Raw genomic sequence first — 54,815 nt, 5'->3', positions numbered from 1 at the left:
ATTGCAGATGCAGGCCGTAGCGGCCAAGCAGAAGGCCTGGGGCGTCGGGCGCGAGCATGCCGACGGTCAGGCAGCCTTGCAGCGCCTCGGTCGCGTTCATGCGAGACGACTGCCGGACGCGGCGGGCAGCGCGCGCCGGCTGCCGGATGGGCGCAGCCGTTCCGGGCAGGCGTCGGGGTTGGCCGCGCACCAGTCCCGGGCCATGTCGGCAAAGCGCGTGACGCGAGTGTCCAGGTAGAAGCGGGCCTGCGCCCATCCGGCGATCGGCGGCACGGCATTGGCCTCCACGACCGCGGCTTTCATCGCCGCCAGGATGACCGCAGCCGCCTGCCGACGTTCGAGGTCGGCTATCCGCTGCCAGGCGGCGGGGACGAAGTACAATTTGACCAGGTCGGGGCGCAGGGTGAGCAGCATGCGGAGCACGTTTCGGAGTGCGCGATCGGCCTCGTCCCAGCCGTCGACGAGATCGGATTCGATGAGATTGAGGATTTCCTCGCGTCCCTTGGGTGTCAGCATGGATGCCTGCAGCGTCGCGTGTGGGTAGACTAGCCGGCGGCCGCCGGTGCGGTCGGTACCGACAGTTTCACGGGAGTATGCAAGCTTATGCAAGCGATCCGGGGACGGATGATCATCAACGTGATGCGGGGCTGCCTGAGCGAAGTGTCCGCGACGCTCAAGTCCTTGCGGGCGCAGTTGGCCGAACGCGACGAGGGCGACGCCCTGCGCAACGGCCTGCTGTTTTCGCTGGACATGAATCTGGCCGCGATCCACCTGTTGGGTATCCGGTTGATGGAAGCGGAATCGGCCGGTGAGGTGACGTTGAGCGGCGCCGAGCGGGTCGTGCTGGGGATGGCCGGCAGTTTCATGGCCGAACCGGTGGCCCGGCTGATCGACGATGCGCTCGAGGGTTTTGCGGTGCCGGACGAACGGGTCGGTCGAGAGCTGGGGCGGGCCGCGCCGGGCGGTCGGCTGCAGTAGGGTCTCAGGCGCTTCTGGAGGCCCATTCGACTGGCGTGTAGGCCTTGATGGTCAGTGCATGTATGGCGCCGCTGGCGATGTGCTCGTTGACGGTGGCGAATACGAGCTGATGCTCCTTCACCGGGCTCAGTCCGTCGAACGCGTCGCTGACGACGATGGCTTCGAATTTGCTTCCGTCGCCGCTGACCATGGCCTGGCAACCGGGGATGCCCTGTTCGATCAGTGTCTTGACGTGTTCCGGGGTCATGTCGTCCTCGTCGGATGGGCGGGCGGCAAAGCTTACACCAGTTCCTTCCGGACGCAAGCGCCCCCGCTTACCAACGGGTTTTGTCCCAGCGTTCGGGGTGGGCCCAGAAACGGGCATTGAGCCAATCGGGCGTGCGCTTGTAATCGTAGAGATCGAAATGATAGAGCGCGAGCCGGCCTGCTGCGCGCGGATAGACACCCACGGCACGCAGCCCGAGGGCGGCCATGTCGGGCGCCGGCCATGTATCGGCATCGACCAGGCAATAAAGCGTGTCGGCGTGGATGTCCCGCAGTGCGGCGATCAGGCGCTCTCCGGCCGTGCGTGACAGCGTTTCGAGGCTCCCGGCAATCAGTACGAGGGGGTAGCGCCGAGGCGGCGGGTGGTCGAGCAGCCTCCGGGCGTCGGCGCATGGCCGGATGCCGCTTGCAGCCAAGCGCCGGCTCAGCGGATGGTCGGCGGGCGCGATCAGCAGCAACGCGTCGGCAGGGTGTGTCGAGGCGAGTCTTTCAAGGTCCGCGAGAGGGTCGGACATCGGTGGTGCTCCTGCGAGGGGCTGGGGATGCATGCGAGCGCTTCAGGTATACTCGCGCCGGACACGACTGACTGTCAGGGGAGCCGCCATAATGCAGAAAAAGGTAGACGATCTCGTCCAGTTTCTCAGCGAACATGGGCTGTGCGCCTCCTTGACGACGAAGGAGGTCGAGAAAATACTCGAATTCACCGAGGAGGTGTATTTCGACCGTGGCCAGGTGGTCATGGAGATCGGCGACGTCGGCGAGGCGTTGTTCTTCGTGGTCGAGGGCGAAATCGTGCTGCTCTACGATACCGGCACGATGGAAACCGAGGTCGGGCGGCGGCGTCAGGGCGAACTGATGGGCGAGATGTCGTTTTTCGACCGCAAGCCGCGGCTAACCCGCATGCGCGCCACGCGCAACCAGACTCGACTGCTCAAACTGTCGCGGCCGATGTACGAGCGCATGCGCGTCGAGCAGCCCTTCATCACCGTCAATTTCCTCGAATACGCCATCGTCAGCCTCGACCACCTGATCCGCGAGATGAGTACCGACGTGGCCGTGCTGACCGACTACTACTTCGCTCCCGGCAAGAAGTAGCCGCAGGCCCCGGATCAGGCGGGTACGAGGCTGGCCTGCCCCTGGCTGATGCGAACGATGAGGCGGCCTTCGATAACCGCGCGCAGCGTGTGACCGACCACGTGCGCGCGCCAGCCCTGCATGACCGGCAGATCGTGGTCTCCGCCGGCCAGACGCTCCAGCTCGCGACGGGTGGCCAGCAGCGCCGGCGCGATATCCTGGCGTCCCGCCTCCAGGCGCAGGGCAGCCATCAGCAGATCGCTCAACGCCTCTTGCTCGGGGGTCAGCACCAGGCGTTCGTCCAGCGCCGGCCATTCCGATTCGGGCCGCGCGACGGCCAGCGCCACGATTTCCAACAGGGCCTCGCCGTGGCGGGCGACGACCGTCTCCGGCAGCCCTCTGATCTGCTGCAGCGCCGGACGGGACGCCGGTGCCCGCCGGGCGATGTCGAGCAGCGGTTCGTCGGCGAGTATCCAGCGGCGCGGGCGGTCTGAATCCATCGCCTGACGTTCGCGCCAGGCGGCCAGCGCCCGGGCGATGCTCAGTTGCACGCCCTGCAGATGGTTGACGCCCTTGAGCCGTCGCCACGCATCCTCGGGATCGGTGACGTAAGTGGCTGGCTCGCCCAGACGGCGGAAATCGTCATCCAGCCAGCTCAGGCGGCCGCGCGCGACAAGGGCGGAATGCTGCATGGCGTAGAGCTCGCCCAGATAGCGTACGTCGTCGGCCGCATAGTGGATCTGCGCCGGATCCAGCGGGCGCTGCGACCAGTCGGTGCGTGCATGCCCTTTCTCGAGCGTCACGTCCAGGGTCTCGGCCACCAGCCTGCCGTAGCCGATCTGTTCACCGTGACCGAGGAGTGCGGCTGCGATCTGGGTGTCGAATACCGGTGCCGGTATTTCGTCCCAGAGCTGATAGAGGATCTCCAGATCCTGGCGCGCGGCATGCAATACCTTGACGACGCCGGGGGCGCGGAACAGCGGGCGCAGCGGGTCGAGATCCGGCAGCGCCAGCGGGTCGATGCAGGCCACGATGCCGGGCGCCGCGATCTGGATCAGGCACAGGCGGGCGCGATAGGTCTTCTCGCGCAGGAACTCGGTGTCGACTGCCAGCCAAGGCGTATCGTTCAGGCGCTCTGCCAGCGTCGCCAGCGCGTCGGGTGTGTCGACGTAAAGATCCTGCTCGTTGGGTACCCGCTGGGCGACGGCGCTGTCCATGGCCCTCAACCCTGTTGCGTCTTCGCGAAGGCGGCCTGCTGCTCGGAGCTGGCCTCGCGTTGGTAGCGTGCCTTCCACTCGGCATAGGGCATGCCGTAGATGATTTCCCGTGCGGCCTCGTAATCGACATCCTGCCCGTGCTCGACGGCCGCGGCGCTGTACCATTTGGACAGGCAGTTGCGGCAGAAGCCGGCAAGGTTCATCAGATCGATGTTCTGCACGTCGGTTCGTTCGCGCAGGTGTTCGACGAGACGCCGGAAGGCGGCGGCCTCGATCTCGGTGCGGGTCTGTTCGTCCATGGTTTGCTCCTGGAGAAAGGCGTTCAGCCGGTAAGGTGCAGACGCCGGCGGATGTGGCGCAGCAGCAGAAAGATCAGCGGCCACAGCAGCATGCTGGTGAGTACGGGAATCCAGTACGCGCGCTGGTCGGGCGCGTGCCCGGTGATGCCGTATACCCAAAGCAGCAGTATGCGGTAGACCACCAGCATGAGGCCGACGGCGATCGACTGCTGCCACAAGGGATAGACGCGAACGCGCTGGTGGGTGCGGATGCTCAGGTAGGCGACGACGGTGAGCGCCAGGGCGTGCTGGCCGAGCAGGGAGCCGGTGAGGACGTCGAGCAGCAGCCCCGTGACCCACGCGGTACCCAGGCCGACGCGTCGCGGCAGTGCCATGCTCCAGTAGATGATCGCCATGGCCACCCATTCGGGACGGGTGGCGGTCAATGCCGCCGGCATGGCGATCACGCTCAGGCTGAGGGCAATGACGAGCGTGAGCAGAATGCCCAGATTGCGCCTGACCGGAGTGGTCATTTGTGTTTTCCGTGCCGTTCGGGAGTCGCGGGCTCGGTTTCCGCCGCATCCGGTTTGTGCGCCGGGTGGTACCAGAGCAGCAGGACTTCCCGGTGACGGTCCAGTTGGGCGGTCGGCCGGCACAGGACCTTGGCGAACGGGTCGCCCGGCTCGCGGCGAACCTGAGTCACCTGGCACACGGGGTAGTGCGGGGGAAAGCGTTCGCCGAGTCCGGAGGTGCTGAGCAGGTCGCCAACGCGAATATCGGCGTTGACGGGTGCGCTGCGCACGTCCAGGGCGTCGGGCTGACCGGTGCCGATGGCCAGGAGGCGCAAGCCGCTGCGGGTGTCGATCACCGGCACCGCGCTGCTCGGATCGGCGATCAGCAGCACCTGCGCGTTGAACGGCCCGACCTGTATCACCTGCCCCATCAGACCAGTGGCGTCGATGACCGGCTGGCCGCGGTAGACGCCGTTGCGGCTACCCTGGTTGATCAGCTCGCGCTGGCTGTACGGATCCAGGTCGATCGACACGAGACGGGCAATCTTGACCTTTTCGTTGGCGTGCTCGGAGGCATTGAGCAACTGGCGCAGGTGAGCGTTCTCGCTGGCCAGTGCCTGGAATTTCTGCAGCTTGGCCTCCAGCAGCAGATTGTCGCGACGCAGTCGGCGGTTGCTCTCGATGAGCTGGGTATGGCTGCTGAAGGCTTCACCCAGCCAATGGCCGGCACGATTGGGCAGGCTGGCCAGTATCTGCAGCGGGTAGACGACGTATTCCAGCGTGCTGCGCGCCTCGCGCAGCGCCGCAAGGCGCTGGTCGGCGGTCATCAGGGCGACGGACAGCGCGATCAGCAGCACCAGCTTGAGGTGCTGCGTGGGGCCCAGGTTGAACAGTGGCTGCTTGATGCCTGGCGCTCCCCGTCTGCAGGCTTGTCGGCGCGATTACTCGACTGCGAGGAAATCCGCGCCGTGCTCGTCGATCATCTCCAGCACGCGCCCGCCGCCGCGCGCCACGCAGGTCAGGGGGTCGTCGGCGATGACCACCGGCGCACCGGTTTCTTCCATGATCAGGCGGTCGAGGTCGTGCAGCAGCGCGCCGCCGCCGGTCAGCACGATGCCGCGTTCGGCGACGTCGGCGCCGAGTTCGGGCGGGGTCTGCTCAAGCGCCGTCTTGACCGCGCCGACGATGCCGAACAGGGGCTCCTGCAGCGCCTCGAGGATCTCGTTGCTGTTGAGCGTGAAGCTGCGCGGCACGCCCTCGGCGAGATTGCGGCCCTTGATCTCGATTTCGCGCAGTTCGCGGCCGGGGTAGGCGGAGCCGATCTCGAACTTGATGCGCTCGGCGGTGGCTTCGCCGATCAGCATGCCGTAGTTGCGACGCACGTAGTTGACGATGGCCTCGTCGAACTTGTCGCCGCCGATGCGCACCGAGGCGGAATACACGATGCCGTTAAGCGACAGCACGGCAACCTCGGAGGTACCGCCGCCGATGTCGAGCACCATCGCGCCCTTGGGTTCGTCCACCGGGATGCCGGCGCCGATGGCCGCGGCCATCGGTTCCTCGATCAGGAACACCTTGCGCGCGCCGGCACCCGAGACCGATTCGCGGATCGCGCGGCGTTCGACCTGGGTGGCGCCGCAGGGCACGCAGACCACCACGCGGGGGCTGGGCCGGAACCAGCGGTTCTGATGCACCTTCTTGATGAAGTACTGCAGCATCTTCTCGGTGGTGGTGAAGTCGGCGATGACGCCGTCCTTCAGCGGGCGGATGGCGGTGATGTTGGCCGGCGTGCGGCCCAGCATCTTCTTCGCGTCCGTGCCCACGGCCTCGACCGAGCGCATGCCGCCGTTGCGGTCCTGGCGGATGGCGACCACGGAGGGTTCGTTGAGCACAATGCCCTTGCCGCGCATGTAGATGAGGGTATTGGCTGTGCCCAGGTCGATCGACAAATCGTTGGAAAGGAAACCGAACATTGCGTAGGCAGGATTTGGGATAGTGGCCGTGAGGCGGGATTGTGGAATCGCGGTACTCTATCAACAGGGTGGGTTTTGAGCAAGGCGGGTTTGTGGTAGTTTTCCAGCCCTTGCGCCCCGCATTTCAATTCGTTCACGAGGTTGGTCCACCATGTCCCTTGCTCCCGACGAGGTTCGGCGCATCGCACATCTTGCGCGTTTGGCGCTCGCCGCCGACGCCGTCGAGGCCTATGCGCACGACCTGTCCTCGATACTCGACTTCGTCGAGCAGCTCGAGGCCGCGCCCACCGAGGGCGTCGAACCGATGGCGCATCCGCAGGATGCGACCCAGCGCCTGCGCCCCGACGCGGTCACCGAGCCCGATGCCCGCGAGCGCTTCCAGGCCATCGCGCCGGCCGTCGAGGCGGGTCTGTACCTGGTGCCCAAGGTCATCGAGTAAGCCCGTAAACCCCACGGAATCCGCATGCACACGAAAACCATCGCAGCACTGTCCCGGGCGCTGGCCGCGGGCGAGATCAGCAGCGTCGAGCTGACGCGTCTGTACCTCGATCGCATCCGGCAACACCGCGACGGCCTCAACGCCGTCATCACCGTCACCGAGGAACAGGCGCTGGCCCAGGCCGCTGAGGCCGACGCACGCATCGCCGCCGGCACGGCCGGCCCGCTGACCGGCATCCCGCTGCTGCACAAGGACCTGTTCTGCACCGACGGCGTGCGCACCTCCTGCGGTTCGCGCATGCTCGACAACTTCGTCGCGCCGTACGACGCCACCGTGGTCGAGCGTCTGCGCGATGCCGGCATGGTGATGCTCGGCAAGGCCAACATGGACGAGTTCGCCATGGGGTCGTCGAACGAGAACAGCCATTACGGCCCCGCGCGCAACCCCTGGGACACCGACCGCATTCCGGGCGGTTCCTCGGGCGGTTCGGCCGCCGCCGTGGCCGCGCGCCTTGCGCCGGCGGCGACCGGTACCGACACCGGCGGCTCCATCCGCCAGCCCGCTTCGATGTGCGGCGTCACTGGCATCAAGCCGACCTACGGACGCGTGTCGCGCTGGGGCATGGTCGCCTTCGCCTCGAGCCTCGATCAGGCCGGCCCGTTCGCGGCCACCGCCGAGGACTGCGCGCTGCTGCTTGGCGCGATGGCCGGCTTCGATCCGCGCGACTCCACCTGCATCGACCGCCCGGTACCCGACTATGCGGCCGGTCTCGACGCCGATCTCGCGGGCCTGCGCATCGGCCTGCCCAAGGAGTATTTCGGCGAGGGGCTGGATACCGGCGTGGCGGCGGCGATCGAGGCCGCGGTCGAGGTGTTCCGCGGGCTCGGCGCCGAGGTGCGCGAAGTCAGCCTGCCGAACACGCATCTGGCGGTGCCGGCCTATTACGTGGTCGCGCCGGCGGAATGCTCGTCGAATCTGTCGCGCTTCGACGGCGTGCGCTTCGGCCACCGCTGCGAGAACCCGAAGGACCTTACCGATCTCTACGAGCGCTCGCGCGGCGAGGGCTTCGGCGACGAGGTCAAGCGGCGCATCATGGTCGGCACCTACGCACTTTCGGCCGGCTACTACGACGCCTACTACCTCAAGGCGCAGAAGGTGCGCCGGCTGATCAGCGAGGACTACCGCCGCGCCTTCGAATCGGTCGACCTGATTCTCGGCCCGACCAGCCCGAGCACGGCTTTTCGCATCGGCGAGAAGGTGGACGACCCGGTGAGCATGTATCTGTCCGACATCTACACCATCGCGGTGAATCTCGCCGGGCTCCCGGGCATGTCCGTACCCGCCGGCTTCGCCGACGGCCTGCCGGTGGGCCTGCAGATCGTGGGCAACTACTTCGAGGAAGGGCGCATGCTCAACGCGGCGCATCGCTTCCAGCAGGCCACCGACTGGCACACCCGTATCCCGCACGGCTTCGCATGAGCCGCAGACACCGCACTTTCAGGTAACGACGCTATGGAATGGGAAGTCGTCATCGGGCTGGAAATCCACGCCCAGCTCGCCACCCGCAGCAAGATCTTCTCCGGCGCGGCCACCGCCTATGGCGCGGCCCCCAACACCCAGGCCTGCGCCGTCGATCTCGGCCTGCCCGGCGTGCTGCCGGTGCTCAACGCCGAGGCGGTGCGCATGGCCGCCAAGTTCGGGCTCGCCATCGGCGCCAGCGTGGCCGAACGCTCGGTGTTCGCGCGCAAGAACTACTTCTACCCCGATCTGCCCAAGGGCTACCAGATCTCGCAATACGAACTGCCCGTGGTCAGCCGGGGGCAGGTCGAGATCGAGTTGGACGACGGCGAGACCAAGACCATCGGCGTGACCCGCGCGCACCTCGAGGAGGACGCCGGCAAGTCGCTGCACGAGGACTTCGCCAACGCCACCGGCATCGACCTCAACCGCGCCGGCACCCCGCTCTTGGAAATCGTCTCCGAACCGGACATGCGTTCGGCCAAGGAGGCGGTCGCCTACATGAAGAAGATCCACACCCTGGTGCGCTACCTCGGCATCTGCGACGGCAACATGCAGGAAGGTTCGTTTCGCTGCGACGCCAACGTCTCCGTGCGGCCCAAGGGTCAGCGCGAGTTCGGCACGCGCACCGAAACCAAGAACCTCAACTCCTTCCGCTACGTCGAGCGTGCGATCAACCACGAGATCGAGCGCCAGATCGACATCATCGAGGGGGGCGGTTCGGTGGTGCAGGAGACGCGCCTGTACGACCCGAACAAGGACGAGACGCGCTCCATGCGTTCCAAGGAAGAGGCGAACGACTACCGCTACTTCCCTGACCCGGACCTGCTGCCGCTGGTCATCGATCCCGCCTTCCTGGAATCCGTGCGCGAGGCGCTGCCCGAGCTGCCGGACGAGAAGAAGCACCGCTTCATGACCCATCACGGCCTGTCCGCCTACGATGCCGGCGTGCTCACCGCCAGCCGCGAACTGGCCGACTACTACGAGGCCGTGGTCCAGGCCTGCGGCGGCCATGCCAAGTTGGCGGCCAACTGGGTGATGGGCGATTTCTCCGCCTTCCTCAACAAGGACAACCGCGAGATTGCCGACAGCCCGGTCAGCGCGGCCATGCTCGGCGGCCTGCTGGCACGCATCGAGGACAACACCATCTCCGGCAAGATCGCGAAGGAAGTGTTCGAGGCGATGTGGGCCGGCGAAGGCGACGCCGACGCGGTGATCGAGGCGCGCGGGCTCAAGCAGATCACCGACACCTCGGCCATCGAGGCGATCATCGACGAGATCATCGCCGCCAACCCGGCGCAGGTGGAACAGTACCGCGGCGGCAAGGACAAGCTGTTCGGCTTTTTCGTCGGCCAGGCGATGAAGGCCACCCAGGGCAAGGCCAACCCGCAGCAGCTCAACGAGCTGCTCAAGCGCAAGCTGGCGGGCTGACCCCACATCACACGAGCGCCGCGCCGCCTAGCCGCGGCGCGGGAACGCCACGACCATGACCGAACGCGACAGCCTGCACCGATTCCTGATCGAGCGCACCCACGTGCGCGGCGAATGGGTCCACCTCGACGCCACCTGGCAGGCGCTGCGCGAGCGCGCCGAGTATCCCGAGGCCGTGAGCGACCTGCTCGGCCAGGCGCTGGCCGCCACCGCGCTGCTCTCGGCGACCATCAAGTTCAGCGGTTCGCTGACCCTGCAGATCAAGGGCGACGGGCACGTGCCCATGCTGGTGACCCAGGCGCAGGTCGGCCGCGCGCGCAGCGGCGAGGCCGAGGGCCACGGGCGGCGCACGCTGCGCGGACTGGCGCACTGGCAGGGCGAACCGGTTCCCGGCCCGCTGGAATCGCTGTGCGGGCGCGGTCATCTCGCACTGACCATCGACCCGGGCCAGGGCGGCGAGCGCTACCAGGGCATCGTCGCGCTGGAGGGCGCAGGCCTCGGCGATGCGCTGCGCGACTATTTCGATCGCTCCGAGCAGCTGCCCACGCGCCTGTGGCTGGCGGCCGGGGAGCACGGCGTGGCCGGGCTGCTGCTGCAGGCGCTGCCCGGCGATGTGCCGGATGCCGATGCCTGGGAACGCACCGTGGCCCTGGCCGAGACCGTCACCGCCGAGGAGCTGCTGAGTCTGCCGGTGGAGGATCTGCTGCATCGGCTGTACCATGAGGAGGACGTGCGCCTGTTCGAGCGCGAGCCGGTCGGTTTCCACTGCAGCTGCTCACGCGAGCGCGTGGTCGGGATGCTGCGCGGGCTGGGTCGGGAGGAGGTCGAGGACATCCTCGCCGAACAGGGGCGGGTCGACGTCGACTGCGAATTCTGCGGTGCGCACTACGGCTTCGACGCGGTCGACGCGGCGGCGATCTTCTCGGCCGCAGGCCAACCGCCGGTACCGCGCACCGAGCACTGAGCGCCGGCGTCAGTCGGCGGCGTGCCGGCTCCCGCACACCGGGCACTGCGGATCGCGCCGCAGCCGGATGCTGCGCCATTCCATCCTCAGGCCGTCGAGCAGCAGCACCCTGCCGCACAGGCTTTCGCCGACGTCGGCAAGCAGCTTGAGCGCCTCCACGGCCTGGAGGGTGCCGATCATGCCGACCACGGGCGCGAGGATGCCGCGGTTGCTGCAGGTGTCGTCCTCGTCCGTGCCCTCGGGGTACAGGCAGCGATAGCAGGGGCTGTCCTCGCGCCGCGGGTCGAACACGCTGACCTGTCCGTCGAAGCGGATGGCGGCGCCGGACACCAGCGGGGTGCCGGTCTCCACGCATAGCCGGTTGAGCAGGTCGCGGGCCTCGAAGTTGTCGGTGCAGTCGAGCACCACGTCCACCGCCCCGATTTCCGCCCGCAGGGCCTCCTCGGACAGGCGCTCACGCAGCCGGCGTATCTGTATTTCCGGGTTGAGGGCGAGCGCCGCGTCGGCCGCCGAGTCCGCCTTGGCGCGGCCGATGTCGGCCGTGCGGTGGGCGATCTGGCGCTGCAGGTTGGAACCGTCGACGGTGTCGAAGTCGGCAAGCGAGAGACGGCCGACCCCGGCGGCGGCGAGATACAGCGCGGCCGGCGAACCCAGCCCGCCGAGCCCGACCACGAGCGCGCTCGATTCGAGCAGCTGCAGCTGGCCGGGATAGCCGAGCTCCTTGAGCATGATGTGGCGGCTGTAGCGCAGCAGCTGGTCGTCGTCCATCTCTTGGCATGCAGGCGTGGTCGGGCCGTCGATGCTACACCGGCGGCAGGCGGCGGGTCACGCCGGGCGACGCGCCTCGCTGACCCGTTCGCGGTTTTCCAGGTCGCGCAGCGTGGCCACCTCGACCAGGCCGGCATCCTCGAGCAGCGCCCGCACCGCCGCGCCCTGGTCGAAGCCGTGTTCCAGCAGCAGCCAGCCGCCCGGACGCAGCCTGGACGGCGCGTCGGCGACGATCCGCCGGATCGCGTCGAGCCCGTCAGGCCCCGAGGCGAGCGCCTCGGGCGGTTCGGCCGGCAGGTCGCCGCGCGTCAGATGGGGATCGCCCTCGGCGATATACGGCGGGTTGGACACGATCAGGTCGTAGCGTGCGTCCGCCGGCAGCGCGTCCAGCCAGTCGCCGGCGCGGAACTCGACCGGCAGGTTCAGACGCCGGGCGTTGCCGCGGGCGATCTCGAGCGCCGTCTCCGAGCGGTCGGTGGCGACGATGCGCGCGTCCGGGCGCTCGCTTGCCAGCGCCAGCGCGATCGCCCCGGAGCCGGTGCCGAGGTCCGCGAGGCACGGCGGGTGTCCCGCAGGCAGGCGGCTCAGCGCCTGCTCGACCAGTCGCTCGGTCTCCGGGCGGGGGATCAGCGCGCCGGGTGCGACGTGCAGGCGCAAGGACCAGAATTCGCGTTCCCCGGTGAGATAGGCGAGCGGCGTGCCGCGCAGGCGCCTTGCGATCAGGTCCTCGAAGGCGGTTCGCGCGTCGCCGCAGAGGGTGCGTTCGGGCCAGGCGTGCAGATGGCTGCGGTCGCGTCCGAGCGCATGCGCCAGCAGCAGTTCGGCCTCGAGCCGCGGGCTGTCCGCGATGGATGCGAGCCTGCGGGCGGCATCGGCGAGGGCCGCGTCGTAGCGGACGCCCGGCGCCACCTCAGTCGTCCAGGCCGAGCGCGGTGAGTTGGTCCGCCTGGTATTCGCTGATCAAAGGCTCGATCACCTCGTCGAGCTGGCCGGCGATGATGTCGTCCAGCTTGTACAGGGTCAGGTTGATGCGGTGATCGGTGACCCGGCCCTGCGGGAAGTTGTAGGTGCGGATGCGCTCGGAGCGGTCGCCGCTGCCGATCAGGCTCTTGCGCGTGGCGGCCTGTTCCGCGGCCTGCTTGCTGCGTTCGCCTTCCAGCAGCCGCGCGGCGAGCAGGCTCATCGCGCGGGCGCGGTTCTTGTGCTGCGAGCGCTCGTCCTGGCATTCGACCACGATGCCGCTGGGCAGGTGGGTGATGCGGATGGCCGAGTCGGTCTTGTTGACGTGCTGCCCGCCGGCCCCGGAGGCGCGGAAGGTGTCGACGCGCAGGTCGGCGGGATTGATCTCCTGGGCCTCGACCTCGTCGACCTCGGGCATCACGGCCACGGTGGCCGCCGAGGTGTGGATGCGGCCCTGGGATTCGGTCGCCGGCACGCGCTGCACGCGATGGGCGCCCGACTCGAACTTGAGCCGCGAATACACGCCCTGGCCGATGATGCGCGCGATGATCTCCTTGTAGCCGCCGTGCTCGCCCTCGTGTTCGCTCAGCGCCTCGACCCGCCAGCCGTGCGATTCCGCGTAACGCAGGTACATGCGATAGAGGTCGCCGGCGAACAAGGCCGCCTCGTCGCCGCCGGTACCGGCACGGATTTCCAGGAAGCAGTTGCTGGTGTCGTAGGGGTCGACGGGTATCAGATGCAGCTTGAGCTGCTGTTCGAGCGTCTCGACGCGCTGTTCGGCGGCGGCGATTTCCTCGCGTGCCATTTCGCGCATCGCGGGGTCGGGCTCGTCGAGCAGGGTGCGTGCGGCCTCGAGATCGTCCTGGGCGGCATGGAAGCGGCGGTAGTCGGCCACCAGCGGCTCGAGCTGGGCATACTCGATGGACAGTTGGCGAAATCGGTCCTGCGCCTGGATGGTTTCCGGGTCCGCGAGCAGGGCGGCGATCTCGGCGTGACGCTCGGTCAGCGCCTGCAGTTTCTGGTCGATGCTGGGTTTCACGGTTTCGGCTTGTCGTTGAGCAGGCGCGGCAGCTTGAGCAGCTCGCAGGCGGCGCCGATCAATTCGGTGCGACCGTCGCGCGCGGCCTGGTGCAGGCTGGTGGTGGGTTCATGGGTCAGCTTGTTGGTCAGGGTTTCGGCGAGGAATTCCAGCACTTCCTCGGGTGGTCGACCCTGGCCGAGCTGGCGGCGGGCCTTGGCCAGCACGTCCTGGCGCGCGCGTTCGGCGCGGTCGCGGTAGCCGCGGATCAGCTCCACCGCGTCCTGGGCGCGCAGCCAGCCCATGAAGTGCTCGGTCTGCACGTCGACGATGCTTTCGGCCTCGGTGGCGGCCTCCTGGCGCGAGGCGAGGTTCTGCGCAACGACTTCCTGCAGGTCGTCCACCGTGTAGAGGTAGACGTCGTTGAGTTCGCCTACCTCGCTTTCGATGTCGCGCGGCACCGCGAGGTCGACCATGAACACCGGTTTGCGCCGCCGCTGGCGGATGGCGCGTTCGACCGCGCCCTTGCCGAGTATGGGCACCGGGCTGGCGGTGGAGGCGATGACGATGTCGGCCTCGTGCAGCACCTGGCCGATGTCGGACAGGGTGATGGCGCGCGCCTCGAACTCGCGGGCCAGCGCTTCCGCGCGCTCCGGTGTGCGGTTGGCCACGGTCAGCTCGCGGATGCCGACGCCGCGCAGATGACGAGCGACCAGTTCGATGGTCTCGCCCGCACCGATGAGCAGCGCGCGCTGTTCGCCGATGTCGCCGAAAATCTGCCGGGCCAGCGTGACCGCGGCGAAGGCGACCGACACCGCGCTGCTGCCGATGGCGGTGTCCGTGCGCACGTGCTTGGCCACCGCGAAGGCATGTTGGAACAGCCGGCGCAGCAGTTTGCCCAGCGTGCCCTGTGCGGCGGCGGCGCTGTAGGCGGTCTTGAGCTGGCCGAGAATCTGCGGCTCGCCGATGACCAGCGAATCCAGGCCGCTGGCCACGCGAATGGCGTGGCGCACCGCCTCGGTATCGGAGAATTCATAGATGAAGGGCCGCAGGGCGCCGCCGTCGAGGTGGTGGTATTCGCCCAACCAGCGCACGAGTTCGGCTTCGTGGCGCGGGTCATGCACGCTGCAATATAGTTCGGTGCGATTGCAGGTCGAGAGGATGGCGGCCTCGTCGAGGCCGGGCAGGCGCGCCAGGTCTCGCAGCGCGTCGCTCATCTGCTCGGGGGCGAAGACCACCTTCTCGCGCACACTGACGGGTGCTGTCTTGTGATTGACCCCGATCGTGATGAGCGACATAGATGCTGGTTGCTTGGGCGAACAAAAAATTCTGCTGGATGCATCAGTCTATTACAAGCGCCATTAACTGTGCGGCGCAATCGTCCCCGAACCGTTATGATGTTGCGGTCTGGCGTGGCCAGGATGTGCGGAGCGACAAATGAAGCGATTGTGGGTCTTGGCGCCGGCCGTGGCCGGTCTTGTGTTGAGCGGCTGCGCCAGCCTGCGCGCGCCCGGCGGCGCGCAATCCGCGGCGACGTCGGCCCAGGTGGCCGCCGGGCCGTTCAAGCCGACACCGTCCAGCCGGGCCATGTACGACGTGCTGGCCGCCGAGATGGCCGGACAGGCGGGCGACGCCAAGACGGCGATCCGGTATTACCGCGAGGCGATGAACGAACTGCCCGATCCGGCGCTGGCGAGACGCACGATGGAGGTGGCCACCTACCTGCACGACGAGGCGGTCGCGCTGGAAGCCGCGCGCCGCTGGGCAGCGCTGGCGCCGGACGATGCCCGGCCGCAGCAGGCGCTCGGCATTCTCTATGCGCGCCGGGGCGACATCGATCAGGCGGCCTTGCATCTCGCCCGTTTCGTCAAACGTAGCGGTCAGAAACCCGAGCGCGCACTGCTGCTGGTCGGTGCCCTGCTGGCGCAAACCGTCGAGGGCGCGACGGCGCTACCGGTCATGCATCGGCTGGTCGGCGACTACCCCGAGCAGGCGGGTGCGCAGTACGCCTACGGCATGATGGCCCTGCAGCTGGGCGCGCCGGCCACCGCCCTCGATGCCGCCGGGCACGCGCTTGCACTGCAACCGCACTTCGACCAGGCGCTGAGCCTCAAGGCGCAGTCGCTGATGGCGCTGGGACACTCGGATCAGGCGCTCGACCTGCTGGGCGAGGCCCTCAAGCGCACGCCGGACAGCGTGGCCCTGCGCCTGGCCTATGCGCGGCTGCTGGTGAGCGCCAAGTCGTACGACGAGGCCCGCCGCCAGTTTCACTGGCTGCTCAAGCGCGATCCCCACAACCCGGATGTGTTGTACACGCTGGGGCTGCTGGATTTCGAGCTCAAGCACGATCGCGAGGCCGCGCGTTACCTGCGGCGCGTATCCAAGGCCGGCTATCACGTTTCGGCCACGCAGTATTTTCTCGGCCGCATAGCGGAACGCGGCGGCAACATGGAGTCCGCGCTGGATCACTACGCGAACGTCGATGCCGGCGAATACCTGTTCGACGCGCAGGTGCGTATTGCCTACATCCTTGCGCGTCAGGGCGACCTCGACCAGGCGCGCGAATACCTGAGCGAACTGCGCGCCAGCGTGTCCGACAAGCAGCAGAAGGTCGAACTGTATCTGGTCGAGGGCGAGTTGCTGCAACAGGCGGACGATGCGCCCACCGCGCTCAAGCTCTACAACAAGGCGCTGCACGAATACCCTGGCGCGGCCCGTCTGCTCTACGCCCGCGCGCTGATCGCCGACAGCCTCGGCGATCTCGGGCAGGCCGAAGCCGATCTGACGCGTGTGACCCAGGAGAATCCGCGGGACGCGGCCGCGCTCAACGCGCTGGGGTACATGCTGGCGGACCAGACCGACCGTTATGCCGAAGCGCTGGGCTACATCCAGCGCGCGCTGGCGCTCAAGCCGGACGATCCTGCGATCCTCGACAGCATGGGTTGGGTGCAGTTCAAGCTCAAACACTACGCGCAGGCGCGCCGCTATCTTGAGCGGGCCTATGCCAGCTTCCCGGACCCCGAGGTTGCCGCCCATCTGATCGAGGTGCTGGCGGCTTCGGGCGATCGCGGGCAGGCGAGCAAGCTGCTCGGCAAGGCGCTCAAGGCCCATCCGGGCGATCCCAAGCTCACAGCGGTCAAGCGCCGGCTGGGCCTATGAGGGTATTCCGCGGGATCGCGGCGCTGGGCTTGGCGCTGACGCTCGCGGGCTGCGCCAATCTGCCGAGCCTGCCGCAAGGGACAGAAGAGGCGGCTTGGCATCGTCACGAAGCGGCGATCCTGGCCGGCACGCAATGGTCGCTCGATGGCAGCTTCGGCCTCAGGGTCGGTCATCGCGGCTGGAGTGCCGGGCTGCGCTGGCGCGAGGCCGACGATCGCTATCATATCGATATCTACGATCCCCTCGGGCGGACGGTCGCGGTGCTGGCCGGCCGCCCCGGCGACGTGACGTTGCGCGACGATCGTGGCAGAAGCTACCGGGCGTCTTCGGCTGCCGGGCTGATGAAACGAGCGCTTGGCTGGTCCTTGCCGGTTTCGGGGCTGCGCTACTGGATTCGCGGCGTACCGGTGCCCGGCATGCCGGTCGAGGCGCGCCGCCTGGACGGCCGCGGCCGTTTGGCGCAGCTTCGGCAAAGTGGCTGGGATCTGCGTTACCAGGATTACGACTACGATACCGTCAACGCGCGTCCGATGCGGGTGGTGATGACGCACGGTGATGTGCGGCTGGTGGTGGTGGTCAATCAGTGGGACGACAGGGGATGAGCCGTGTGAGCGAGAGCTGGCCCGCGCCGGCCAAGCTCAATCTGTTCCTGCATATCATCGGTCGCCGCGCCGACGGCTATCACTTGCTGCAGACCGTGTTTCAGTTCCTCGATTACGGCGATTCGCTGGCTTTCGAATCGCGCCCGGGCGGGCAGGTGAGTCGCGCGGAGGGACCGCGCGATCTGCCGGAGGCCGACGATCTCTGCGTGCGTGCGGCGCGGCTGTTGCTGCAGGAAACCGGATTGCGCGAGGGCGTGCGCCTGCGACTGCGCAAACGTCTGCCGATGGGCGGCGGGCTGGGCGGCGGCAGTTCGGACGCGGCCACCGTGCTGGTGGCGCTGAACGCGCTCTGGCGCGCGGGCCTGACGACGGACGATCTGGCGCAGCTGGGGCTGCGCCTGGGCGCCGACGTGCCGGTGTTCGTGCACGGCTTCGCCGCCTGGGCGGAGGGCGTGGGCGAGCGCCTGACGCCGCTGCCGGACCTGCCTGTGCCCTGGTACGCGGTGGTCAGGCCGACGGTCGCCATCGCCACCGCCGAACTGTTCGCCGACCCCAAATTGACACGCGATTGCGTGCCGCTCACAATACGCGACTTTCTGTCCGGGGCCGGTGGCAACGTCTTCGAGCCGGTGGCGCGCGCGCGGTATCCCGCGGTGGCGCAGGTGCTGGATGCGCTGTCGGCATATGCGCCGGCCCGTTTGACCGGGACCGGGGCCTGTGTCTTCGCCGCCTTCGCGGACGAAGCCTCGGCGCGGGACGCGCTGCGCGCGTTGCCCGGAGAGTGGAGCGGATTCGTCGCGCGGGGGTGCAACACCTCTCCCCTGCAGGACCGTCTACGCAGGATGTCCGTGGACGAAGGGGCCGCCTGAGGGCGATTATTTCAATTCATTGGATATTTTTTCATTGGGCCGTCGCCAAGCGGTAAGGCACCGGGTTTTGATCCCGGCATTCCCAGGTTCGAATCCTGGCGGCCCAGCCAGTCAACAGTAGAGCAGCCGTCGCCGTGTCTGTATCCGAAACCAGCAGGATGATGGTCTTCTCGGGGAACGCCAACCCCAGGCTTGCCGAGAAGGTCGTACAACACCTTAACATACCGCTGGGCAAGGCCCTGGTCGGGCGCTTCAGCGATGGCGAGATCCAGGTGGAAATCCTGGAGAACGTGCGTGGCAAGGACGTGTTCATCGTCCAGCCGACCTGCCGCCCGACCAACGACAACCTGATGGAACTGCTCATCATGGTCGATGCGCTGCGTCGCGCGTCGGCCTGGCGCATCACCACGGTCATTCCCTACATGGGCTACGGCCGGCAGGACCGCCGGGTGCGCTCGGCGCGCGTGCCGATCTCCGCGAAGGTGGTCGCCAACATGCTTACCGTCGGCGGAGCCAATCGCATCCTGACCGTCGACCTGCATGCCGACCAGGTACAGGGCTTCTTCGACGTGCCGGTGGACAACATCTACGCCTCGCCGGTGCTGCTCGGCGACGTGTGGCGGCAGAAATACGACAACCTGATCGTGGTATCGCCCGATGTCGGCGGCGTGGTGCGCGCCCGGGCGCTGGCCAAGCGGCTCGACGATGCGGAACTGGCGATCATCGACAAGCGCCGTCCGCGCGCCAATGTCGCCCAGGTGATGCATATCATCGGCGACGTCGTCGGCAAGACCTGCCTGATCGTCGACGACATGGTCGATACCGCGGGTACGCTGTGCCAGGCCGCCAAGGCGCTCAAGGCCCATGGCGCATCTCGTGTCGTCGCCTACGCCACTCACGCGGTGCTGTCGGGGCCGGCGATCGACAATGTGTCCGGCTCGGAGCTCGACGAACTCGTGGTCACCGACACGATTCCGCTGACTCCGGAGGCCGAGGCTTGCGACAAGATTCGCCAGCTCAGCGTCGCCGGCGTGCTGGCCGAGACCATCCACCGGATCAACCGCGAGGAATCGGTCAGCACCCTGTTCATGGATTAGCGGCCGCAAGGCCGCAAGACGGCGGGCGAAGGTTCGTCCGCCGGGAGAGATGTCCCTGGTCGCGGGGACATGACGGCCGCCCAGGCGGTCCTATTGCTAACGTTGGAGCCAACAATGACTGACAGTTTCGAACTCATCGCCGAACGGCGCGACGACCAGGGGAAAGGTGCGAGCCGCCGCCTGCGTCGGACCGGCCGTGTACCGGGGATCATCTACGGCGGGGACAAGGAACCCGCCGCCATCAGCCTTGAGGCGCGGGTGCTCAACAAGCAGCTGGAGAACGACGCCTTCTATTCGCACGTCCTGACGGTGAAGCTCGACGGCAGCGAGGAAAAGGCCATTCTGCGTGCCCTGCAGCGCCACCCGGCGCAGCCGATGGTGCTGCATTTCGACCTGCTGCGCGTGAACGAGGATACCCCGGTGCGCGTGCATGTGCCGCTGCACTACGTCAACGAGGCCACCGCGCCGGGCGTCAAGGCCGGCGGCATGGTCAACCACCACATGGTGGAAGTCGAGATCAGCTGCCTGCCGCGTGATTTGCCCGAATTCATCGAGGTCGATCTCGGTGCTCTGGAGCTCAATGCCGCCATCCATCTCACCGAACTCAAGCTGCCGGCCGGCGTCAGCCTGGTCGAACTGAGCCACGGCGAAGGTCATGACCAGGCGGTCGTGGCGATTCACCCGCAGCGCGTCAGCGCCGCCGACGCCGCCGAGGATGCGGCCGCCGAGGGTGACGAGGGCGGCGAAGCCTGATCGCGGGGCGCCGGGCGGTGTCGGACCCACTGAGCCTGATCGTGGGCCTGGGCAATCCGGGGCCGCAGTACGACAGAACCCGGCACAATGCCGGGTTCTGGTTCCTTGACGAGCTGGCTCGTCGTCATGGCGCCACGCTGCGTGCCGAAACCCGCTTCTCGGGCGAGGTCGGGCGGGCGCGTATCGAAGGCCGCGAAGTCTGGCTGCTCAAGCCGACCACCTTCATGAACCGCAGCGGGCAATCGCTTGCCCAGTTGACGGCGTTCTACAAGATTCCGCCAGCCGAGGTGCTGGTCGCGCACGACGAGATCGATCTGCCCCCGGGAGATGTGCGCTTCAAATTCGGCGGCGGGCATGGCGGTCACAATGGCCTGCGTGACATATTCGGTCACTCGGGCCGCGATTTCTGGCGCGCGCGCATCGGCGTGGGTCATCCCGGTCATCGCGACCAGGTGATCGACTACGTGCTCGGGCGGCCGGGCCGCGACGAACAGCAGCGGATCGACGAAGCGATCGCGGCCGCGGCAGACGCATTGCCCGAACTCATTGCCGGTGCCGGCGAGCGCGCGATGAAGACGTTGCACACCCGCTGACGCGGCTTATACAACCACCGACAGGATCACCACGCTCATGGGTTTCAAGTGCGGCATCGTAGGGCTTCCGAACGTCGGCAAGTCGACCCTGTTCAATGCGTTGACCAAGGCCGGCATCCAGGCCGAAAACTATCCCTTCTGCACCATCGATCCCAATGTCGGCGTGGTGGCGGTGCCGGATCCCCGGCTGGCCGAGCTGGCCGCCATCGTATCGCCCGAGCGGGTCGTGCCGACCACGATGGAGTTCGTGGATATCGCCGGCCTGGTCGCCGGCGCATCCCAGGGAGAAGGGCTGGGCAACCAGTTTCTCGCCCATATCCGCGAGACCGATGCGGTCGCGCATGTGGTGCGCTGTTTCGAGAACGACGACGTCATCCACGTTGCCGGCAAGGTCGACCCGCTGGAGGACATCGAGGTCATTACCACCRAGCTGGTGCTGGCGGACATGGACACGGTGACCCGCGCGGTGCAGCGCGTGGCGCGCAACGCCAAGTCGGGCAACAAGGCGGCCACCACGCAACTGCAGGTATTCGAGCGCCTGCAGGCCCACCTCAATCAGGGCTTGCCGGCGCGCACATTGCCGCTGGAGGCCGATGAAATCGAGGCGCTGGAAGAGCTGCACCTCATCACGCTCAAGCCGACGCTGTATATCGCCAACGTCTCCGAGGACGGCTTCGAAAACAATCCGATGCTCGACCGTGTGCGCGAGCTGGCGGCGACCGAAGGCGCCGAGGTGGTCGCCGTGTGTGCGGCCATCGAGGCCGAAATCGCCCAGCTGGACGAGGCCGACAAGGCCGAGTTTCTGTCCGAAATGGGGCTGCAGGAGCCTGGTCTGGATCGCGTGATCCGTGCCGGTTACCGCTTGCTTGGCCTGCAGACGTATTTCACTGCGGGGGTCAAGGAAGTCCGCGCCTGGACCATCATTGCGGGTTCCACCGCCCCGCAGGCCGCGGGGCGCATCCACACAGACTTCGAAAAAGGCTTCATTCGCGCCGAGGTCGTCGCCTATGCTGATTTCGTAGCCTGTGGTGGCGAACAAGGCGCCAAGGATGCCGGCAAATGGCGGCTGGAAGGCAAGGATTACGTCATGCAGGAAGGCGACGTCGTCCACTTCCGCTTCAACGTCTGACGGCGGGGGTTCAACCGCGCGGCACCACGTGAAAGCTCGCGCTGCCGCGTCGGGTCCTTGTGCCAGGATCGGGGTCGGGTCGTCCGGGCGGCGGTAGCAGCGTGTCGAGCGCACCCGCCGGTACCGGCTTGCCGTAGCGGTAGCCTTGCACCGCATCGCAATCCAGTTTGCGCAGAAAGGCTTCCTGCTCGATGCTCTCGACACCCTCGGCCACCACGCGCATCCCGAGGCTGTGCGCCATGGCGATAATGGCGGTGACCAGCGCCTTGTCGCCGTGGTTGTCCGGCACGCCTTCGAGGAAGGCGCGGTCGATCTTGAGTATGTCGATCGGCAGCTCGCGCAGATAGCCGAGGGATGAGTAGCCGGTGCCGAAGTCGTCCACCGCGATGCGGATGCCGAGGTCGCGCAGCCCCTGCAGAGCCTTGGCCACGCCGGGCGTGCGTTCCATCAGCAGCGATTCCGTGATCTCCACGACCAGCCTGTGGCCGGGCAGGCCGCTGCTGGCCAGCACCTCCCGGAACGCGGCGACGATGTCGCCGCTGAGAAACTCGCGGGCGGACAGATTGAGGCTCGCGTACAGCGGCGCAGCCCTTTCCCCCAGCCCCAGCAGCGTCTGCGCCGCTTCCATGAACAATTGCCGCGTGACCTGCCGGATCAGACCGGTTTCCTCTAGCACCGGCACCAGCGCCGTCGGCGCCTGCAGCGCCTTGCCGGGCGGCTGCCAGCGCAGCAGCACTTCGACACCGATCATCCGTTCGCTGCGCAGGTCGAAAATCGGCTGGTAATGGTTGACGAACTCGTTGCGTTGCAGGGCGTGGCGCAGGGCGATTTCCAGATTCAGCCGGCGGGTGACCTTGGCGGTCATCTCGCCGGAATAGAAGGCGTAGCGGTTTCGCCCCTGGTGCTTGGCATGGTACATCGCCGTGTCGGCATGTTTGATCAGATCGTCGAGTTCGGTCGCGTCTTCGGGGTAGAGTGCGATACCGATCGAGGCGCCTACGAAGACCTCCTGGCGTTTGATGCGGAAGGGCTTGTGCAGGGCGTCGAGTATCTTCTCGGCCACCGCGGCTGCGGCCGCGGCCGCAGTGTCGCCCAGGTCGCCCAGGATCACGGTGAATTCATCGCCGCCGAGGTGCGCGATGGTATCGCTTTCGCGAACGCCAAGGCGCAGGCGGTCCGCCACCTGCTTGAGCAGGGTGTCGCCGGCGTCGTGCCCCAGGCTGTCGTTGATGTGCTTGAAATGGTCGAGGTCGATGAACATGAGTCCGACGTGACTGTGCGCGCGGGAGCCTTGCGTGATCAGGCGCTGCAGACGGTCGCGGAACAGATGGCGGTTGGGCAGTCCGGTCAGCGGGTTGTAGAAGGCCAGTCGCTGCAGGCGCTGCTGGGCGCGCATCTGCGCGGTGATGTCCTTGCCGGTCGAGACGAAATGGCTGATGCGTCCGCGGCCGTCGCGCAGCGGACTGATGGTTTTCTGCTCGTAATACAGCGAGCCGGCACGCGTGCGGTTGATGACGATGTCATGGAAGGATTCGCCGCTGCGCAGGGTGCGCCAGAGGCGCCGGTAGAAGCGTTCGTCGTGACGTCCTGAGCGCAGCAGCCGCGGATTCTGGCCGAGGGCTTCCTCGTGCGTGTAGCCGGTCACCCGTTCGAAACTCGGATTGACGTACTGGATGTGGCCGTTGGCGTCGGTGATGTAGACCACGTCGCTGGTTTGTTCGACCACGCTGGACAGCCGTTCGGCTATCGCATGCGCGCGTCGGCTGGCCCGCCGGATGCCGGTCAGATAGGCGCTGACGACGAACCAGATCGCCATCAGCCAGAGATAGGCGTACAGGAAGCTCATGCCGCGCTGATGGCTGGCTTCGGTCAGCGTACGCGCGCCGACGAAGGAGACCAGTTGCCAGACAGGCCCCTCGGCGCCGTCGATGAGCGGGCCGATCACGGCGCCGCTGTCTGCGCCCATCTGGCTCGCAACCTCGTTCAGGGGATGGATCGTGGTATGGCTCAGCAGTCCCGGCGGCTCGAAACGCTGGCTGATCGTGCCCGGCGTGGCGCGTGTCCAGGCGAGCGTGTTGAGAATGCGCGACGAAATCGGCGGGCGGGTGCCGGGCGTTGACCGATGCAGCCATTCGCCGGTGCGCGTGAACAGATAGACTTCGCGTCCCACGCCCGTCAGTTCGTCGCGCACCTGTTCGATCAGCCGGTCGCCGAGGTAATCCAGCGCGAGATGCCCCAGCACCCGCCCCGAAGCATCCGTGACCGGCGTGATCAGGCGGATGACCGGGGGGCCGGGGGCGGGACCTCCGTGCGTGCTCGGATTCATCAGATCCGATACGAAGATGCTGCCGGCGCCGAGGTGTGCGATGCGCTGAAAGGTTGCGCTGGCGCCCTTGTCGAGCAATTCGTCCGGCGGGGCGATGCGGGTGGCGCCGGCATGATAGATGACGCGGCTCAGTTCGTGGCCGTCGCGATCGAGCAGGCATATCTGGCCGTAGAGGCGTTTCTGGCGGGCGAAGGTCTCGAATTCGCGGTCGATCAGCAGGCGCAGTCCGGGGGCGGGATGAGCGGCCAGCGCCTGCAGGTCGGCCCGCTGGCTGAGAATGAGCAGATCGCCCACAGCCGATTCGAAGTCGCGGTGGATGCGCGAGAGCGCGAGCGCGATGGATGCCTGTTCGCCCAGCGCGGCCCTGCGCTCTTCCGCATGGCGGTCCTGCAGGTGGAATGCGCCAAGCACGAGCGCGCAGGCAAGCGCCACCGGCAGAAAGAACAGCGCGAAGGTGCGCAGCCAATGTCTGTCCACCGGCGCGAGCAGCGTCTGCAGCATGCGACGGTGCATGGCGTCGTTATAAGGTATGTTGCCCATGCCTTACTGACCCCCTCATTGCCGAGCGAGCGCCTGCGGACTTGACATGGCGGGAGCGGTTGCAGAAAATCCCCGCCTTCGCCTTGAAGGCTATGTAGCTCAGCTGGTTAGAGCACAGCACTCATAATGCTGGGGTCGGTGGTTCGAATCCACCCATAGCCACCATCTTTGCCCCCTCCCGATCCAGCCTTGTTCCGCTGCGTCCCATCTTCCAAAATACGCCCATGCGGCGACACATCCAAGCCGTCCAGTCTTGGCCGTCCAGTCTTGAGCTGGGTCATGCCCGAGGCGTTCGGCGCTGGCCCGCGCACGCCGAAATTGCATAGCGTGGCGCCAATCCGGGACGACGGACGCGGGATTGTGGGCATGTACCGACAGCGCAGGCGGTGGCTGGAGCGGCTCAGGCAGGCGGAGGCCGTATTGCGGGAGCGAGAGGCAGCCTATCTGGTGTGCCGAAAACGGCGGGGGGCTGGCCCGGAGCTCGACGGCGCCTACGCGGCCGTGGTCGCCGCACGCCAAGCCGCCGACCGCGCCTTCGCGGCGCTTCAGGCGACCGATCCTCCGACCGGCGCGGATTCGGCTTACGCCGCGCGCGCCTCGGCGCCGTCGAGCGAGGGGCCGGAGGCGTCGCCCGCGTGCGAAGGCTGCGCCAAGGATGCCGATGCCGCATCGTAGACCCGGTAGAGCGCTTCCAGCGCTTCCGTCGCGGCCGCGAAATAACGCTCGGCGTCGATGCCGGGGCGCTCGGCCTCGACCAGATCGGCTTCGATCACCGACAGCAACTGGGCGGTCTGGGCCTGGGCCTTGGCCGCGGCCTGCCGGGTCTCGAGACTGAGCTGTCCATCGTGCTGGCCGACGGCTAGTTGTATCGCCTTGAGCCCGCTGCGGATATGCGTCACCAGGAAGCGCAGCCGTATGCGTTCGACGCCGTTCGCCTGTCCGGCGGCGGCGATGCCCGAGCCGATGGCGCGTGCCTTGCCGATACCCTCGGCCGCCTCCGGCAGGCGACGCCAGAGCATATCGCTCAGCGAGGCCGATACCGGCGAGCCGGCATCGAGCTGGCTGCGTTCGGCGACGTCCGAGATCAGATGCAGGACCTCCTGGATCAGCGTGCTGTGCGCGGCGAAGCTCTGCGCGGGCGACAGCTTGAGCACGCGCCCGCGCAGGGTGGACCAGCTGGTTGTCAGGGCTTCGATGCGCACGGGCGCCAGCAGATCGGAGCACGACTTGCCGTCGGCCAGGGTGGTGAGCGCGCGCTGGATGTCGGCCTGTTTGGCCTGCAGGCGGGCGCCGAAGGCGTTGTCGCCGTTGAGCAGGATGCTCGCCATGCCGCGATGCATCTGCAGATCGTGCAGCAGGCTGCGTAGGGTCATGTTCAATGCGATGCCCCGCCGGCTGCGCCGGGCCGGTGATTCGGCGCGACGCGCGCGCAGGACGCCCAGGGCCAGCCCCGCGCTGGCGATGGCTAGACCGGGGATCAGCAGTGCGTGAAACGCATTCATGTCGACAGGTCTCCCGTGAGTGTTCAGGCCGCGCGTGGCTCGCGCGGTCCCGCCAGGGCATCGTGCAGTCCCTGTGCGAGCTGGTCCAGGTAGGCCGCGACCTGGGCGGTTTCGTGGGCGGCTTCGCTGTTGGTCCATGCGCTGCCGGAGATGTGCTCGACGTGACGCGCGATTTCCGTGCTGACCTCGGTCTGCTGGCGGGTGTTCACGGCGATCTGATGCACGCCGTCGAGGGCGGCGCGCACGCGCTGGTGAATGTCGTTGAGCGATTCGACCACGCTGCCGATATGGCTGACATTGGCGTCCGCGGCGTGCTGGGCCTCGTCCATCTGCCCGACCGCGTGGCGGACGTCGTCCTGGATGCCGCCGATGATCTGGGTGATGGTGTCCGCCGAGCTGCGCGAGCGCAGCGCCAGGTTGCGCACCTCGTCGGCGACGACCGCGAAGCCGCGGCCTTCCTCGCCGGCGCGCGCGGCCTCGATGGCGGCGTTGAGCGCCAGCAGGTTGGTCTGTTCCGCGATGCTGCGAATCAGCTTCGAGACCTCGGAAATCTCGTTCGAGCGTTCGCGCAGCGCATTCATCGCCTGCGCCGTGCCGTGAATGCTTTGGGCCAGCGCCGCGATGCCCGTGGTGGTCTCGGTCAGGGTCTGGCCGCCACGATGGGCGAGATCGCTGGCGTCCGAGGCGCGCTGTTCGGCATCACGGGTCTGTTCCGCCACCTCGCCGAGACTGGTGCTCATCTCTTCCATCGCGGCGGCGGTCGAGGTGGCGGCGTCGCGCTGGCGCGCGGTGCCTTCGTCCACCCGGTTTGCACTCGATTGCAGTTCGCCCACGGCGTGAGTGACCTCCTCCAGCGCGGCGGCGGTGCGGGCGTTGAGCCGCTGCACGCTGCGCGCCATGTCGTTGAAGGCGATCAAGAGCGCCCGCCGGTCGTCGATGCCGCGGGTCGGCAGCCGGGTATCGAAACGACCTTCCGCCACGGCGGCCAGCGCCTGCGCGAGCTGACGCTGGGTCTGCAGCCGGCCGCGTATCCAGCAGGTCGTCAGATACAGACCGAGGGCAAGCAGCGCGAGCACGCCGCTCATCGCGGCGGTATCGGGGGGGATTGCGAAGTCCTCGGCGATCAGCAAATCACCGATCGGAAACAGCAGGAGGCAGGCGATGAGCGCGAGCTGCAGGCCGGTTGGTAGCCTTCTCAGAAAGCGCTCGCCCAGAGGGGCGACGGTTTTGGACATCGGGATCTCCCGTGCACAAAGGGGTACGGGAGAAGTGAAGCAATTGCCAGGCCATGCGCGGCGATCTCATCCGCATGGCTTATGCCTGGATAATGCGCAAAAAAGGTGCATTGTACGGCGCGCGCGCACCCGATGGGTGCGTTGGCGGCTCAGAACAGCCCGGCCATCCACAGGAACAGGCCAATCACGCCGGCGCTGAAGAAGGTGGTTACGATCGCAAGGTCCATTTCGCGCTGGAGAGGCTCGGGCCATTCGCCCGGCGGGCGTTCGCGCCGGCCGGCCTCGGGTGCCGGCTGCGGCCTTGGGAGTGTTTCCAGCAGCAGCCGCTCGGCCATCAGCTGATCGCTGTGCGGCGCGACGAGAGCCTTCGGCGTGGCCGAGGGCTGGCCGGGGTGTCGGTCTTCTGCGCGGTCGTTTGGCATCGTGTCCTCTCGGTCCGGCTGGCCTGCTAAATCTATAGCACAGCCTGGGCCAGGGTCATGACGGGTCGTGGCTGGCAGGTTCGAAGCCGTCACTCGGGCCGGCGTCCGCGCCCGGCTGCTGCATGGTGGGCGCGGCGGGCGTGCGCGCGAGAAAGTCCTTGAGGAAATCGATGAAGCGCTCGGCGGCGCGCGACGGACGGTTGGCGGTCAGCAGGGTCAGCCTGCGGCGAAGGCCCGGTCGCAGCGGGATGCCGACCACATGCCCGCCCTCGTGACGCAGGGCGAGCGCGGACAGGAAACCGATGCCGAGGCCTTGCCGCGCCGCCTCGATCACCGCAGCGACGCCGGCAAGCGTCATGCTGACGCGTGGCGTGATGCCGGCCTGCTCGAAGGCGGCCTCGACCAGTTCGCGTGTGCCCGATCCGGCCTCGCGCAGGATGATCGGCTCGTCGGCCACGTCGCCTAGGGCGAGCGTGCGGCGACTGGCGAGCCGGTGCCCGCTGGGCACCACGGCGACGATGGTGTCGCTGCCGAGCGGTTGTGCGGTGAAGTGCGCGGTGGAAGCGCCGTGACCGACGGGGCCTTCGATCAGGCCGATGTCGCAGGCCTCCAGGTGATCGAGAACCGACTGGCTGTTGTGGCTTTCCAGGATGATCTCGATCCGCGGTGCATGCTCGCGGAACTCGGCGAGCGCGGCGGGCAGGATGTAGGCGCCGAGGGTCTGGCTCGCGGCGATGCGCACGCGTCCCGAGTCCACCGAAGCCAGCGAGGCGGCGAAGGACTCGGCTTCCTGCAGTGCGTCGGCCAGCGCCTGCGCGTGCCGGTAGAGCTGCTGCCCCGTGCTGGTGAGCGCGATGCCTCGCCCCTGCCGCCGGTATAGCGGTTCGCCGATGATCGACTGCAGCTGCCGCAATTGGTTGGAGACCGCGGGCTGGGTGAGGTGGCGCGCCCGCGCGGCCGCTCCGATACCGCCCTCGCGCACCACATGGGCGAAAGTGATGAGTTGCTCGGGATTGATGCGCATAGGTCTTCCTTTAATCACGAGAGGTGATATCAAATAGATAAAAACATAATTATTAAAAATGTTACAGGCGCGCTAATCTGAGCCCCGTTCAAGCGGCGGCCCGGTTGGCCGGGCAAAAGGAAGGAGCGCATGCAGTCGGGAAAATCATTCAAGGAGATCGTCCGTCATTTCACGCCCAACTGGTTCACCATGAACATGGGCACGGGCATTCTGTTTCTGAGCCTGCACGAGAGCTTTCCCGCGGCGATGCCGGGACAGGCCTGGCTGACGCGTGGGCTGTGGTGGTTCGACATGGGCCTTTACGTGTTGTTTTCGGGGCTTTTGATCGCCCGCTTCGCCTGGTTTCCGGACAGCCTTGGGCGTTTGTTGCGTCATCCCGTGCAATCCATGTTCCTGGGTGCCATTCCGATGGGGCTGGTGCCCATACTGGATGGCTGGCTGCTGTTCGGACCCCAGTTGATCGGGCCCCATGCGGTCGTCCTGGCGGAGGCTTTGTGGTGGCTGGATGCCCTGCTGGCGGCTCTTTTCGGCTGGTTGGTGCCTTACTTCATGTTCACGCGGCAGGCGCACCTGCTCGAGCGCATGACGGCGGTGTGGCTGCTGCCCATTGTATCGGCCGAGGTGACGGCGGCCGCCGGCGGCATGCTGGCGCCGCATCTGGCACCCGCCGCCGCGGAAGTGGTGGTGGTGACGAGTTATGTGTTGTGGGCGCTGTCGATGCCGCTGGCGCTGACCATCGTGGTCATCCTGTTCCTGCGGCTGGTGCTGCACAAGCTGCCGCATCGCGACATGGCCGTATCGAGCTGGCTGGTGCTCGGGCCGATGGGCACCGGTGCGCTCGGGCTGTTGCTCCTCGGTACGGCGGCGCCGGCGGCCTTTGCCGGTTCCTCGCTGGCCGCGCTCGGGCCGCTGGCCCGGGGGGTCGGGCTGATCGGCGGCCTGATGCTGTGGGGCTACGGCCTGTGGTGGTGGGTGATGGCCTGGCTGCTGACCTTGCGCTATCTGCGCGAAGGCCTGCCGTTCAACATGGGGTGGTGGGGTTTCACCTTCCCGCTCGGCGTGTACGCGGCATCGACGCTGCAGCTGGCGCACGAAACCGGCTTGACCGCGTTCGGCATCTTCGGCGCGCTGCTGGTGATTCAGCTCGCGGGTTTCTGGGCCGTGGTGACCGTGCGGACCTTCCATGGCATGTGGCATGGGTATCTGTTCAACGCGCCGTGCCTGTCGGGCGAGAACGCACTGCTCGGGCCCGGACACAAGACCTAGGCCTCGCCTTCCGCCGATGCATAACGCAGGCCGCATACCCAGTAAAACGCTTCGCCCTGCGGCGTGCGCACGCAGACCTCGTCGTCCACGGCCTTGCCGAGCAGGGCGCGGGCCATCGGCGAATCGACGCTGATGAGGCCCGCACCGCCGAGTTCGTCGGCGCCGACGATGCGGTACTCGACCTCCTCACCGGCCTCGGTTTCCAGCCGGACCCAGGCACCGAAATAGACCTTTTCCGCGGCCCGGGGGCGCTGCACGACCTTGAGCGATGGCAGGCGTTTCTGCAGGTAACGGATGCGGCGATCGACCTCGCGCAACTCCTTTTTGCGATAGATGTACTCGGCGTTTTCGGAACGGTCGCCCTCGGCCGCCGCGGCGGCCAGATGGCGGGTCACGTCGGCGCGGCGCGGCCACAGCGCTTCCAGTTCGGCCGCGAGCGCGGCATAGCCTTCCGGCGTGATGTAAGGCGATGATCTCGGTGGTGGGGGTCGCCAGCGGCCCATTGCTGCGTGCTCCGTTGAAGCAAAGCGGCAGTATATCCGCGTGCGGCATAATGGCTCCCATTCGTCACCGCGAAGTCCGAATATCAGCCGCATGCCGCCCATCGACACCATCGAGCTCGCCCAGTCCCTGAGCGCCGCCGCAAGCGCCAGCCGGCAGCGCCGCGTGCTCGTGCTCGGCGGCGAGGCCGGGTGGGCGCGCGCGGAGGCCGCGCGGCTGCCGTTGCCCGACGCCGCGCAAGGATTATGGATCGGTCCGGATGCGCCGCCGGGGTGGGTGGCCTGCGCGCCGCGCGAGGCGCGCGGCCAGCTCGGAAGGGAGTACGCGCGGGTGTGTCTCGATGCCTTCGCCGGTTTCGATGCCGATGCCTTCGGCGCGGTAGCCGGCACCCTGGTCGGCGGCGGCCTGCTGTGCCTGCTGAGCCCCCCGTTGGCGGCGTGGGGCGATTGCCCCGATCCGGCGTGCGCCCGTGCGCGCGGGTCGCCGGCGGCCGGCGACCGCTTCCTCGCGCGGCTGGCCGGGATGCTGGCCGATGCGCCGGGCGTTTGCGTGCTTGGCCAGGACGGCCGTCTCGCCGGCGATGCGCAGGCGAGGCGGCCGATCGCAACGCCCGTCGCCGCGCCCCGGATCGCGGCCGATGGCTGCGTCAATCCCGAGCAGCGCGCCGCCGTGGCCGCGGTGTTGCGCGCCGCGACCGGCCATCGCCGCCGTCCCACCGTGCTGACCGCGCATCGGGGGCGCGGCAAGTCCGCGGCCTTCGGGCTGGCCGCCGCGGTCCTGATGGCCGAACACGGCCGGCGCGTGGTGGTGACCGGCCCGAGCCTGGCGGCGGTCGAAGCGGTGTTCGCGCATGCGGCGCGGCGTCTGCCGGCGGCGCGGCGGACCCGCACCGCGCTGACCCTTGGCGAGGCCAGCCTGTCATTCGTCGCGCCCGACGCTCTGGCCGAGGCGCCGCCGCAGACCGACCTCGTACTGGTCGACGAGGCCGCCTGCCTGCCGCAGGCGCTGGTGCTGCGGCTGCTGCGGCGCTGTCCGCGGCTGGCCTTCGCTACCACCGTGCATGGCTACGAGGGCTCCGGGCGCGCCTTCGCGCTGCGTTTTTCCGCGCGTCTCGACGCCGAGACGCCGGGTTGGCGCGCGCTGAGCCTCCACGAACCGGTGCGCTGGGCCGCCGGCGATCCCCTGGAGGCGCTTAGTTTCCGCGCGCTACTACTCGATGCCGAGCCGGCAGTCGTCGACGGGGCCGCCGGCCATCCGCTTGCGCGCGCCACGATCGAACGCCTGGGCCGGGATGCCCTGGCGGCGGACGAAGCCTTGCTGCGCGAGGTATTCGGCCTGCTGATCATCGCCCACTACCGGACCCGGCCGCAGGATCTGCGCCAGCTGCTCGACGGCCCATCGCTTGCGGTCTGGGTCGCGCGGTTGGACGGGCGCGTCGTGGCGGTGGCGCTGGTGGCGGAGGAGGGCGGGCTGCCGGCCGATCTCGCTGCCGGCGTGGCGCAGGGCCGGCGCCGCGTACACGGTCACCTGCTGCCGCAGGTGCTTGCCGCCCACTGCGGGCGCGCCGACGCCATGGCCCTGCGCGGCTGGCGGGTGGTGCGGCTGGCGGTGCATCCGACGTTGCAGCGCCGGGGACTGGGCGCGGCACTGATCGCCCGCCTGGCGAACGAGGCGGCGATCCAGGGCCTCGACTGGCTGGGTGCGAGTTTCGGCGCGACGCCGCCGCTGCTGACCTTCTGGCGGCGTGCGGGCCTGTTGCCGCTGCGCGTCGGGGCGACCCGCGAGGCCGTCAGCGGCGCCCATGCGGCCCTGGTTCTGAGGCCCGTGAGTACGCAGGCCGGTCGGCTGCATGCCGACCTGCGCCGGCGCTATCTCGAGTCGCTGCCCCAGCTGCTGGGCGATTCGCTGCGCGGCGTCGAGCCGCGGTTGGCGCTCGAACTGCTCGCCCGTGGTCCGAGCGAGGCGCCGGCCCCGGCGCTGGACCCCGCATGGCGCCGCGAGGCGGCGGACTTCGTCGCCGGTGCACGCGAATACGAGGATGCGCTCGGCGCGCTCTGGCGTCTCGCCGTCGACGCGCTGCCGCAGGCGGCTGCGGCAGGCCGCGCGCACGAGGCGCTGGCGATGAAGGTGCTGCAAAAACGCGGCTGGGAGCACGTCGCGGCGCGCGCGGGCGTGCCCGGCCGGCGGCAGGTGATCGCGTTGCTGCGCGAGGCGGCGGCGAGGCTGCTGGATTGATGCATGCAACATTCCATGCGACGGGCCGGAGCGGTTTGCTATAGTGACCGTCCGGGTGGACGCAACGGTCCGCAAGAGTCACCACGGCTCGCCAGCAATGCCTGTTCCGAGGAGGTCAGCATGGGTCGCCCCGTCGATGTGTCCGCCAAGCCGCGCGCCGGCACCCGCTGTTCCGCACAAGACATCTACGTGCGGCTGCGCGAAATGATCCTGAGCTTCGAGCTGTATCCCGGCAGTCGCGTCACCGAAACCGAGCTGGCCGAGTATTTCGGCGTCAGCCGCACGCCGGTGCGCGAGGCGCTGCAGCGCCTGGAACAGGATGCCTACCTGCTGATCCGGCCCAAGCAGGGCTGTTTCATCCGCCAGCTCGATATCGCCGAACTCGGGCAGTACTACGAAGTGCGCCAGGATCTCGAGGCGCTGTCGCTGCGCTTCGCCTGCGAGCATATGGCCGACGAGGCGCTGCAGGCGCTGGGCGCGGAATGGGATCCCGTGACGCAGCCCGGCCGCACCGACGATCCCGGCGTGATGGTGGCGCGCGAGGAATCCTTCCATCTGGCGCTGGCCGAGGGCGGCGGCAATGTGGTGCTGGCGAACTATCTGCGCGACATCAACAACCACATCCGGGTGGTGCGGCGGCTCGATTTCACCAGCGGCGAACGCATCGACCGGACCTACGCCGAGCATCACGAACTCGTCCAGTGCCTGCTGCGCCGCGACCTGCCGGGGGCGCTCGCGCTGATGCAGACCCACATCTCGCAGAGCGAGGCCTTCGCCAAGTCGCTCACGCTTCACCAGCTTTCGCAGCGCCGCAACAGCCGTTTCGGACAAATCTAGGCCGTGGCGGGGTGTATGTGTATGCAACGTTGCATTATCATGCCCGCGCACCACTTCTGACCCTGGAGTACGCATGCGCACCTGGATACGCGAGCCGCTGGCGATCCTCGCCGAGGCGGCCGCCGGCGGCCTGGTGGTCGAGGACGACCGCATCGTCGAATGCCTGCCGGCCGGAGCGCGCCCGGCGACGCCGGTGGACGAGACCTTCGACGCCCGCGCGCACGTGGTCGTCCCCGGCCTGATCAACCTGCATCACCACTTCTACCAGACCCTCACGCGCGCCTGCCCGCCGGCGCTGGACAAGCCGCTGTTCCCCTGGCTGGAGGCGCTGTATCCGGTGTGGGCGCAGCTGCGGCCCGAACAGCTCGCCGTCGCCGCGCGCACGGCGCTGGTCGAGCTGCTGCGCTCGGGCTGCACCACCGCCGTCGACCATCACTACCTCTTTCCAGCCGGGCTCGACGAGGCCATCGACATCGAACTGGAGGCGGCGGCCGAGCTGGGCCTGCGCACGGTGCTGACGCGCGGTTCGATGAGCCTGTCGCAGGACGACGGCGGCCTGCCGCCGCGCAGCGTGGTGCAGCGCGAGGACACCATCCTGGCCGACAGCGAGCGACTGCTCGCGCGCTACCACGAGGCCGGGGAGGGCGCGTTGCGTCAGATCGCCCTGGCGCCGTGCTCGCCGTTCTCGGTCACCGCCGACCTCATGCGCGAGAGCGCCGCGCTGGCGCGTCGTCACGGCGCCCGGCTGCACACCCATCTGGCCGAGACCGACGACGAGACCGACTACTGCCTCGCGCATTTCGGTCGCCGCCCGGTCGATTACCTCGACGACCTCGGTTGGATCGCGGACGACGTCTGGGTGGCCCACGGCATCCACTTCGACGAGACCGAGATCGCGCGCCTCGGCGCCGCCGGCGTGGGCGTCGCCCACTGTCCCTCGTCCAACATGATCCTGGCCTCCGGTCGCTGCCCTGTGCCGGCGCTGGAGGCGGCCGGCGCGCCGGTGGGGCTCGGTGTCGACGGCTCGGCCTCGAACGATGCCTCCAACCTGATCGCCGAGGTGCGCCAGGCCTTCCTGCTCCAGCGCCTGCACGCGGGGGCCGGCGTAATCGGCCATCGCGACGCGCTGCGCTGGGCCACCGAGGGCGGCGCGCGCTGTCTCGGCCGGCCCGAGCTGGGGCGCATCGCGCCCGGCTGCCAGGCCGACCTCGCGCTGTTCCGGGTGGACGACCTCGGCTTCGCAGGGGCTGGCGATCCGCTGGCCGCGTTGGTCCTCTGCGCCGCCCAGAACGCCGACCGGGTAATGGTCGCGGGTGCGTGGCGCCTGATCGACGGCGAGGTGCCGGGCGTGGATCGCGCGGCCCTCGCCGCGGCGCAGCGCGCCGCCTCGCATGCGCTGCTCACCGCCGCGGGGGTGCGCGCGTGAGCGCCGTCGTCTACCGCGCGCCGATGATCAATCCGCGCGGCGCGAACCTGTACGACGCCTGGATCGACGGCGGCCTGCGCGTGCGCGACGGGCGCATCGAGGCGCTCGGCGATTTCGATGCCGTGATGCGCGTCGGCGAGGCCCACGATCGCGTCGAGACGCTGGAGGGCGTGATCGTGCCGGGCTTTGCCGATGTGCACATCCACTGGGTGCAGCATCCGGTGCGCGGCGCCTTCGAGGAAGCGCTGATGCCTTGGCTGCGCGAGCACATTTGGCCGGAGGAGACGCGCTACGCCGATCAGGATTTCGCGCGCGCCGCCGCGCAGCGCTTCTTCGCCGACACCGTGCGTGCCGGCACGGTGATGGGCATGAGTTATTCCAGCGCGCACGCCGAGGCGGTGCGCATCGCCGACCAGGCGCGCGTGGGCGACTGGATGGTGGGCGACGTGGTGATGGAGCATGGCGCGCCCGAGGCGCTGACGCGCGCCAGCGTGCACGAGGCCGTCGAGTTGGACCGCCGCGCGAGTGGGCTCGGCACCGAGCGCTATGTGGTCTCGCCGCGCTTCGCGCTCAACTGCAGCCCGCGCCTGATGGCCGAGCTGGGCGTGTATGCGCGCGTCGGCGGTTTCCATGTGCAGACGCACCTGTCCGAATCGCCCGGCGAAATCCGCGAGGTGCTGCGCGAATTCCCCGACGCCGAGGACTACACCGACGTCTACGATCGCGCCGGCCTGCTCGGGCCGCGCAGCGTGCTCGGGCACTGCGTGCACCTCTCGCCGCGAGAGTGGGCCGTGCTGCGCGCGCGCGGCAGCTGGATCGCGCACTGCCCGTCGAGCAACGAGGCGCTGGATTCGGGGCGCATGGACCTCGAAGCCGTGCGCCGCCACGGCATTCCCTACGCGCTCGCCAGCGACGTCGGCGCCGGCCCCTCGCACAGCCTGCTGCACGTGATGCAGCGCTATCTCGATGCGCACCGCGCCGCCGGCGTGGCGGTCAGCGCCGTCGAGGCGCTGTACCGCGCCACCCTGGCCGGCGCCGAGTGCATGGGGCGCGATGCGGTCGCGGGCAACCTCGATGCCGGCAAGCGCGCGGATTTCGTGCTGTTGCCCGCGCCCGGCGGCCAGCTCGACGTCGAGGGCTGGATCGGCGAGTGGACGCGCGGCGGCATGGCCGAGCTGGAGGGTCGCCCGCTGGCCACCTGGATCGCGGGCGCGCGCCACGACCCGCCCGCCGCACCGCCGCGCACGGCTTCCGCCTGATCCAGGCGCCACGCGCACCGCCATGGTGCGCGGACTCCGCACGAGCCGCGTCGCACCCGCCAGCCGGCGGCGCGAGACGGGCCTGCGCGATCCGGCCCACTCCCTGCATGGCGAAACCGAAGGCCGACGTCGGCGCCAGGACAGGGCGGCGACGCGATACGGGTGGGCGTCCGGCGTTTTCGGACCAGTCCGCTATGATTCTGGACGGGCCCGCGCGCATTCGCGACGGGCCGGCATACGGCAAAAGGGCGGGCAAGATGGAGGCTAAGGGGGGAGCAGCCGGCGCCGGGGGCGCGGCGGTCGGGCGCTGGGTGATCTTCGGCGTCGTCAGCATCGGGCTGTGGGCGGTGGTCGCGCGTCTGTACGGCCAGACCTATTTGCTGCCCGATCCCCTGCAGGTGCTGCTCCAAGCCGGCCGTCAGCCGGGCCTGCTGCTGCACTTCACCCTCATCACCGCCGCCGAGATTGGCATCGGCTTCGTCGTCGGCAGCGTGGCCGCGCTGCTGGTGTCGGTGGCGCTGCTCGGGCTGCCGCACTGGCTGCGCGACTACATCCAGCGGCTGGTGGTCACGCTCAACTCGGTCCCCTTCGTGGCCATGGCCGGCCTGGTGGTGATCTGGTTTCCGGCGCCGATGGAGGCGCAGACCGTGGCCGCCGCGCTGTTCTGCTTCTTCGCCGTGGTCTATCACACCCACCAGGCCTTCGGCGCCTCGCCGCCGCTGTACGAAGACCTGATGACCTCCTACAGCGCCAGCTTCATGCAGCGGTTGCTCTACCTCAAGCTGCCGGCGTCGCTGCCGGTGCTGATGACCAGCCTCAAGGGCGGCGCGATGGCGGCGGTCAACGGCGCCATCGTGGGCGAACTGTTCGGCGCCTATCAGGGGCTGGGCTTTTTGATCATGGATTCGCGTTACGTGGGCAATACCCCACGGGTTTTCCTCAGCGCCCTGCTGTGCACCGTGCTCGGCTGGCTGCTGATGGGGCTGCTGGAGCTGCTGGAACGCCGGGTGCTGGGCTGGCACCGGATGCGGCTGCGCGCGGCCGGCTGAACCGGCGCCGGCCCGGCCGGCGCCGATGCACGACTTGAAGGGCCAACACAAAAGGGAGACAAGGGCATGATTCAGAAATGGGCAAGGGCAGGGCTGTTGCTGCTGGGCTTCGCGGCCTTCGGCGCTCAGGCGGCGGAGAAGCCGTCGGTGCAGGTGATCGAATCCTGGTTCATCCACGCCGAGTCGATCGGCGACGTGGTGGCCAAGGATAAGGGCTTTTTCGGCGATCTCGACGTGCGCATCGTGCCGGGCGGCCCGGGGCTGTCGCCCATCCAGCGGGTGATGGCCGCCAGTCGCGACGGCGTCGTCGCCCTGGGTGTCGACCTGCCATACAACGTCGTGCGCGCGCGGCTCAGCCAGGGCTTGCCGCTGGTGATCCTGTCCGCCGATTTCCAGCACTCGGCGATGCGAATCCTGTCCTGGAAACCGGTCAAGACCAAGGACGACATCCACGGCACCTTCGCCACCTGGATCGGTTACGACACGCCGATCAAGGCCGTGTTCGGCAAGGACTGGGCGCAGCATGTCCAGATCGTCAACCAGACCGGCGATCCGGCCACCCTCGGCGCCTGGCTCAATCACCGCTACGAGTTCGCCTCGGGCATGGTCTACAACGAGGTGATGGTGGCGGCCGAGCACGCCAAGCAGCCGTATCACGTGGTGTCGTACAGCGATCTGGGCGTCGACTGGCCTGAGAACGTGGTGTTCACCACCGAGAAGACCCTGCGCGAGCACCCCGAGATCATCCGCCAAGTGCTGCACGCGCGCTATCGCGGCTACCGCTATGCCTTCCAGCACCCCGAAGAGGCCGGCAAGATGCTGGCCAAGGCCTCGCCGAGCCTGAACATCCCCTTCGAGCTCAAGGGGCTGGCCAAGATCTACGAGATCATGCGTCCGCCGGTGGGTTACGACCTCGGCCGCATCGACGGCACCGTGCTCCGGCGCATGGCTCGGCAGCTGGCCGATGCCGGCATCCTGCCGCGGGACCCCAACCTCAGCGGCGCCTATCACTACGTGCCGAGCGGGGTGGGCTGGCCCCCCGGCGCCGCCGTGGCGAGCGAATAACGCGCCGCATCGAGGCGGGCCTGCACGCTTTGGGTGCAGGCCCGCCTGCTGTTACCATCCGCTTCCTCGTTACCGGGCCGCCACGGGGCGCCGCCGTCCGGCGGTCCGATATTTGCATTTTGCCCCGGCCAGCCGTCATGGCGGTGCTCCGCGTCCCCGAGGCGCGCGCGGCCGCCCGGCGCGGACAAACCACAACAACAAACGAGGAAGCTATCGCATGTCCACTTCAGCCGACGATTCCAGTCTGGGCGTCAATCCGGCCGTCTTCCCCGGCGGCATCGAGGCGCGCGGCATCGAGCGCGTGCTGCCGCACGAGCGCACCCACGTCAGCATTTTCGACAACTTCACCCTGTGGCTGTCCGCCAACATGGTCATTTCCACCGTGGCGCTCGGCGCGCTGGCCATCCCGGTGTTCGGCCTCGGCTTCTGGGACAGCTTCCTGGTGATCCTCGCCTTCAACATGCTCGGCGTGCTGCCGGTGGCCTATTTCTCCACCCTCGGCCCGCGCCTCGGCCTGCGCCAGATGACCATCGCGCGCTTCTCCTTCGGCTGGCACGGCGCGAAGATCATGGCGTTGTTCAACGTCGCCGCCTGCATCGGCTGGTCGGCGGTGAACGTGATCGTGGGCTCGCAGATCATCACCGCGCTGAGCCACGGTGCCGTGCCGGTGTGGGCCTCGATCCTGGCGATCGCCGCGCTCACCACCGCGGTCAGCGTGTACGGTTACCGCTACGTGCACCGTTACGAGCGCTACGCCTGGATGCCGATGGCGGCGATCTTCCTCATCGTCGCCTTCACCGCCGGCGGCCAGATGGGCATCGTGCCCACGCCGGCGTGGAACGTCGCGCACTGGGCCTCGCTGATCTCCTTCGGCGGCGCGATCTACGGCTTCGCCACCGGCTGGAGCTCCTATGCGGCGGACTACAGCGTCAACCAGCCCGAGCACACCCCGCCCGCGAAGATCTTCTGGCTGACCTTCTTCGGTGTGACCATCCCCTGCATCCTGCTGGAGACCCTCGGCCTGTCGCTGACCACGGTCGGCGCCTTCGCCAAGGCCGCGAACGAGGGCGGCGGCGCGCTGCTGGCCGCGGCGCTGCATCCGCTGGGCGGTTTCGGCGAGCTGCTGCTGCTCCTGCTCGCGCTGTCGGTCATCGCCAACAACATCCCCAACGACTACAGCCTCGGCCTGTCCATGCAGGTGCTCGGACGCGCCTTCCACAAGGTCAACCGCGCGGTCTGGACCTTCATCGGCGCGGTGGTCTACATCGCCATCGCCATCGCCGCAGCGGCGCACTTCAACGCCGCGCTGGAGAACTTCCTGCTGATGGTGGCGTACTGGCTCGGTCCGTGGTCGATCATCCTGCTGCTGGAGCACTTCATCGTGCGCCGCGGCCGCTACAACCTGGACGGCTGGAACGAGGCGCGTCACCTGCCGGTGGGCTGGGCGGCGATCGTCGCCATGGCCTCCGGCCTGTTCGGCGTGTATCTCGGCGCCGCGCAGCTGCTTTTCGTCGGCCCCGTCGCCGCGCTGTTCAACCCGCCCTACGGCATGGACGTCGGCTTCGAGCTGGGCGTGGTCTTCGCCGCCATCGTCTACGCGATCCTGCGGCCGATCGAACTGCGCGCGCACGCGCGCTGACGCCGGCCAGGGCGGCGCCCTAAAATGAGACGACGCACGCGCCGCCGCCCGCACGGACGGCGGCGGCCCGCCGGGGCGCCGGCCCCGTAGACCGACCGAGGCCTTATGACCGACATCCTGATCCGCAATGCCCGCATCACCGCCCGCGGCGCCGAGCCCTGCGACGTCGCCATCGCCGGCGGACGCATCGCCGCCATCGGCCCGCACCTGCCGGGCGGCGGCACCGAGATCGACGCGGCGGGCGGCCTGCTCAGCCCGAGCTTCGTCGAGCTGCATTGCCACCTCGACGCCACGCTCACCGCCGGCACCCCGCGCCCGAACCGCAGCGGCACGCTGTGGGAAGGCATCGCCCTGTGGGCCGAGATCAAGCCCGCGCTGACCGAGGAATCGGTCTACGCGCGGGCGCGCAAGACGCTGCTGTGGATGCTGTCGCACGGCGTCACCCACGTGCGCACCCACGTCGACGTCTGCGACCCCTCGCTGGTCGCCCTGCGCGCGCTCCTGCGTTTGCGCGAGGACCTGCGCGGCACCCTCGATCTTCAGCTCGTCGCCTTCCCGCAGGAGGGCATCTACGCCTTCGCCGACGGCGAGGCGCTGATGCGCGAGGCCATCGCGCTGGGCGTGGACTGCATCGGCGGCATCCCGCACTTCGAGATGACGCGCGAGGACGGCGTGCGCTCGGTCGAATGGGTGCTCGCGCAGGCGCGCGAACACGGCCGGCTGGTCGACATCCACTGCGACGAGACCGACGACGACCAGTCGCGCTTCGTCGAGGTCATGGCCGCGCAGACCCTGCGCCAGGGCCTGTCCGGCAAGGTCACCGCCAGCCACCTGACCGCCTCGCACGGCTACAACGGCGCCTACGCCGGCAAGCTGATCGGCTACATGGCCCGCGCCGGCCTGCACGTGGTCACCAATCCGCTGGACAACTCCGTGCTGCAGGGGCGCTTCGACGGCTATCCCACGCGCCGCGGCCACGCGCGCATCAAGGAAATGCTGCAGGCAGGGCTCAACGTCGCCTGCGGCCACGACTCCGTGATGGACCCCTGGTATCCGATGGGCGACGGCGACCCGCTCAAGGCCGCCTTCGTGCTCATGCACTACGCCCAGATCGTCGGCGCGGACGAACGCCCCTGGCTGTTCCGCATGCTCACCGACATGCCCGCCGCCGCCTTCGGCCTGAGCGATCACGCCGTCGCCATCGGCGCCCCCGCCGACCTCATCCTGTGGGACGTCCCCACGGAGGACGAGGCCCTGCGCCGTCTCCCGCCACGCCGCGCCATATTCCGTAACGGCGTACTCGTCGCCGAGCGCGAAGGTGTGGGGATGCGGGTCTTGGGCGAGGCGTTGGACGTTTCGCCGCCGGGCTGAGTGCCTTTTCACGCTTGACCATCGCTCAGCGGCGGAACTTATCAGCCACCCACAGCTCTACTTCATTAACCCGTTGTCTATCGTGGTCATTCGCTTGGCGCGTGCGGGCGATGGTGCTCGATACCGTGGAATTTCACATGTAGGGAAACAAGCTCGGCTATCGCGGTGTGACCGCGCCAGTTCCTAATTTTTTAGCGTGAGTGGGTATTGGACTGCGGATGCAGCTATTCGATCCCGGCTGCGCGCAGAGGTGTACTTGTTGTCCGCTTTAGGGTGTATTTGACGGCTTGATGTGATGTGCAAGCCTTGATAAGGCAAGCATGATTGTAGTTTAGGCACCTGCCAGGTGTGATTCAACGCACCCCTTTAGGGTGTCTACTTTAAGTTAGCCATGGAGTAGCCATGCCCATACGTTTACCTAAGGATGCACACGGATACGACTACGAAGATCAGATATGTTCTTTGTTACAAGCGCATGGATATTATTTGGAAACTCGACTCATTCTTAAAAAAGGTAGCGAAGAGGTTCTTGAATTTGACGCACTAGCCACCCCCACAAATGACTACCAAAACCGTAAGGTTGTTGAGGTCAAGAGTGGGAAATGGGGTATTTCAGATATCTTTAAGCTCTATGGACAAGTGCTATATACATCCGAGACCCACGCATGGCTAATACACAAGAAAGTAACTAATGAGACAAAAAAAGGCGCAATACAAGAAGTATGCGGGAGCGTTCCAGTATCCACGATAAATATCAATATTGATGGAGAAGAGAAATCAGAAAATATTCCCGTCGGCCTTGATATACCGGAAAAAATCGCAAAATGCATATTCCTTACGTCGTGGTGGTCTAGGTCAGCTGACCGAATAGCTCAAAGTAAATTCAGAGAATGGTGCAAAAGTCACGCGGAAATCCCCGAGGCAATTCGAAATACCCAAAATTATCTTGCCGCGTTAGATGAGTGCCTATTTAAGAAATCACCGATTTCACGAGTTGATGCTTTATATGATGCATACAAGGTGTATCCGCAGATAACTTCAAGCTTGATTAATTATGTTGCAGATACCTCGCAAGATAATGTGAAGGCTGTTCGTAGTTCCGTGTCAGATAAGTATGGTCGCGCCCACTTGCAGTACGTCATGGCACAAGAGTTTCGGGCCAGGATTGCAATCATCAAAAACGCATACGATGCACTGCTTGAGGAAGCTGACTCACAAAGCAAGAAGGGGAATGCATTTAGTTGGGGGAATCTCATAAAGGCGCTTCTTCCCGACTCATTTAAGAATGGAATGAACGCGCTCAGTAAATTTGAGTATGCGCAGCACATCCCATATTTTCTCCAAGTGTTTATCGAGGTCTTTGGTGGGTTTTACTGCCCAACCGATGAAAGAGAGCTACTGCAAATATCAGAGGCGACAGGTATTCCATCGGAAAAGATTCCAGAAGCGCTTGAGCTTCTTGATGAGTTTTTCCCCATACCCAATGGATGGGTGCATAAAGGAAATGGTGTCAATTTCGTCAAAGGCGTACCGGCATACTTAAGAGGGGCCGGATGCTTTGCACGCCAGGATCTTTATGGGGAAGATTGGAAGTCAGAATTTCCACAAATCAACTGGCAAATACCTAATTGGCACAACGCGCTCTATAAACTTCTTGAGCCAACACTAAAGGTCGATAATGAAATTGGCTAACAATCGCATTCACTCAGACTGCAAAAAGCACAGCGTCTTCGTCGCCATGCTTTTTGCGGCTGGTGATGCGCGGCGTTAGCCGCCAAAAAAAGATGCTCCAGTACTACGAACAACGCCAGCCTGAATACGAGGCGATCTATTCAAAGCCTGAGCGCCAAGGCGATCTCGCAGAGCTTGAGAAAAATTTGCTGAGGCTGGTTTCCGGCCTTCACGTGCTGGAGCTTGCTTGCGGCACGGGCTACTGGACACGCCGAATGATCAAGTCCGCCGCCTCGGTGCACGCAACGGACGCATCCCCAAAGCTCGCTCAAGTCGCCCTGGAATCATGCAGCTCGCCCAAAGTTACGGCTGGCGCACTAGACGCATACGCTTTGCCACCTTCTTCGCAGTACAACTGCCTCGTTGCTGGCTTCTTCTGGTCCCACATCGGGCGCAGCAAGATCAGTGCATTCTTGGCAGGTCTAGCGCATGCTCTTGAACCCGGAACCCGGTTTGTGTTCTTTGACAATCGCTACGTTGAAGGGAGCAGTACTCCGATATCGCGTCGGTCTGAAACGGGAGATACATTTCAACTGCGAACGCTTTCAGACGGTTCGAAGCATGAGGTTCTGAAGAATTTCCCAGAGGCGCGCGAACTCTATGAGGTGATCCGCCCGCATGCAGGAGAGGTCTTTGTTCAAGAAAGTCAGTACTTTTGGCTGGCGCATGGCGCGCTTGGCGGCTAACAAATCGTTGCAGGTGACGTTTGACCCGCCACCCGCTTTTGCTGCCGCAAAAGCGGCCATCGCCTCAAACGCACCTGAGCTCAGGCGTTATACGGACAACACACATGCCTAGCGCCACTATCAAAATCTACCTACCCCATGGCGATCCGAAGCGCCTGCGGACCGGAGAGATTTCTAATTGGTCGGGTAAAGCCGTTGCAGGCCCGCGCACAGAGCTTGACCAGCTTCTAAAGCGCGAGGAGGCCGGGAATGTTGGCGTCTACTTGCTCACCGGCGTGGATCCATTGTCCGGCGGACCGGCTGTTTACATCGGCGAAGCAGAGTCAATCCAATCGCGGCTCAAGCAGCATGTCGACAAGGACTTCTGGAACCAGGCCGTTTACTTCACGAGCAAGGACGAGAACCTTACCAAGTCCCACATCCGCTATCTGGAAGGCCGGCTCATCGAACTAGCAAAGCTTGCTGGCCGGGCGAGCCTTACGAACTCCCAGGCAACAACGTCAAAGCTTCCCGAGTCTGATCGCGCGGACATGGAAATCTTCCTCGAAAAGATCGAGCAGTTGCTTCCCGCTCTAGGAGTGGAAGTGCTGGTGCCCATTGCCGCACTGCCTGAGTCCAAAGAAGAGGCGCGCCTACTCTTCTGTGAGATCAGTGGCCTCAAGGCTAGCGGCCACCTCACACCGAACGGCATCGTGGTACTTGCTCAGTCGCAGGCGGTTTCGTCGCTCCGACCTTCCGCCAAAGACTATCCCTGGGTTATTAGCGCTCGCGAGCAGCTACTCAAGGATGGCGTTCTGGCATCTGCCGAGGGCCATTTGGTCTTCACTAAGAACCACGAATTCTCCAGCCCAAGTGCGGCAGCAGCGGTGATTCATGGAGGCACCGCAAATGGCCGAACCGCGTGGAAGGACGCCAGTGGGAAAACTCTGAAGCAACTGGAATCCGTATAACAATTCGTCCAAGCCGACGCCGCTTCGCGGCGCGGCTTAACTCAAGCGTTAGGCTCCAGAATGACCATACCTCGAATCTCATACAGAGCTTTTGTGTTTGAGGACTACGAGCAAGCGATCCAGCTTTGGTCCGGGATTGAGGGCATCGGATTGAACGAGTCTGATACGCCAGAGGCGATTCAGGCCTTTCTTGAGAGAAACCCAGGCTTCAGCGCTGTCGCTACCGCGGAAAGCGGCAAAGTCGTAGGCACAATTCTGTGCGGCCACAATGGTCGAGCGGGGTCTATCCAACACTTGGCTGTTGTCCCGGAATACCGAAGGCAGGGTATCGCCAGGCAGTTGCTTGAGTACGCGTATACGCATTTGGCGTCAGCAAAAATTCCGCGCTGCAATATCTTCGTGTACAACGACAATCAACACGGAAATCACTTCTGGCTCAACAACGGCTGGGTAGATCCCACTACCTGGCGAGTACTCCAGAAGCGCATCACACCAGAATGCGAGTCTGGAGGATGTTGAAAGCGGAAAAGGAGGCGGTATAGGTGGAGTTGATGCCTAACAACAAGTTCCACTCCGGCGTCCCAGCCGCCGCTTCGCGGCAACTGGACCGCAGGTGAACTTGGGCGTTAGGCCTCACGCCCCGGCACACCCAATGCACAAGATCGATCTATCATTTTTTGTCCCAGTTTTACGTGGCACCTTCTACCGGGCGATAGATCCTCAGTTTCGCTCCAGTGCGATATCAGGCTCCAGATCGGCGGGACGTTATTCAAGGCCAAATGAACCTACTCTTTACTTAAGCTCGTCCGTCGATGGCGTTGAAGCAGCCATGATCGCCCACAAAGATACGCGGTCGGCGGTGCTTCAGACCATCGAAATCGAGGTCGAAGCCAGTCGGATTGTCGATCTTCGGGACTTATCCGCACTGGCAACGATTGGTATTGATCCAGCTGACGCTGCTGCACCTTGGCAAGAGGAAGCTCAGTCGGGAGGCTCTCCGCGTTCATGGGCAGTTCGCGACCGGCTAATCGAAGTTGGGGCAAACGGTTTAATTGATCCTTCGCGCAAGCGCCCTGGCTTATGGCATCTGGTTCTCTTTCGCTGGAATGAGAGCAACGCTCCCGTTGTTCGCGCCATCGATCCGAAAGATTCCTGATGCGGCCTAACAATTCCGTCGAGAGTGACCGCCCACAAGCTGCGCTTGTGGGTTCCCTTCGCGGCTTCGCCGCTTCGGCGGCCCCTCACGTCAAACGTTAGCTGAAAGAATGAAGAGCCATGGAAATTGCAAATATAGAAAATGATGACTTGGTTGAATGCTCAAGACTTTATGTATCAATATTCAAAGAACCGCCTTGGAATGAAGAGTGGAGTATTGAAGATGCATTTGAAAGGTTAAGTGACTTCCTGGCATGCCCAAATACAGTTTCCTTGAAGGCAGTCCGTGACGGTGAAATTATAGGATTCCTTGCCGGTGAAATTCAAAAATGGAATGGCGCACATTTTTACTATTTAAAAGAAATGTGCGTAAGTGGAAAAGACCAAAGAAAAGGAGTGGGCAGTACTCTTATTAGGAATCTAACTATAAGCCTGAAAGGCCGGGGTGTTTCAAGAATCTACTTGATCACCCAAAGAGATAGCATTCCCTCGTCATTCTATTCGTCTCTGGGCTTTACAGAAAACAGCAGCATTATGGTTATGAGGAAGTCGGTTGAATAGAGCAGCTAACAAGGCAATTTCACTCGGACGGCAAAAAGCGTCGTTCGTTCCTCACTATGCTTTTTGCCGCCGGTGAATTGCGGCGTTAGGTGCCTGAGAGGCCCACATGTCGATTCGTCTTGCCTCATGCAGTTGCGGTCAGCTTACGGCTCAGGTCGTCGGCGAGCCTGTGCGTATCTCAATTTGCCACTGCTTGGCCTGCCAACGCCGAACCGGCAGTGCCTTTGGTGAGCAGGCCAGGTTTCTTCGCGAGAATGTATCGATTTCGGGTGCCTCAACTGAATACGTTCGCGTTGGCGATGAGGGCTCGCGAATTAGGTTCCACTTCTGCCCTCGGTGCGGATCGACCGTCTTCTATGAGTCCGATGGACTGGAAGCGTACTTGGCAATCCCTGTTGGTACCTTTGCAGATCCAAGCTTTCCCTCGCCCCGCGTGTCCGTCTACGAATCACGAATGCACCGGTGGGTTGTTCCCCCGCCGGAGGCGGAGCACATGCCATGAGTAAGCAGCCACCTAACCCCTCCGTCAAGGGGGCGTCTTGCGCTTACGCGCAAGCTGCCTGTTACGTCAAACGTTGGGCTTCTGATGACTACTGGGAGGAAATACTATCATGGCAGCTTACGTAATATCCGAAGTGAAGCTCCTCGACAAAGAGGCGGCGGCTAACTACATGAGGCATGCGGCAGCATCCATCGAGAAATACGATGGTCACTATCTTGCCCGTGGAGTTGACCCCGTAGTCGTGGAGGGTGAATCAACCGATCGCAAGATTGTCATCGTCGAATTCCCTTCTTTGGAGCGTGCCAAAGAATGGTATACATCTCCAGCCTATGCGGAGGCGTTGCAATTCCGGAATAAGGCGCTAGAGCGTAAACTCACATTCGTCGATGGCGTTGCACAATTTGCGGCGCAATAGCCCAACAAATCACTGCAGCCGACCCAAAACCGCTATGCGGTTTCGGCTGGCTGAACTCAGGCATTAGGTTGCAAACGAGGTTTGCCCATATGAAATCAGCTGTGCTCGTCATCGACGTACAACAAGGCCTCTGTGAGGGTGAGGGTGCGGCCTTCGATTGCGCGGCAACCATACACCGAATCAACGAAGTGACACGAAAGGCTCGCCTCGCAGCTGCGCCGGTGATCTTCGTGCAGCACGAATCTGAGTCGGGCTATCTGGAACACGGCACATCTGCATGGCAACTGGCCAACGGACTGGACGTGCAGCCGAGTGACCTTAAAGTACGCAAGAAAACGCCTGATGCGTTTCTTCGAACGAACCTTGAAGAGCTACTTCGCGAAGACGGTGTTCAGCGATTGGTTGTCTGCGGCATGCACTCCGAGTTCTGCATTGATACAACTACCCGGCGTGCGCTTGCTTTGGGTTTTCCTGTCGTATTGGTTTCGGACGGCCACACGTCTGCGGGCAATGCAGCTATTTCGCCGCAGCAGGTCATCGCACACGAGAACGCAACCTTGACCAATATCTCGAGCTTCGGTCCTCGCGCCATTGCCGTCCCGAGTGCAGAGGTCGAATTTGCAGCCTAATCGGGCCATCGACACGGACTCGCAGCAATGCCACTTCGCGCCGTTGCTGCTCGCCGGTTATGGCAAGCGTTAGGCATCAGCAAATGCCAACCGTCGAAGAGTTGCTCGCCCTTGATCTGCTCACGTTGCGAGAGCTCACGGAGCTTGCCGGGGATCGAGTTGATCCCGAACAGCATGCGGCCAATCTCCGGGAGTCGCTTCGCTTCGCTTCGCTTCGCTTCTCGCGCACGTGCGCGGTGCGCCGTAACGATCTGCTGGTGGCTTATGCCATGCTCAATCAGGTCTCGGGCTCGTCCTGGTTCGTGCGCGGCTTCAATACCCATCCTGAGCATCGCAGTGCGCCCGTTCTGCGCGAGCTGCTTGAGCAAGTGAGTGAGCTTGCGCGTCGGGAAAGCATTACTGAGCTGCGCAGTCACGTGTACAAGACCAACCGCCTGTCCATGGCGTTCCATCGTCGGCTTGGGTTCCGCGTCACCAAAGAAAATGCAAAGGGCGTTGAGTTTTTCGCTATGGTCGAAGATCTGGCGTCTAACCCCGCCATCGAGCGGATGTCTTACCGCCGGCTGCGCCGTCGGCAAGCTGCCGCTCATGTCGAACGTTTGGCCGCAGGATGCGCGTTAGGTTGCTTTCAGCCGTTGATGCGGTGCCCTATCGGGAACTGATGCTCGGGAAACAACGGGGCCAGGTCTTGTCTTTTGCCTAAGTGGATTACCTTGCATGGCGTGGGTTTGGTTCTAAACGGAAAAAACGGAGACGCGCTTCAGTGAAGGCATATCTTGTACTCGATCTCGCTATCCACGACCTTGAGCCATTTCGGGAGTACATGGCGCGCATACCCGAGTTCATTCAAAAGCACGGTGGTCACTATATCGTTCAGGGCGTGCAGCCTGTCGTGGTTGAGGGTGACTGGGAGCCTGAGCGTATGGTGATTCTTGAGTTCCCATCAAGACACCACGCGGAAAGTTTTCTGCAAGATCCCGAAGCGCAAGCGCTCTTCAAGATTCGCCATCGGACGACCACTAGCAAGCTGGTGCTCGTCGAGGGGAATACGTGAGTCGATATGCTGGAAAACCGTGTAGGAGCCGCATTCCGGACAAAGCCGAATCAACGCGTATGTATCCGGTTCTTACTTTCATGATGCGTGGACGGTTTCAGCGCCAAGCCCTCAGCTTCCCGCATTGGAGCCGCTCCTGACAGACGCTTCCCATGCGCCTGCCTGGGTGAGCAAGTTCTCGATCTTTTCCTGATCTTCTTCGGTTGGCTGAAATACCACGAGTTTATGGTCGCTGTTGGAGGCGACTTGAAGGACGATGTGCCTTAATTGTATTTCGCCGAGGTCGCAATGGCGCAGAATCTTGGTGCCATCGGTAAGCGGGGCGACTTCATGTCTTGGCCACCAGTCCTTGAAGGATGGGCTGTCGGCCATCAGTTGTTCAGCCATTAATTGAAATGCCGGGTCTTCGGGGTGGCGCATGGCGGCCGCCCTGAATCGAGCAGTCAGTGCGATCGCTTCTTGCTCCCACTCCACTAATATGTTTCGTGCTGCGGGTGCGGTGAGGACCCAGCGCAGCATATTGCGTTCAGGCGGGGCCAGTTGGTGCCAGTCCGTCCATAAGAGGCGCGCTGCGCGATTGGCCGCCAGTACATCCCAGTATCGCCCGGTGACATAGGCGGGCTTGGGATCGAGGTGCATGACGATCTCGGATAGGGTCGGATCCAGAGGCGCATCATACGCCGACTCTGCTTCCTCGGTCATATCCAACGCGAGGGCGTGCAGTAAAGCGCGCTCGGTTGGGTCGAATTGCAAGGCATCCGCCAAGGCATCCACGACGCGCCTCGAGGGGCGTGCCGCGCGGCCCTGTTCCAGAAAGACGTAGTACGTCGTGGATATGCCCGCGAGCATGGCGACTTCTTCGCGTCTCAGGCCCTGGGTACGACGGCGGCTGCCCATCGGCAGACCTACATCGGCAGGTTGCAGTCTAAGCCTGCGTGTACGCAGCAGCTCGCTCAGCCCGCGACTTCTGGCTTCGTGAGGGGATGAATGAGTGCTCATCCTGGTAGTCCGGTTACTACGAAAGGGCGAGTATGGATGCCATTTGCCAGTGAATATAGCCTCGCATACGCCATGTGTATCACCACTCAGTTACCAGAGGTAGAGGCTATGGACACGCGTATGTTGGGTTCTCAAGAGTTTACCGTTTCGTCTGTCGGGTTGGGGTGTATGGGCATGTCCCAGGGATATGGTCCGACGGACGATGCCTTGTCGCTTTCGACTTTGCGCAAATCGCTGGCGCTGGGCGTGACGTTCTGGGATACAGCCCAAAGCTATGGGGCCGGTCACAATGAGCGGTTGCTGGGCCGGGCGTTGGCGGGATGTCGCGATGAAGTGCAGCTTGCAACCAAGTTCGGGATCGTGCGGGACGATGCAGGGGTTCATCTGGACGGGAGACCCGCAGGCGTCAAGGCATACTGTGAGGCGTCTTTGCGCAGGCTCGGTACGGATTACATCGATCTGTACTATCTGCATCGAATCGATCCCGGTGTCCCTGTTGAAGAAACCATTGGCGCGATGGTCGATCTGATCTCGGAGGGCAAGATCAGGCATATCGGCCTTTCGGAGTGCGATGCGGCGCAACTGGAGCGAGCGGTTGCGGTGCATCCGATCGCGGCATTGCAGCTCGAATGGTCGTTATGGTGGCGCGAGCCGGAAGACGACGTGATCCCCGCCGCGCGGCGTCTGGGTGTCGGGGTGGTTCCGTATTCGCCGCTGGGGCGTGGTTTTCTGGCCGGGAGCCCTCTCCCGACGAGCTTCGGGCCGGGTGATTTCAGGAGCGGCGATGCGCGTTTCGTGGGGCCTGCGATGGATAGAAATCAGGATGCCTTCGGAAAATTTCAGGTTTTGTCAGAACGGTTGGGCGTGTCTCCGGCGCAGCTGGCATTGGCCTGGCTGATGCACCAGGGCGCCGACGTCGTCCCCATACCCGGTACGCGGCATGCGGATAGGGTCGCCGAGAATGCCGCCGCCGGGGACATTCAGCTCACGGCTGGTGATCTTGAGGCTATCGAGTCGACCGTGGGGCGCGCGGAGTGGGCGGGCGACCGGCGTTCATTCGCTGCCTTCCATACGCAACGCACGCCTCTTTAGACAGGGGGCTGTGCGGCGCACAAGCCGATTGGCCTGACGGCGGGCGGGTGGCCCGTGGAACTCGGAATTGTACGTGTGGTCGAAATGGGTTGCTGCCTCGAACGGCCGGACTCGCCTGGGCGCGGGTCGCGGTCTGAACCCATTGGAGAAAGACGATACACGCGCATGGTCTGAACGAACAGGAGCGGCTTGGCGATCGGGCGGCGCCGCGCGCTTATCCGAATGTCGAATACGACGAAGGGCTGACGGCGTCGCAATCCATCCTGCGGCGATTGGATGTCGATACGCTGAGATCCGAGCTCTGGCTGCCGCTTGCGTGGGACGAAGACGGCGCGGAGGTGGTGGTCTGCGATCCTGAGGATGCGGCGCTGCTGCGGCATATTCAGGAGACGCTGGATGTCGACGAGCTGCTGCTGCGTGTCGCCTCGCGTGCCGATCTGGTCCGGCTGATCGAGAACAGCGCCGATCTTAATGTGGATTTTCCCGTCACGGCGGGACGCACGCCGCTGGCCAAGGTGCGCACCTATCTGGCCGGGCTGCGCACCCGTTACGCCGACCAGCGGACGCAGTTCGCGCGCAGCCGGACGGGGCTCGCGCTGGCACGCACGGGGCTGGCCTTCGTTGGTATCGCGGTGGCGTTCCTGCGCTTGTTCGGAGGCGGAGAGCTGCTGTTTTTCGAGATTCCGCTGTTGATTCTGGGCGTGCTGGCCGTCGTCGACGGTCTCGTGTGGTATCTGCCGGCGCGGCGGGAGACGCGGCAGATCAAACCTTACCCGCCATACGAGGTGCCCGAGGCGTATACGGCACTTGAGGTGTCGGACCCCGGCGGCGCCATGACGTTCGCCCGGAGCGCGGTCGTCGACAGCGCAGGCGCGCTGCGCGAGGACTGGGATGCGCTTTCGCCCGTGGAGCGGCGGCGATTCCTGGCCAACGATCGCACCAATCTGGCCGAGGAGCGGACGGTGCTGGCCTATCTGCGCACCATGATGGCCAAGGCGCGGACCGGACTTGCCTTCGCGCGCACCGGCGTCGCCTTCGCCGGCATCGGCATCGGCTTTCTGCGCAAGTTTCACCCGGGTCCCTGGTCGGTCTTCGACTGGACACTGGTCGTCATCGGCACGGCGATGCTGGCCGAGGGGTTCCTCTGGTACCGGCCGGGCCGGCATGCCGCCAATGCGGCGCTGGATACGGTCGGCAAGGTCAGCGGCCGGCGCGGGCTGTGGGACACCGTTTTCCCGTCACGCTGTCTCTATGCGGCAGGACATGATCCGGTGGCCGAGGCCAGCGCGCTGGAGGCGCGGCCCGGCGTGTGGGCCACCACGGGGCTGGCGCTGGAGCGCACCACGCTCGCCGACCAGCGCAATGCGATGTCGCATCTGCGGACCGTGCTGGCGCGTTCGCGCACGGGGATGGCCTTTATCCGCACCGGATTCAGCGTGATGTCGGTGGGCGCGGGCCTGTTCCTCTATTTCGGCTATCTCGGGCGTACCGACGCGCTGTGGTCGAGCCTGTACATCGCATTGATCGCGATCGGCCTGTACCTGATCGGCGACGGCCTGCATTGGTATCTGCCCGCCGAGCGTCTCAAGCGGCGCTCGGCGTTCTGTAATGGCGGATTCGTGATCGCCGACGCTGACTACAGCATTCCGAAAAGCGCCTGGAAGCGAGAGCAGTATCGCCATGACGACTGACGCGAATCCATACGTGGGGCTGGTGGAGGACGGCCTTCTCGACCAGGCGCAACTGGCCGAGGCGCAGCAGAGCGCGGCCGCGCGGGGACTCGATACGGAGCGGGTGCTGTTGCACGATTGCGGCGTCTCGCGCTGCGCGTTGCTGACGGCCCTGTCGCGCCACTACGGCTGCCGTTTCTTCCAGTACGACGAGCGTCTGCCGGTGCCCTCGGAACTGTACGCCGGACTGGACGCGAAGGTGCTGCGTGCCGGGCGCTGGTTTCCGGTCATGCAGCGGGGCGAGACGGTCGTGATCGCCGCCGCCGATCCGTCCAGCGAGACGATGCGCGAGCAGGTCAGGCAGCTCGTGCCCGCGTCGGACTACGAATTTCGCGTCGCGCTCAACGCCGATGTGCGCTGGTATATCCAGGATTACCTGCATGCCGAAGCGCACCTGCTCATCGGCATCGAGCGCACTGGCCTTGCCTATTGGCGCAACACCATGGCCCTGTGGCGCACCAAGCTCGCCTGCCACCGGACCGGGCAGGCGCGGGCGCGCACGTCGATGAAGCTGCTGCGCTGGGGCCTGGCGCTGGTGGCGCTGTCGAACGCCCTGACGCGCGTCAATGGCGACGTGCTGGCGCCGCATCATGTGGCCATCCTCGCGGCCGGCATCGTGCTGGCCGCGGTCGGCCTCGTCGATTATCTCAAGGTGCGCCGCTCGGGCATGGACCTATCATGCCGGTATGCCCTGGAGGAGATCACGGCGGAAAACATCCGCTTCACGCGGCGCTACCACCTCGAAGAGGCGCCGCCCAGGCTCGATGACGACACGCCGCTGGCGCGGCTGGCCGCCTCGATCACGCACTACTGCTCCATCCTGCGTCCGGTTCCGGCCAGCAAGGAACGCACCCATCTGGCGCGCGAGCGCAACATGCTCGCCGCGCAGCGCACCATCGCCGCCAGTCACCGGACCGCATATGCGCGGGCGCGCACCGGGTTGTCGCTGATCCGCACCGGCGTCTCCTTCATCGGCCTCGGCATTGCCATGGACAAGATGCTGGGCGCGGGACCTTACAGCCTCACGGACTACATCCTCGCCGGGGCCGGCATCCTGATGCTGATCGACGGCATGCTCTGGTATCTGCCGGTCCGTCGGCTGAAATACGGCATCGGCCGCGAAATCCGCGAACGCTAACGGTTTCGCGTCCGGCTCCGTCTCGCGGGAGGCAAGATGACACAGACCGTTTCGCCAATGCTCGTCATTCACGGCGGTGCGGGCACGATCCGGCGCGAGAACATGACTCCGGAGCGCGAGGCTGCGTGCCATGCGGGCATGCGGCGCGCGTTGTCCGCGGGGTATGCGGTCCTGTCACGTCAGGGCAGCGCGCTCGATGCCGTGACCGAGGCGGTCAAGGCGCTTGAGGACGATCCGTTGTTCAACGCCGGTCGCGGTGCGGTCTTCAATATCGACGGCCATCAGGAAATGGATGCCGCGGTCATGGACGGACGTGACCGGCGTGCCGGTGCCGTGGCCAACATTTGCGGTCCGCGGCATCCGGTGCTTGCCGCGCGGGCGGTGATGGAGCGTTCGGAACATGTGCTGCTCGCGGGCGACGGGGCCCTTCGGTTCTGTCGGGATGCAGGACTCGAGTTCTGCGAGCCGGCCTGGTTCGCGACCGAGCGCCGGCTGCAGGCGCTGGAAGAAGAGCGGCGCCGGCGAAGCGCCGGCGCGCCGGACGAACGCGACGAGGAGGCTCGCCACGGCACGGTCGGCGCGGTCGCCTGCGATCATCAGGGTCATCTTGCGGCAGCCACTTCGACCGGCGGAATGACCGGCAAGGCTTCGGGGCGCATCGGCGATACGCCGATGATCGGGGCCGGCACCTGGGCCGACGACGCGACTTGCGCGGTTTCCGCCACCGGGCACGGCGAGCTCTTCATGCGCTACGTCGCCGGTCACGAGATCGATGCGCGCATGCGCTGGGCCGGGCACACGCTGGAAACTGCGGCCAACGACGTGGTCGAACGGTTATTGGCGCCCGTTGGCGGATCGGGCGGCCTGATCGCGGTCGACC

57 protein-coding genes and 2 tRNA genes (2 of these 59 cut by a window edge) are annotated in these 54,815 nt (G+C 65.8%); 39 read left to right on the top strand and 20 right to left on the bottom strand.

Annotation, left to right across the window (positions count from 1 at the left end; translation table 11 throughout):
* Positions 1 to 58: the beginning of a hypothetical protein gene (locus THPRO_RS11470; RefSeq protein ID WP_038091886.1), read on the bottom strand. Its footprint begins 410 nt before the window's first position; only the first 58 of its 468 coding nucleotides appear in the window; it begins with the start codon at positions 56 to 58; the stop codon falls past the left edge of the window.
* Between the two features lie 38 nt (positions 59 to 96).
* The gene (locus THPRO_RS11465; RefSeq protein ID WP_038091797.1) at positions 97 to 516 is read right to left on the bottom strand and encodes a hypothetical protein; all 420 of its coding nucleotides are present in this window, start codon (positions 514 to 516) and stop codon (positions 97 to 99) included.
* A gap of 87 nt (positions 517 to 603) precedes the next feature.
* Between THPRO_RS11465 and THPRO_RS11460 the strand changes: the two genes are divergently transcribed.
* Positions 604 to 978, top strand: a complete 375-nt coding sequence (locus THPRO_RS11460; RefSeq protein ID WP_145930847.1) for a hypothetical protein — start codon at positions 604 to 606, stop codon at positions 976 to 978.
* A gap of 4 nt (positions 979 to 982) precedes the next feature.
* Here THPRO_RS11460 and THPRO_RS11455 read toward each other — a convergent pair whose 3' ends face one another.
* A complete protein-coding gene (locus tag THPRO_RS11455) occupies positions 983 to 1,225 on the bottom strand; it encodes a BolA family protein (RefSeq protein WP_038091791.1) in 243 nt (80 codons plus the stop codon).
* A gap of 67 nt (positions 1,226 to 1,292) precedes the next feature.
* The gene (locus tag THPRO_RS11450) at positions 1,293 to 1,757 is read right to left on the bottom strand and encodes a DUF6231 family protein (RefSeq protein WP_052064541.1); all 465 of its coding nucleotides are present in this window, start codon (positions 1,755 to 1,757) and stop codon (positions 1,293 to 1,295) included.
* Between the two features lie 91 nt (positions 1,758 to 1,848).
* On the opposite strand from THPRO_RS11450, the gene THPRO_RS11445 reads away from it, so the two are divergent.
* A complete protein-coding gene (locus THPRO_RS11445) occupies positions 1,849 to 2,337 on the top strand; it encodes a Crp/Fnr family transcriptional regulator (protein ID WP_038091790.1) in 489 nt (162 codons plus the stop codon).
* A gap of 14 nt (positions 2,338 to 2,351) precedes the next feature.
* Here the strand turns inward: THPRO_RS11445 and rnd are convergent, their stop codons facing one another.
* From rnd to THPRO_RS11420, 5 genes are read right to left on the bottom strand one after another with little or no spacing between them, the layout of a single operon-like run.
* Entirely contained in the window at positions 2,352 to 3,533 is a 1,182-nt protein-coding gene (gene rnd / locus THPRO_RS11440) for a ribonuclease D (protein WP_052064540.1), read from the bottom strand.
* 5 nt (positions 3,534 to 3,538) lie between these two features.
* A complete protein-coding gene (locus THPRO_RS11435) occupies positions 3,539 to 3,832 on the bottom strand; it encodes a DUF1244 domain-containing protein (RefSeq protein ID WP_038091789.1) in 294 nt (97 codons plus the stop codon).
* Positions 3,833 to 3,855: 23 nt separating this feature from the next.
* Complete coding sequence (gene mreD / locus THPRO_RS11430; RefSeq protein ID WP_038091787.1) at positions 3,856 to 4,344, bottom strand: rod shape-determining protein MreD; 489 nt, start codon at positions 4,342 to 4,344, stop codon at positions 3,856 to 3,858.
* Positions 4,341 to 5,207 (bottom strand): rod shape-determining protein MreC, encoded by an 867-nt coding sequence (gene mreC, locus THPRO_RS11425; RefSeq protein ID WP_269085380.1) that lies wholly within the window; start codon positions 5,205 to 5,207, stop codon positions 4,341 to 4,343. The genes mreD and mreC overlap by 4 nt, the downstream gene beginning before the upstream one ends.
* A 57-nt stretch (positions 5,208 to 5,264) precedes the next feature.
* Entirely contained in the window at positions 5,265 to 6,296 is a 1,032-nt protein-coding gene (locus THPRO_RS11420; protein ID WP_038091785.1) for a rod shape-determining protein, read from the bottom strand.
* A gap of 151 nt (positions 6,297 to 6,447) precedes the next feature.
* On the opposite strand from THPRO_RS11420, the gene gatC reads away from it, so the two are divergent.
* The 4 genes from gatC to hslO are packed head-to-tail and all read left to right on the top strand — an operon-like array spanning position 6,448 to position 10,648.
* A complete protein-coding gene (gatC, locus tag THPRO_RS11415; RefSeq protein ID WP_038091783.1) occupies positions 6,448 to 6,735 on the top strand; it encodes an Asp-tRNA(Asn)/Glu-tRNA(Gln) amidotransferase subunit GatC in 288 nt (95 codons plus the stop codon).
* A 24-nt stretch (positions 6,736 to 6,759) separates the two neighbouring features.
* Positions 6,760 to 8,214 (top strand): Asp-tRNA(Asn)/Glu-tRNA(Gln) amidotransferase subunit GatA, encoded by a 1,455-nt coding sequence (gene gatA / locus THPRO_RS11410; protein WP_065089666.1) that lies wholly within the window; start codon positions 6,760 to 6,762, stop codon positions 8,212 to 8,214.
* A 33-nt stretch (positions 8,215 to 8,247) separates the two neighbouring features.
* Entirely contained in the window at positions 8,248 to 9,684 is a 1,437-nt protein-coding gene (gatB, locus tag THPRO_RS11405) for an Asp-tRNA(Asn)/Glu-tRNA(Gln) amidotransferase subunit GatB (protein ID WP_065089665.1), read from the top strand.
* Positions 9,685 to 9,739: 55 nt separating this feature from the next.
* A complete protein-coding gene (hslO, locus tag THPRO_RS11400; RefSeq protein WP_065089664.1) occupies positions 9,740 to 10,648 on the top strand; it encodes an Hsp33 family molecular chaperone HslO in 909 nt (302 codons plus the stop codon).
* A 9-nt stretch (positions 10,649 to 10,657) separates the two neighbouring features.
* Here the strand turns inward: hslO and THPRO_RS11395 are convergent, their stop codons facing one another.
* The 4 genes from THPRO_RS11395 to hemA are packed head-to-tail and all read right to left on the bottom strand — an operon-like array spanning position 10,658 to position 14,692.
* On the bottom strand, positions 10,658 to 11,416 hold the full coding sequence (locus tag THPRO_RS11395; RefSeq protein WP_065089663.1) for a HesA/MoeB/ThiF family protein: 759 nt from the start codon (positions 11,414 to 11,416) through the stop codon (positions 10,658 to 10,660).
* A 57-nt stretch (positions 11,417 to 11,473) separates the two neighbouring features.
* Positions 11,474 to 12,325, bottom strand: a complete 852-nt coding sequence (prmC, locus tag THPRO_RS11390; protein WP_038091781.1) for a peptide chain release factor N(5)-glutamine methyltransferase — start codon at positions 12,323 to 12,325, stop codon at positions 11,474 to 11,476.
* Between the two features lies 1 nt (position 12,326).
* Positions 12,327 to 13,415, bottom strand: coding sequence for a peptide chain release factor 1 (gene prfA, locus THPRO_RS11385; protein ID WP_038091779.1), 1,089 nt, complete (start codon positions 13,413 to 13,415; stop codon positions 12,327 to 12,329).
* Positions 13,412 to 14,692: a glutamyl-tRNA reductase gene (gene hemA, locus THPRO_RS11380; RefSeq protein ID WP_038091772.1), complete on the bottom strand. Its 1,281-nt coding sequence runs from the start codon at positions 14,690 to 14,692 to the stop codon at positions 13,412 to 13,414. Before hemA ends, prfA begins: the two co-directional genes overlap by 4 nt.
* Before the next feature lie 139 nt (positions 14,693 to 14,831).
* Here hemA and THPRO_RS11375 point away from each other — a divergent pair, with 139 nt between their 5' ends.
* The 8 genes from THPRO_RS11375 to ychF all read left to right on the top strand — a co-directional run bounded on the left by THPRO_RS11375 (position 14,832) and on the right by ychF (position 21,596).
* Positions 14,832 to 16,553: a tetratricopeptide repeat protein gene (locus THPRO_RS11375; protein ID WP_052064539.1), complete on the top strand. Its 1,722-nt coding sequence runs from the start codon at positions 14,832 to 14,834 to the stop codon at positions 16,551 to 16,553.
* Positions 16,550 to 17,155, top strand: coding sequence for a lipoprotein insertase outer membrane protein LolB (lolB, locus tag THPRO_RS11370; protein ID WP_052064538.1), 606 nt, complete (start codon positions 16,550 to 16,552; stop codon positions 17,153 to 17,155). Before THPRO_RS11375 ends, lolB begins: the two co-directional genes overlap by 4 nt.
* Positions 17,152 to 18,024 (top strand): 4-(cytidine 5'-diphospho)-2-C-methyl-D-erythritol kinase, encoded by an 873-nt coding sequence (gene ispE / locus THPRO_RS11365; protein ID WP_038091767.1) that lies wholly within the window; start codon positions 17,152 to 17,154, stop codon positions 18,022 to 18,024. The genes lolB and ispE overlap by 4 nt, the downstream gene beginning before the upstream one ends.
* 35 nt (positions 18,025 to 18,059) lie before the next feature.
* A tRNA-Gln gene (locus THPRO_RS11360) sits at positions 18,060 to 18,134 on the top strand.
* A 48-nt stretch (positions 18,135 to 18,182) separates the two neighbouring features.
* On the top strand, positions 18,183 to 19,121 hold the full coding sequence (locus tag THPRO_RS11355) for a ribose-phosphate diphosphokinase (protein WP_038091763.1): 939 nt from the start codon (positions 18,183 to 18,185) through the stop codon (positions 19,119 to 19,121).
* Between the two features lie 114 nt (positions 19,122 to 19,235).
* Positions 19,236 to 19,874, top strand: coding sequence for a 50S ribosomal protein L25/general stress protein Ctc (locus tag THPRO_RS11350; protein ID WP_038091761.1), 639 nt, complete (start codon positions 19,236 to 19,238; stop codon positions 19,872 to 19,874).
* 17 nt (positions 19,875 to 19,891) lie between these two features.
* Positions 19,892 to 20,467, top strand: coding sequence for an aminoacyl-tRNA hydrolase (pth, locus tag THPRO_RS11345; RefSeq protein WP_236717304.1), 576 nt, complete (start codon positions 19,892 to 19,894; stop codon positions 20,465 to 20,467).
* A gap of 37 nt (positions 20,468 to 20,504) precedes the next feature.
* The gene (ychF, locus tag THPRO_RS11340; RefSeq protein ID WP_065089661.1) at positions 20,505 to 21,596 is read left to right on the top strand and encodes a redox-regulated ATPase YchF; all 1,092 of its coding nucleotides are present in this window, start codon (positions 20,505 to 20,507) and stop codon (positions 21,594 to 21,596) included.
* Between the two features lie 10 nt (positions 21,597 to 21,606).
* On the opposite strand, the gene THPRO_RS11335 is transcribed toward ychF, so the two are convergent.
* Positions 21,607 to 24,462 carry a bifunctional diguanylate cyclase/phosphodiesterase gene (locus THPRO_RS11335; RefSeq protein WP_065089660.1) on the bottom strand — a complete coding sequence of 952 codons (2,856 nt, stop codon included), beginning with the start codon at positions 24,460 to 24,462 and terminating at the stop codon, positions 21,607 to 21,609.
* Between the two features lie 88 nt (positions 24,463 to 24,550).
* On the opposite strand from THPRO_RS11335, the gene THPRO_RS11330 reads away from it, so the two are divergent.
* Positions 24,551 to 24,627: transfer RNA gene (locus THPRO_RS11330), tRNA-Met, on the top strand.
* Positions 24,628 to 25,043: 416 nt separating this feature from the next.
* Here the strand turns inward: THPRO_RS11330 and THPRO_RS11325 are convergent.
* From THPRO_RS11325 to THPRO_RS11310, 4 genes are all read right to left on the bottom strand, one after another.
* A complete protein-coding gene (locus THPRO_RS11325) occupies positions 25,044 to 25,964 on the bottom strand; it encodes a nitrate- and nitrite sensing domain-containing protein (RefSeq protein ID WP_065089659.1) in 921 nt (306 codons plus the stop codon).
* A 23-nt stretch (positions 25,965 to 25,987) separates the two neighbouring features.
* Entirely contained in the window at positions 25,988 to 27,199 is a 1,212-nt protein-coding gene (locus THPRO_RS17435; RefSeq protein ID WP_052064536.1) for a methyl-accepting chemotaxis protein, read from the bottom strand.
* 149 nt (positions 27,200 to 27,348) lie between these two features.
* Positions 27,349 to 27,621 (bottom strand): hypothetical protein, encoded by a 273-nt coding sequence (locus THPRO_RS11315; protein ID WP_038091749.1) that lies wholly within the window; start codon positions 27,619 to 27,621, stop codon positions 27,349 to 27,351.
* A 55-nt stretch (positions 27,622 to 27,676) separates the two neighbouring features.
* Positions 27,677 to 28,645 carry a LysR substrate-binding domain-containing protein gene (locus THPRO_RS11310; protein WP_052064535.1) on the bottom strand — a complete coding sequence of 323 codons (969 nt, stop codon included), beginning with the start codon at positions 28,643 to 28,645 and terminating at the stop codon, positions 27,677 to 27,679.
* Positions 28,646 to 28,774: 129 nt separating this feature from the next.
* On the opposite strand from THPRO_RS11310, the gene THPRO_RS11305 reads away from it, so the two are divergent.
* Complete coding sequence (locus THPRO_RS11305) at positions 28,775 to 29,911, top strand: TDT family transporter (protein WP_038091746.1); 1,137 nt, start codon at positions 28,775 to 28,777, stop codon at positions 29,909 to 29,911.
* On the opposite strand, the gene greB is transcribed toward THPRO_RS11305, so the two are convergent.
* Positions 29,908 to 30,414, bottom strand: a complete 507-nt coding sequence (gene greB, locus THPRO_RS11300) for a transcription elongation factor GreB (RefSeq protein WP_065089658.1) — start codon at positions 30,412 to 30,414, stop codon at positions 29,908 to 29,910. The two genes, THPRO_RS11305 and greB, sit on opposite strands and share 4 nt — an antisense overlap.
* A 91-nt stretch (positions 30,415 to 30,505) precedes the next feature.
* Between greB and THPRO_RS11295 the strand changes: the two genes are divergently transcribed.
* From THPRO_RS11295 to THPRO_RS11225, 19 genes are all read left to right on the top strand, one after another.
* Positions 30,506 to 32,647: a tRNA(Met) cytidine acetyltransferase TmcA gene (locus THPRO_RS11295; protein ID WP_065089657.1), complete on the top strand. Its 2,142-nt coding sequence runs from the start codon at positions 30,506 to 30,508 to the stop codon at positions 32,645 to 32,647.
* A gap of 120 nt (positions 32,648 to 32,767) precedes the next feature.
* Positions 32,768 to 33,484 (top strand): GntR family transcriptional regulator, encoded by a 717-nt coding sequence (locus THPRO_RS11290; protein ID WP_052064534.1) that lies wholly within the window; start codon positions 32,768 to 32,770, stop codon positions 33,482 to 33,484.
* A gap of 73 nt (positions 33,485 to 33,557) precedes the next feature.
* On the top strand, positions 33,558 to 34,910 hold the full coding sequence (locus THPRO_RS11285; protein WP_038091743.1) for an 8-oxoguanine deaminase: 1,353 nt from the start codon (positions 33,558 to 33,560) through the stop codon (positions 34,908 to 34,910).
* A complete protein-coding gene (locus THPRO_RS11280; RefSeq protein ID WP_038091741.1) occupies positions 34,907 to 36,169 on the top strand; it encodes an amidohydrolase family protein in 1,263 nt (420 codons plus the stop codon). The genes THPRO_RS11285 and THPRO_RS11280 overlap by 4 nt, the downstream gene beginning before the upstream one ends.
* Before the next feature lie 257 nt (positions 36,170 to 36,426).
* Positions 36,427 to 37,218, top strand: coding sequence for an ABC transporter permease (locus tag THPRO_RS11275; RefSeq protein WP_052064548.1), 792 nt, complete (start codon positions 36,427 to 36,429; stop codon positions 37,216 to 37,218).
* 66 nt (positions 37,219 to 37,284) lie between these two features.
* Entirely contained in the window at positions 37,285 to 38,283 is a 999-nt protein-coding gene (locus tag THPRO_RS11270; RefSeq protein ID WP_065089656.1) for an ABC transporter substrate-binding protein, read from the top strand.
* A gap of 217 nt (positions 38,284 to 38,500) precedes the next feature.
* Positions 38,501 to 39,922, top strand: a complete 1,422-nt coding sequence (locus THPRO_RS11265; RefSeq protein ID WP_038091731.1) for a cytosine permease — start codon at positions 38,501 to 38,503, stop codon at positions 39,920 to 39,922.
* 105 nt (positions 39,923 to 40,027) lie between these two features.
* Positions 40,028 to 41,293, top strand: a complete 1,266-nt coding sequence (locus tag THPRO_RS11260) for a cytosine deaminase (RefSeq protein ID WP_065089655.1) — start codon at positions 40,028 to 40,030, stop codon at positions 41,291 to 41,293.
* Positions 41,294 to 41,695: 402 nt separating this feature from the next.
* Positions 41,696 to 42,985, top strand: coding sequence for a hypothetical protein (locus THPRO_RS16800; protein ID WP_145930846.1), 1,290 nt, complete (start codon positions 41,696 to 41,698; stop codon positions 42,983 to 42,985).
* A gap of 92 nt (positions 42,986 to 43,077) precedes the next feature.
* On the top strand, positions 43,078 to 43,710 hold the full coding sequence (locus THPRO_RS11255; RefSeq protein ID WP_038091729.1) for a class I SAM-dependent DNA methyltransferase: 633 nt from the start codon (positions 43,078 to 43,080) through the stop codon (positions 43,708 to 43,710).
* Between the two features lie 104 nt (positions 43,711 to 43,814).
* On the top strand, positions 43,815 to 44,660 hold the full coding sequence (locus tag THPRO_RS11250) for a GIY-YIG nuclease family protein (protein WP_038091727.1): 846 nt from the start codon (positions 43,815 to 43,817) through the stop codon (positions 44,658 to 44,660).
* 93 nt (positions 44,661 to 44,753) lie between these two features.
* Complete coding sequence (locus THPRO_RS11245; protein ID WP_161489981.1) at positions 44,754 to 45,179, top strand: GNAT family N-acetyltransferase; 426 nt, start codon at positions 44,754 to 44,756, stop codon at positions 45,177 to 45,179.
* Positions 45,180 to 45,312: 133 nt separating this feature from the next.
* Positions 45,313 to 45,816 carry an RES family NAD+ phosphorylase gene (locus THPRO_RS16380; protein WP_145930845.1) on the top strand — a complete coding sequence of 168 codons (504 nt, stop codon included), beginning with the start codon at positions 45,313 to 45,315 and terminating at the stop codon, positions 45,814 to 45,816.
* A gap of 119 nt (positions 45,817 to 45,935) precedes the next feature.
* On the top strand, positions 45,936 to 46,376 hold the full coding sequence (locus tag THPRO_RS16375; protein ID WP_082954617.1) for a GNAT family N-acetyltransferase: 441 nt from the start codon (positions 45,936 to 45,938) through the stop codon (positions 46,374 to 46,376).
* A gap of 106 nt (positions 46,377 to 46,482) precedes the next feature.
* Positions 46,483 to 46,878, top strand: coding sequence for a GFA family protein (locus THPRO_RS17515; protein WP_082954616.1), 396 nt, complete (start codon positions 46,483 to 46,485; stop codon positions 46,876 to 46,878).
* Between the two features lie 109 nt (positions 46,879 to 46,987).
* The gene (locus tag THPRO_RS11240) at positions 46,988 to 47,293 is read left to right on the top strand and encodes a DUF1330 domain-containing protein (protein WP_038091725.1); all 306 of its coding nucleotides are present in this window, start codon (positions 46,988 to 46,990) and stop codon (positions 47,291 to 47,293) included.
* Positions 47,294 to 47,382: 89 nt separating this feature from the next.
* Complete coding sequence (locus THPRO_RS11235; protein WP_038091723.1) at positions 47,383 to 47,922, top strand: cysteine hydrolase family protein; 540 nt, start codon at positions 47,383 to 47,385, stop codon at positions 47,920 to 47,922.
* Positions 47,923 to 48,005: 83 nt separating this feature from the next.
* On the top strand, positions 48,006 to 48,584 hold the full coding sequence (locus THPRO_RS11230; protein WP_201786983.1) for a GNAT family N-acetyltransferase: 579 nt from the start codon (positions 48,006 to 48,008) through the stop codon (positions 48,582 to 48,584).
* Positions 48,585 to 48,685: 101 nt separating this feature from the next.
* Entirely contained in the window at positions 48,686 to 48,976 is a 291-nt protein-coding gene (locus THPRO_RS11225) for a DUF1330 domain-containing protein (protein ID WP_038091719.1), read from the top strand.
* A gap of 111 nt (positions 48,977 to 49,087) precedes the next feature.
* On the opposite strand, the gene THPRO_RS11220 is transcribed toward THPRO_RS11225, so the two are convergent.
* Complete coding sequence (locus THPRO_RS11220; protein WP_065089653.1) at positions 49,088 to 49,975, bottom strand: helix-turn-helix transcriptional regulator; 888 nt, start codon at positions 49,973 to 49,975, stop codon at positions 49,088 to 49,090.
* On the opposite strand from THPRO_RS11220, the gene THPRO_RS11215 reads away from it, so the two are divergent.
* From THPRO_RS11215 to THPRO_RS11200, 4 genes are all read left to right on the top strand, one after another.
* On the top strand, positions 49,964 to 51,067 hold the full coding sequence (locus THPRO_RS11215; protein ID WP_330219993.1) for an aldo/keto reductase: 1,104 nt from the start codon (positions 49,964 to 49,966) through the stop codon (positions 51,065 to 51,067). The genes THPRO_RS11220 and THPRO_RS11215 overlap by 12 nt on opposite strands.
* Positions 51,068 to 51,222: 155 nt before the next feature.
* Positions 51,223 to 52,758 (top strand): DUF202 domain-containing protein, encoded by a 1,536-nt coding sequence (locus THPRO_RS11210; RefSeq protein WP_330219995.1) that lies wholly within the window; start codon positions 51,223 to 51,225, stop codon positions 52,756 to 52,758.
* A complete protein-coding gene (locus THPRO_RS11205; protein WP_038091714.1) occupies positions 52,748 to 53,935 on the top strand; it encodes a GspE/PulE/PilB domain-containing protein in 1,188 nt (395 codons plus the stop codon). The genes THPRO_RS11210 and THPRO_RS11205 overlap by 11 nt, the downstream gene beginning before the upstream one ends.
* 36 nt (positions 53,936 to 53,971) lie before the next feature.
* Positions 53,972 to 54,815, top strand: partial view of an isoaspartyl peptidase/L-asparaginase family protein gene (locus THPRO_RS11200; RefSeq protein WP_038091712.1) — the 5' portion only. The gene runs 122 nt beyond the window's last position; 844 of the gene's 966 nt are visible here — the first part of the coding sequence; its start codon is at positions 53,972 to 53,974; the stop codon falls past the right edge of the window.

This window comes from Acidihalobacter prosperus (genome assembly GCF_000754095.2).
GTDB classification, from domain to species: Bacteria; Pseudomonadota; Gammaproteobacteria; order DSM-5130; family Acidihalobacteraceae; genus Acidihalobacter; species Acidihalobacter prosperus.
Note: the sequence above shows the minus strand (reverse complement) of the source record. Positions and strands in the feature narration are given on the sequence as shown.

Excerpts from the sequence above, each read along its gene's own strand:
- THPRO_RS11465 (WP_038091797.1), bottom strand. The coding sequence starts at position 516 with ATGCTGACACCCAAGGGACGCGAGGAAATCCTCAATCTCATCGAATCC.
- THPRO_RS11460 (WP_145930847.1), top strand. The coding sequence starts at position 604 with ATGCAAGCGATCCGGGGACGGATGATCATCAACGTGATGCGGGGCTGC.
- THPRO_RS11455 (WP_038091791.1), bottom strand. The coding sequence starts at position 1,225 with ATGACCCCGGAACACGTCAAGACACTGATCGAACAGGGCATCCCCGGT.
- THPRO_RS11450 (WP_052064541.1), bottom strand. The coding sequence starts at position 1,757 with ATGTCCGACCCTCTCGCGGACCTTGAAAGACTCGCCTCGACACACCCT.
- THPRO_RS11445 (WP_038091790.1), top strand. The coding sequence starts at position 1,849 with ATGCAGAAAAAGGTAGACGATCTCGTCCAGTTTCTCAGCGAACATGGG.
- rnd (WP_052064540.1), bottom strand. The coding sequence starts at position 3,533 with ATGGACAGCGCCGTCGCCCAGCGGGTACCCAACGAGCAGGATCTTTAC.
- THPRO_RS11435 (WP_038091789.1), bottom strand. The coding sequence starts at position 3,832 with ATGGACGAACAGACCCGCACCGAGATCGAGGCCGCCGCCTTCCGGCGT.
- mreD (WP_038091787.1), bottom strand. The coding sequence starts at position 4,344 with ATGACCACTCCGGTCAGGCGCAATCTGGGCATTCTGCTCACGCTCGTC.
- THPRO_RS11420 (WP_038091785.1), bottom strand. The coding sequence starts at position 6,296 with ATGTTCGGTTTCCTTTCCAACGATTTGTCGATCGACCTGGGCACAGCC.
- gatC (WP_038091783.1), top strand. The coding sequence starts at position 6,448 with ATGTCCCTTGCTCCCGACGAGGTTCGGCGCATCGCACATCTTGCGCGT.
- gatA (WP_065089666.1), top strand. The coding sequence starts at position 6,760 with ATGCACACGAAAACCATCGCAGCACTGTCCCGGGCGCTGGCCGCGGGC.
- gatB (WP_065089665.1), top strand. The coding sequence starts at position 8,248 with ATGGAATGGGAAGTCGTCATCGGGCTGGAAATCCACGCCCAGCTCGCC.
- hslO (WP_065089664.1), top strand. The coding sequence starts at position 9,740 with ATGACCGAACGCGACAGCCTGCACCGATTCCTGATCGAGCGCACCCAC.
- THPRO_RS11395 (WP_065089663.1), bottom strand. The coding sequence starts at position 11,416 with ATGGACGACGACCAGCTGCTGCGCTACAGCCGCCACATCATGCTCAAG.
- hemA (WP_038091772.1), bottom strand. The coding sequence starts at position 14,692 with ATGTCGCTCATCACGATCGGGGTCAATCACAAGACAGCACCCGTCAGT.
- THPRO_RS11375 (WP_052064539.1), top strand. The coding sequence starts at position 14,832 with ATGAAGCGATTGTGGGTCTTGGCGCCGGCCGTGGCCGGTCTTGTGTTG.
- lolB (WP_052064538.1), top strand. The coding sequence starts at position 16,550 with ATGAGGGTATTCCGCGGGATCGCGGCGCTGGGCTTGGCGCTGACGCTC.
- ispE (WP_038091767.1), top strand. The coding sequence starts at position 17,152 with ATGAGCCGTGTGAGCGAGAGCTGGCCCGCGCCGGCCAAGCTCAATCTG.
- THPRO_RS11355 (WP_038091763.1), top strand. The coding sequence starts at position 18,183 with ATGATGGTCTTCTCGGGGAACGCCAACCCCAGGCTTGCCGAGAAGGTC.
- THPRO_RS11350 (WP_038091761.1), top strand. The coding sequence starts at position 19,236 with ATGACTGACAGTTTCGAACTCATCGCCGAACGGCGCGACGACCAGGGG.
- THPRO_RS11335 (WP_065089660.1), bottom strand. The coding sequence starts at position 24,462 with ATGGGCAACATACCTTATAACGACGCCATGCACCGTCGCATGCTGCAG.
- THPRO_RS11325 (WP_065089659.1), bottom strand. The coding sequence starts at position 25,964 with ATGAATGCGTTTCACGCACTGCTGATCCCCGGTCTAGCCATCGCCAGC.
- THPRO_RS17435 (WP_052064536.1), bottom strand. The coding sequence starts at position 27,199 with ATGTCCAAAACCGTCGCCCCTCTGGGCGAGCGCTTTCTGAGAAGGCTA.
- THPRO_RS11315 (WP_038091749.1), bottom strand. The coding sequence starts at position 27,621 with ATGCCAAACGACCGCGCAGAAGACCGACACCCCGGCCAGCCCTCGGCC.
- THPRO_RS11310 (WP_052064535.1), bottom strand. The coding sequence starts at position 28,645 with ATGCGCATCAATCCCGAGCAACTCATCACTTTCGCCCATGTGGTGCGC.
- THPRO_RS11305 (WP_038091746.1), top strand. The coding sequence starts at position 28,775 with ATGCAGTCGGGAAAATCATTCAAGGAGATCGTCCGTCATTTCACGCCC.
- greB (WP_065089658.1), bottom strand. The coding sequence starts at position 30,414 with ATGGGCCGCTGGCGACCCCCACCACCGAGATCATCGCCTTACATCACG.
- THPRO_RS11295 (WP_065089657.1), top strand. The coding sequence starts at position 30,506 with ATGCCGCCCATCGACACCATCGAGCTCGCCCAGTCCCTGAGCGCCGCC.
- THPRO_RS11290 (WP_052064534.1), top strand. The coding sequence starts at position 32,768 with ATGGGTCGCCCCGTCGATGTGTCCGCCAAGCCGCGCGCCGGCACCCGC.
- THPRO_RS11285 (WP_038091743.1), top strand. The coding sequence starts at position 33,558 with ATGCGCACCTGGATACGCGAGCCGCTGGCGATCCTCGCCGAGGCGGCC.
- THPRO_RS11275 (WP_052064548.1), top strand. The coding sequence starts at position 36,427 with ATGGAGGCTAAGGGGGGAGCAGCCGGCGCCGGGGGCGCGGCGGTCGGG.
- THPRO_RS11270 (WP_065089656.1), top strand. The coding sequence starts at position 37,285 with ATGATTCAGAAATGGGCAAGGGCAGGGCTGTTGCTGCTGGGCTTCGCG.
- THPRO_RS11265 (WP_038091731.1), top strand. The coding sequence starts at position 38,501 with ATGTCCACTTCAGCCGACGATTCCAGTCTGGGCGTCAATCCGGCCGTC.
- THPRO_RS11260 (WP_065089655.1), top strand. The coding sequence starts at position 40,028 with ATGACCGACATCCTGATCCGCAATGCCCGCATCACCGCCCGCGGCGCC.
- THPRO_RS16800 (WP_145930846.1), top strand. The coding sequence starts at position 41,696 with ATGCCCATACGTTTACCTAAGGATGCACACGGATACGACTACGAAGAT.
- THPRO_RS11255 (WP_038091729.1), top strand. The coding sequence starts at position 43,078 with ATGCTCCAGTACTACGAACAACGCCAGCCTGAATACGAGGCGATCTAT.
- THPRO_RS11250 (WP_038091727.1), top strand. The coding sequence starts at position 43,815 with ATGCCTAGCGCCACTATCAAAATCTACCTACCCCATGGCGATCCGAAG.
- THPRO_RS16380 (WP_145930845.1), top strand. The coding sequence starts at position 45,313 with ATGCACAAGATCGATCTATCATTTTTTGTCCCAGTTTTACGTGGCACC.
- THPRO_RS16375 (WP_082954617.1), top strand. The coding sequence starts at position 45,936 with ATGGAAATTGCAAATATAGAAAATGATGACTTGGTTGAATGCTCAAGA.
- THPRO_RS17515 (WP_082954616.1), top strand. The coding sequence starts at position 46,483 with ATGTCGATTCGTCTTGCCTCATGCAGTTGCGGTCAGCTTACGGCTCAG.
- THPRO_RS11240 (WP_038091725.1), top strand. The coding sequence starts at position 46,988 with ATGGCAGCTTACGTAATATCCGAAGTGAAGCTCCTCGACAAAGAGGCG.
- THPRO_RS11235 (WP_038091723.1), top strand. The coding sequence starts at position 47,383 with ATGAAATCAGCTGTGCTCGTCATCGACGTACAACAAGGCCTCTGTGAG.
- THPRO_RS11230 (WP_201786983.1), top strand. The coding sequence starts at position 48,006 with ATGCCAACCGTCGAAGAGTTGCTCGCCCTTGATCTGCTCACGTTGCGA.
- THPRO_RS11215 (WP_330219993.1), top strand. The coding sequence starts at position 49,964 with ATGAGTGCTCATCCTGGTAGTCCGGTTACTACGAAAGGGCGAGTATGG.
- THPRO_RS11220 (WP_065089653.1), bottom strand. The coding sequence starts at position 49,975 with ATGAGCACTCATTCATCCCCTCACGAAGCCAGAAGTCGCGGGCTGAGC.
- THPRO_RS11205 (WP_038091714.1), top strand. The coding sequence starts at position 52,748 with ATGACGACTGACGCGAATCCATACGTGGGGCTGGTGGAGGACGGCCTT.